Source organism: Actinoplanes sp. ATCC 53533, assembly GCF_003947245.1.
Map to the genome: position 1 here is coordinate 1 of NZ_QHHV01000105.1, position 56706 is coordinate 56706.

Consider the following 56706-nt stretch of genomic DNA (forward strand, 5'->3'; position numbering starts at 1 on the left):
GAGTGAACCTCTCACAGCACTCTCGAAAGGGCTCTATCGCGATGACCGCACCTCACATCATCAACCCTGCCGGGCTGTTGGACCAAGCTCTCGGCGACGCGTCGCCGGATCTGATGCGGCACTTGCTGTCCACGGTGATCAACTCGCTGTTGTCGGCCGACGCGGACGCGGTCTGCGGCGCCGAGTACGGGGCCGTGTCACCGGAGCGGGTCAACTCCCGTAACGGCTACCGCCATCGTGACCTGGACACCCGCGTCGGCACGATCGACGTCGCGGTCCCGAAACTGCGCCAAGGCACGTATTTCCCCGATTGGCTGCTCGAGCGGCGTAAGCGGGCCGAGGCCGCCCTGGTGAGCGTGGTCGCGACCTGCTACCTGCTCGGCGTCTCTACCCGGCGCATGGACAAACTCGTCCAGTCGCTGGGCATCACCAGCCTGTCCAGGTCACAGGTCTCCCGGATGGCCGTCGAACTCGACGCCCAGGTCGCGGCGTTCCGCACCCGGCCCCTGGACGAGTCCGGGCCGTTCACGTTCGTCGCCGCCGACGCGCTGACCATGAAGGTCCGTGAACAGGGCCGGGTGGTCAAAGCGGTCGTGCTCGTGGCGACCGGCGTCAACGCCGACGGCCACCGCGAAGTCCTCGGCGTCAAAGTCGCCACCAGCGAGACAAAACAGGCGTGGAACGCGTTCTTCGCCGACCTGGTCGCCCGCGGCCTGACCGGCGTGTGCTTGGTGACCAGCGACGCACATGCCGGCCTGGTCGACGCGATCGCCGCGAACCTGCCCGGCACCAGCTGGCAGCGCTGCCGCACCCACTACGCCGCGAACCTCATGGCCGTGTGCCCGAAATCGGCCTGGCCGGCGGTCAAGACCATGCTGCACTCGGTCTACGACCAGCCTGACCCGGACTCGGTTAACGCCCAGTTCGACAAACTCCTCGACTCGGTCAGCCGGTCCCTGCCCAAGGTCGCCGAACACCTCGACGACGCCCGCGCCGATCTGCTCGCCTTCACCGGCTTCCCACAGCAGATCTGGCGCCAGATCTGGTCGAACAACCCCAACGAACGCCTCAACAAGGAGATCCGCCGCCGCACCGACGTCGTCGGGATCTTCCCCGACCGCGACGCGATCATCCGCCTCGTCGGCGCTGTCCTGGCCGAACAACACGACGAATGGACCGAAGGCCGCCGTTACTTCGCTCTCGACGTCCTCGACCGCGCCCGCACCACACCCACCACCATCGTGTCCACCGCGACCGCCCAGGAACTTCAACTGGAGCCAGCAGCATGACCCACCCGACCGGCGAGCACACCATCCCCGACCCGGCCGAACGCGCCGCCCTCAACACCGCCCTGATCAACGACAACATCGAAACCGGCTGGTGGGACGACCAAGCCCGGCCCGCACCCTGGCCCGACGACATCGACCAATGGCAACCCGCCACCGGTGAACCCATCACCGGCGAACCCGGTCAACCCCTCCTCTAACCAAGATCAAATCGGAAGATCACCCAATACACCACATCCAGGGACTTGACCTACGAGCCCCTCGTGGACCGGTGGGCGACCGCCGGGTTCGCCGTCGTGCAGCCCACCCACCTCGATTCCCGCCGCAACCGCATCGGCCTCGACGATCCCCGCTTCGCGAGCATCTGGCGCGTGCGCATCGCAGATCAACACGCGATCCTGGACCACCTCGGCGACATCTTCGACCAGTTCAGCGGCCTGCCCACACGCGCGGATCACCATCGCGTCGCGATCGTCGGACACTCCTGGGGCGCGCAGACCACCGGAGCGCTGCTCGGCGCTCGCGTCCTCGATGCCGCCGGCACCCCGGGTGAGGGCCTCTCCCACCCTGCGGTCAAGGCCGGCGCGCTCCTTGCGGCGACCGGCACCGGCGACAGCCTGACCCCATTCGCGGTAGAACACCTGCCCTTCATGCGCCCGGACTACTCCACCATGAGTGTCCCGGCCTTGGTGATCACCGGCGGCAAGGACCAGTCCGCCATGTCCACCCGCGGCCCAGACTCGTTCACCGACGCCTACCACCTCAGCCCGGCGCCGAAGCGGCTTCTCAGCATCGCCGACGGCGAGCACACCCTGGGCGGGATCGCCGGAGAGTCCGTCAAAGAAACTACCGACGAGGACCCCGTCCGCGTCGCGCTCGTCGCGGACGCTGTCTCCGCCTACCTGCTCGACATCCTCGGTGTGGACGCGACGCCTTGGCGGGCGTTGGAGAAGCAGGCCACCGACAGTTCGGGCACCTTCACCATCGACAGCAAGTAGGCACTCGACGGCCCGGCTCGGCGCTTGTCGAGCCGAGGGCTCCGTTGCATCGAGGCCGCGACACCATTCAGGTGCACGGAGTCCCCGCCAGTGTGGAATCCGGATGGCACATCCAACCCGGTGAAGAGGTCGGCCATATCGCCGCCGGACGGTGCGGATGGAGATCCGAGACCAACCGATGCTCACCCTGCATCCGGGCGATGGCTTCCTGAGCCCCTCCTGGACGCCCACGACGTCACCGACCTCGGCCCCCGATACCGGCCCATGCTGTCGACCTACATCGCCGAGGCCGGACAGCCGCTGGCAACGTTCGTGTACTGACGCGCTACGCCGGTGAAAACCGGACCACAACGCCGGGACGGCGTCCGGCCCGCCGTCGTCAGTCTCGATGACGACGGCCCGGGCGCTGGTTCAGTCCTGTCCGCCAGTGCTGCTCATCCTCGACAATCCGAACCGGAAATCCGCAGGGAGTTCGTCATGACAGCAGTACGACCCGCACCCGTGATGGCCCCGACCGACTCGGCACGCAACCTGCTTCTCCTGCGAGCCAGCGAGATATTGTCGGTCACCACCACCACGGCGGACGTTGCAGATGCGGTTCGTGAGCTTCGAGGAATCGTCCTTGACGCGAGCCACCTGCATTTCGTCCTGGCCGGCGGTTCATCCGATCCGCTTGCCGAGCGGGCCATCGGTGAACGACGGACGTTCTATTTCACCGACGGCGCCGACCTCGCCGTCGCGTTCCCCGGCCAGGCGAACCCGGACTCGCAGGCGGCTGCCTGTGTACCAGTGGTCGGTTCAGCCGGTGTCCTGGGGGCCCTGCACCTGCGTTGGACCGCTCCCAGGAGGTTCTTCGTCGCCGAGCGGGCAGTAATCGCGACGCTGGCTGCGTACATCGCGCGAGCTTTGGAGCGGGCACAGCGGCTCGAAGCGCGGATCGGAGTCGCCGACACCCTGCAGGATGCGATCCTGTCCCGCCTGCCGGCCGTCGAACGCTACGAGCTCGCCGCCCTCTATCTTCCCGCGGACCGGCAAGAGAAGGTCGGAGGCGACTGGTACGACGTGGTCGCCGGGCGCGGAAGTCAGCTCACCCTGGCCATCGGAGACGTGGTCGGCCACGACATGGCCGCCGCGGCCCGGATGGGCCAACTGCGGAGCATGCTCCGCGCGTACATCGTCGATCGCCATGAGCCGCCATCCGCGCTGCTGCGCCGGCTCGATACGGCAAACCACGCTCTGGGCGAACCGATCGTCGCGACCGCCGTCGTCGCTGTCCTCGACAACCTCCCGCACGGCGGGTATCGCCTGCGGTGGTCCAACGCCGGGCACCCGCCGCCGGTGGTGATCCACCCGGACAAGACCGTCGAATCGCTGACCGGCAACGACCTCTTGCTGGGCGCGCGCCGCTTCGCCCGCCGGCACACGTGGACGACCCCGCTGGCGTGTGGCTCGACGGTGCTCCTGCACACCGACGGGCTGATCGAGCGTGCGGGCGGTACGGACAATATCGACGCCTCCCAACTGCACTTGCATCGACGGCTACACACGTGTCGGCAGGCCCGGCTACAGGATCTCCTTGAGGACGCAGTCGCAGATGTGGGAACAGACCGCACCGACGACATCGCCATGCTGGCTGTCCGGCTGCCGCCCGACGCGTGAGAGCACCCGGCGAATGGGCCCGGTACGGCAGTGGGACGCCTTGGCGAGGTGGACCGCTGATCCGGCGACCCCTTCAGTGCTCGGCCTGCTCCGCATCCGAGCCAGGCCGGATGCAGGGCGTGTCGGCGGGACCGGGCGTCAGAGTGTTCATCCGGATGTGTCGCAGATCGCGGCGAGCACCGGCAGCGACAGCAGTTCCGGGGTGCCCGAGCCGGTGGACCTGGATGACCCAGGCGATTACCGCTTTGAGAACTCCTGGATTGGCCAGGCCGACCAGAAGTAGGATTCGTAGGTCGTATGGGCCTGCGGAAGGCCCGGTACGGTGGATACGTCCTTGACCAGCATGCCGGTCTTGGCGTCAACGGTCAGCACCTCGCCGCCCTCGCCGCCGAACACCTGAGGGCATCGACGAAGTAGGCAATCAGCGGGGCGGCTAGCCTGGGTCGTGGGCGGCGCGCAGGCGCGTACTTCGATGAGGGCTTGTCTGCCCTGGGCCCGAAGCTCCCGGACGAGCCGTCGGCAACGGGTGACCCTGCGCCCGCCGTTCGAGGTGAGGTCCGTACTGGTCCGTTCCCTCCACATCGGACCGACCTCCCGGGTCAGCCGGCCTTTCAGTCTCATCGGTCGCGTGATCGACGTCGAGGTAACCGACTCACGCCGGTCACGGCTCTCCGACACCGATCGTGTCCTGACCACCGTTCTCTACCAACACAGACTCTGCACCCAAACCGTTCTGGGTAAACTTTCGGCTGCGGACCGCTCGCCGATCACCACTGCCGTCCGCCAGACCCGCGGCCATATCGATTTCGTCCAGCCGGTAAGCCCTCGCCGTCGTGGAAGCGGAGATCAGTAGGTGGCGCGGCCGCCACTTATGTCGTAGACAGCGCCGGTGGAGAAGCTGACCTTGTCGGAGGCGAGCCAGGCGATGAGCTCGGCCACCTCCTCGGGCCGGCCGACCCGCCTCATCGGGATCAGGCTGGTGATGTGGGCGAGCGCTTCCGGTCCGGTGCTGGCGTTCATCGGGGTCTCGATCACCGCCGGGGCGATGGCGTTGGCGAGCACGCCGCTGGTGGCGAGCTCCTTGCCGAGGGACTTGGTGAGGGCGATGACGGCGGCCTTGGAGGCCGAGTAGGGCGACATGGTGGGGTTGCCGTCCTTGCCGGCCATGCTGGCGATGTTGACGATGCGTCCCCAGCCGCGCTCGCGCATGCCAGGTACGAAGGCCTGGCAGGTGTGTAGGGTGCCGTTGACGTTGACGGCGAAGGTGCGGTTCCAGCCGTCTAGCGGGATTTCCCACAGTGGCGCGTTCGGGCCGATGATGCCGGCCGAGTTGATCAGGATGTCGACGGGGCCGACCTGCTCCGCGGCGGCTCGCACAGCGGCCGCGTCGGTGACGTCGATGTGCAGGTCGGCACCGTCGGCGATGTCCAGGGTGATGACCTTGACGCCGTCGGCGGCCAGGCGGGTGGCGGTGGCCGCGCCGAGGCCGCTCATGCCGCCGGTGACGACCGCGGTACGGGATGCGCTCATGGGGTGTCCTTGTCTGTCAGTGGGACTCGCGGGACACGGTCGCCGCTTGAGCCGAGGAGAATGTCGACGTCGGCGCCAGTGTTGGCCTGCCCGACGGTGTCGACGTAGAGCCGTTCCCAGCCGTGGCGTGGACGGTGTCGTTGAGGTGATCGATCAGCGGGCGGCCGGTCACCGTGATCGCCGCGGGATCGAGGAGGTCTCTGATCTCGTTCAGTACCGCGTGCAGGCCGCCGGCACGGTAGAGGTCGTCCATCAGGAAGCGGCCCGCCGGTTGCGGATCGACCAGCAGCGGCACCTCGGAACCGGTGTGGTCGAAGTCGTCCTGGATGAGTTCGACGCCGAGGCGGCCCGCGATGGCGAGCAGGTGCACGACCGCGTTCGTGGAGCCGCCGAGCGCGGCGAGGGCCACGATGGCGTTGAGGAACGAGCCGCGGGTCAGCACGGTGCTGGGGCGCCGTTCCGCGTCGACCATCTCGACAGCGAGTACGCCGGTGGCGTGGGCGGCCTCCAGCAGACGGCTGTCCGGGGCCGGGGTGCCGGCGCGGACCTCCTCGCTGAGCTTCCACACGTCGGTGCCGCAGCCGAGCGGGACACCCCGAGATGACCGGGAGGTTCAACGGGATGCCGCCGGCCGAGTAGATGCCGTCGGACACGCTGCGTGCCAGTTCGTTGAGGTGCGAGTTGCATGGCGTCAGGTCCGAGGCGGTGTTGGCGAGCGCGATGTGCGGCGGCCGTCGAACGCATCGGCGGGCAGGCCCCGGCGCATCCACGCGCGGTGGATGTAGCTGTTGCGGTCGTCGCCGGCGTACCACTGCGCGCTGCGTCGTGGCTGCACCGCCGCCTCCGAGGATTCTTATAGATGGAACATCGCTCGGTACTTCGAAAACTTGCCCGAACTGTAGAGGATCGAGCCACTTCCGAAAAGCCCTCAGCGACATCACTTTCATTTTATCGGAACATGAGTCTAATATTCGGAACGTGAATCAAGCAGGGGAGTCGTCCGACGACAAGCTGGTCGGCGCCGATCGGGTGCTGGCCGTGCTCGCCGAGCTGGCCCGGTGTCCCGACGGCATCGGCCTGGACGAGATGGCCCGCGCGATGTCCAGCGCCAAACCCACGGTTCACCGCGCCCTGGCCGCGCTGCGCCGCGCCGGCTTCGCCGGCCAGGACGGGTACGGCCGCTACGTGCTCGGCGACGAGTTCCTGCGCCTGGCGTTCACCCATCACGAGGCCCGCCCCGATCACGTCCGGGTGATGCCGATCCTGCGCGCGCTGTGCGACCGGTACGGCGAGACGGTGCACTACGCGACGCTCGACGGCCGCTCGGTCGTCTACCGGTCGAAGCTCGACCCGTCCACCGGAGCGGTCCGCCTGACCTCGGTGGTCGGCGGCCGCAATCCGGCGCACTGCACCGCCGTGGGCAAGATGCTGCTGGCCGACGCGCTGCGCGACGAGCAGACCGTCCGGGCCTGGGTCGGCGATCGGCCCCTCGAAACTCCGACCGATCGTTCCCTCGGCACAGTCGAGGACCTGCACGCCGAACTGGTCCGCGTCCGTGAACGCGGCTACAGCGTCGAGGACCAGGAGAACGAACCGGGCGTCAACTGCCTGGCCGTCCCCGCCTACCTGACGTCACCGGCCGTGCCCAGCGGCGCGATCAGCATCAGCGGCCTGGCCTACCGCACCCCGGTCCGGAAACTCGTCGACGACCTGCCCGCCATCCGCGCGATCATCACCGGCGAGACAGTGACCCCGTGACCACTCACTTCGCCGCCCGCCGGCCACCGACGCCGCCTACCTGCTCGGCGAAGGACCCGTCTGGGACGCCACCCGGCAGCGGCTGCTCTTGGTGGACATCGTCGCCAGCGCCGTCCACGAGGGTCTGCTCGACGTCGAGGCCGGCACGATCCGCCCGACCGACTGCTGGTCCTTCGCGCAGAGCGTCGGCGCGGTCGCCGTGGCCGCCGGCGGCGACCTGCTGGTCGCCGAACGGGAGACGCTCACCCGCGTCCATCCCGACCGCACTCGTACGCCCGTCGCGCGCGTCCTTGCGCCGGCCCGTCGTGCGAGTCGACGAGACTCACTACGTCGACGTGTCGGATCTGGTCACCGACTTCAACGAGGAGTTCTTCGGCGCCGCCGGCATCGCCCGGCTCGCCGGTCCGGTCGCTGAACGCGTCACCACCGGCGACGTCCACCAGTTCGGGGACCAGCGGATCGGCGCGCCCATCGCGCGCCCGCACCAGATCCTGGGTGTCGGCCTGAACTTCAGCGACCACGCCGCCGAGACCGGCCAGCCCGTGCCGAGCGAGCCGATCCTGTTCACCAAGAGCCCGAACACTCTGGTCGGGCCGAACGACGACGTGCGAATCCCGCGCGGCTCCACCAAGCCCGACTGGGACGTGGAGTTGGGCATCGTCATCGACTCGCGGGCCTCCTACCTCGGCTCCCCGGCGCACGCCCGCGCCGCGATTGCCGGGTACGTGCTGGTCAACGACGTCAGCGAGCGCGCGTTCCAACTGCAGCGGGGTGGGCAGTGGACCAAGGGCAAGTCCGCCGAGACGTTCAACCCGGCCGGACCGTGGCTCGCCACCCCGGACGCGATCCCGGACATCCATGACCTGGACATGTGGCTGGACGTCACCGTCATCGAGCTCGGCATCGGCCGGCCCGGCCGCGCCCGTCAGCACGTCATCGGCCCCCGCTGATGCGCGCGTTAGTCTTCACCGGACCCCACCAGGCCGAGGTGCAGCACGTTCCCGCCCCGGTCGCCGACCCTGGTCACGTGCTGGTCGACGTCGAACGGGTGGGAGTCTGCGGCACCGACCTCGAGCTGTTCACCGGCGAGATGAGCTACCTGCACACCGGCGGCTCCTCGTACCCGGTGCGCCCCGGCCACGAGTGGAGCGGCGTGGTCACCGCCGTCGGATCCGGCGTGGACCCGGCCTGGCTGGGCCGGCGGGTCACCGGCGACACCATGATCGGCTGCGGGCGGTGCGACCGCTGTGCGCATGGCCGCCACCACGTCTGCGCCGACCGCTACGAACTCGGCATCCGCGACGGACTTCCCGGAGCGCTGGCCGAGCATCGCCGGCGAGCTGGACGCCAACCTCGCTCAGCGGATCGGCTCGGACATCCTGCACCGCGCGGACGCCTTGTCACCCGCCGCGCTGGGTGAGGAGCGGGTGAGGGCTCGGCGGCGTTGACGGTGAGGATGGCGTGGTGGGGCGGCCCTGGGGGTTGCCCATTTTTGTGTGCGACGCCAGCGTGATCACGTCGGGATAGGCGACGGCCCTCCCGTGTTCCTTGGCAGGGGTGCCGGGAGGGCCGTACGGGTTGGCGCTCGGAGGCACCGTGGTCACGGTAGGCCCTGGTGTGGGTGTGGTGGAACGGCAACTGCGGTCGGGTGAGCTCAGGTGTCCGGACTGTCGCGGTGTGCTGCGTCCGTGGGGACGGGCGCGACCGCGGACGCTGCGGTCGGACATAACCGTGTCCGGAAGCCCCTGCAGGTCTGGCTGACAGTGCGGTGTTTGCGACCGGTTGAGGTCACGTAGGAGTCGGCGCGCCGTCCGGGGACACGGTTACCGGAGGTCGGCTGCGGCACCCCGGTCGCGGACGAAGACGTCGTAGGTGTCGTTGGTGTCACCGGGTATGAGGTTGGAGGCCAAGGATGTGTACGCGATGTACCGTCCATCGGCGCTGATCGCCGGTCCGGCGCTCCAGCCGTTGGTCTCGACGCCGCGGCCGCCGATGCTGATCCGGGTGGTGGCCGAAGTGAGCCGGTCCCGTAGGTAGATATCGGTGGCGTTGTTGGTGTCGCCCGGCGTCAGGTTCGACGCGTGGGAGGTGAACGCCACGTATCGCCCGTCGTTGCTGATCACTGGTTGTTGGCTGTCGCCGTTGGCCGAGCGGCCGACCGAGGTGCTCATCAGGCGGGTGGTGCCGGTTTTCAGATCCCGGACGAAGATGTCGGTGGCCTGGTTGGTGTCGCCGGGTGTCAGGTTGGTGGCGTGCGACATGAACACCACGTACCGCCCGTTCGGTGTCATGGCCGCGTTGGAGCTGCCGCCGTTGGCTCGGGCGCCGGTGCTGGAGACGCTGACCAGGCGGGTGGTTCCGGCCGTGCGGTCCCGGAGCAGGACGTCATAGGTGTGGTTGGTGTCGCCGGGCGCCAGATTCGAGGCCTCCGAGACGAGGGTGACATAGCGGCCGTCCGCGCTGATCGCGGCGGCGCCGGTCTCGTGGTCACCGCCGGCGCCGGCGTCCGACACACTGACCATGCTTGTGGTCCCGGTTCGCATGTCTCGCACGAACGCGTCGAGCCGCTCGCCGTTGCTGTCATTGGGCACCAGATTCGGCGCGTACGAGCTGAACGCGACGTAGCGGCCATCCGCGGTGATCACCGGAACGAGGCTGTCGGCGCTGCCCTGCCCGCCGGAGCTGGACACGCTGGCTCTGGTGATGGTGCCGGCCCGCAGGTCGCGGACGAAGACATCAGCGACGTTGTTGGTGTCCCCCGGGACCAAGTGTGAATCCGACGAAGCGAAGGCGACGTAGCGACCGTCCCCGCTGATCGCCCCGTTGCCGGCGTTTGCGTCGCTTTGGGCGCCCGTGCTGGACACGTTGATTCGGGTGGTGGTGCCGGCCTGCAGGTCCCGGACGAACAGGTCGCCGATGTCGTTGGTGTCGCCGGGAACCAGAGTGGAATCGTTTGAGCCGAAAACGACGTAGCGGCCGTCGGCGCTGATGCTGTGGCCGTAGCTGCTGTCGGCTGCCTGCAGGCCGGTGTGGGACACGCTGACCCGCTGGGTCGTGGCCGGCCGGGCCTCGTCCGGTGTGGCCTGGGCCGCGGCGGACGGTCCGGCGGCAGCGAGTAGCGCTGCGACGCCGACCGCGACGGCCGTTCCTGCCGATCTTCGGTGATGGACTCGATGAACCGGGGACACGGCGACGGTGAGGTGGGCAGCCGCGGTGGTACGGCGGCTGGGACGAGATGCTGGTCGATGCATGACGGGCTCCGCTTCTCGGTGGACGGTCACTGAGTTGGTCCGTCCGTAATCCGCTGCGGTTCGCCTGTGTCGTCTACCCGACGGCGCGACCGACGGGTATATCGCAAGGTGACACTGGTCAACAGCCCTGTGCGGCACGGCACGGATGCATACTGAGCGTGAGAGGACGGCATCACGCCATGCAGAGACCGATGTCAAAAGCCTGGCCTGAATCGCCTCCGCCGGTGATCTGGCAGCCCTGGGGGGCAAGCCCCACAGTCGCCACCGTTCGATGTACGCCGGCACGGTGAACCGTTCACGTTGTGCTGGCGTGTCTGGTCGGGTGCTGCAAAAGGCCGTGGCGGTCGGCCCAGCCGCGTACCGTCGCCGCGATCGCCTCCGGAAGGTCCTCGGGCGCATGGTGCCCGGCGAGGCCGAGGTGTTCGGTCTCCAGCCCGGCGATGTTCCGGGCGCACCAGTCGAGCAGCGGCTGTCCCATCATCGCTCCTGGTCCCCGTTGGAAGGCGAGCAGCAGCTTCGGCACGTCCGGGCTGGTGGCCAGCCAGGTGTCGTACCGCTCGATGCGCGCGACGACCTCGGCGGGTTCGCCGCCGAGGGGCATGGACCGCGCCCATCGCAGCAGCGGCCGGCGGCTCTCCGGCGTCGGGTACGGCTCCAGATAGACCTTGAGATCCTCGGCGGCGAGGCCACGCACGACGCTGAAGGGCAGCAGCTGGGTGAGGAACGCGTTGTCGTCGAGGATCAGGGCCTCGCCGGCACCGGGCGTCTTGATCGACCGGAACAGGGCGCGGCCGTCCTCGGGGAATTCCTCCCACGTCATGGGTTTCACGATGGTCTCCAGGAAGGCGAGGCCGCGCACCCGGCCGGGGTTCCGCCCCGCCCAGTCGAACGCGAGCGCACCACCCCAGTCGTGACCGACCAGCACGACCTCCTCCAGGTTGAGCGCGTCGAACCAGGCGTCCAAATAGCGAGCGTGGTCGTCGAAGGTGTATTCGAGGTCGGGCTTGCCGGACTCCCCCATGCCGATGAGGTCCGGCGCGAGCCGCCGGCCGGCACCGACGGCCGGCAGGACGTTTCGCCACAGGTACGAGGAGGTCGGGTTGCCGTGCAGGAACACGATGGGAACGCCGGTGCCGAGTTCGCGATGGACCATTGTGGAATGGAGAACGGCGGTGGTGGGCATGGCAAGGCCTTTCAGAGGTTGAGGGTGAGGATGCGGTCGACCGCGATCTCCATCACGACGCGGCCGGGCCGAACAGGCGGCAGCGATCGGTAGCGGCCGCGATAGGCGCGCACGCCGTCGCCGACCCGTGCCGGATCGTCCGACACGGTCGCGGTGCCTTCGAGCGTGATCCAGCGCGGGCCCGAGACCTGGCACAGCGCCACGCGGCCGGCGCCGCGGTGCACCACGTTGCGGACCTTGCGGCTGGACGCGACCGTCAGCACGCGGGCCAGGCCGGCGGCCGGGTTCCAGGTGAACCGGACGGCCGTGACGTGCGGGGAGCCGTCCGGTCGCAATGTCGTCAGCGTGCCCAGGTGCGAGTCGGCAAGGAACGCCGCGGCTCGCGCCGACGGTGCGGCCGCGGCCCGTGGGGGTGTCACTTCTTCTTCGCTACGGCTTCGCGCCAGATCAGGCCCGCGATGCTCGGCCTGACCTCGGTGGTGATGACAGCCATCGCCCGCTGGACGAATCGGTCGTCGGTCAGCTGCGCCACCATGCTCGCGGCCAGATCGATCCGGGCCGTGAACAGCCCGTCCGCGACATCTTCGCGCACCTGATACGGGGTGACTTCCGGATGGTCGAACAGCCCGGACGGCCGGGCGATCGTCCAGGCCAGGTCGCTGTCGCGCACCAGGGCCTCCATGCGGCGCATGTCGTCGTGCGCGGTGCGGGCGATCCGGCGGTTGACCAGCGGATCCATGACGTTGTTGAAGAAGAACTCGCCGCTGGGCCGCCAGGTCGGGTCCATCACGCTGGAACTGACGGTGATCAGCCGCTTCACCCCGTGCCGCCGCATGGCCGCCACGATGTTCGCGTTGCCCTGCGAATACACGGTGATCGGCTTGCGGGACGGCGGGCTGCCCAGACTGGACAGCACCGCGTCGTTGCCGGCGACAGCCCGGGCTACGGAGTCGGGATCGGTCACGTCGGCGGTCACCACGGTCAGGCCGGCCCGCGGTGCGATCGCGCCGGGGCGGCGGGTGACCGCGGTGACCTCATGCCCGGCGGCCAGGGCCTGCTCGGTGAGCCGGTGACCGGTCGGGCCGGTAGCACCGAAGATGACGGTACGCATGGTGTGCTCCCTTGCTGCGGGGGTTGACGGCGTTGACCATCCCGCGACGGCGGAGCAGTATTCAACTGTGCTGAATAAAACTCGGGGCCGCCCGCGCGGCAATCCCAACACCAAGGCCCAGATCGCCGAGGCCGCCCGGGTGCTGTTCACCCAGCACGGCTACAAGGCCACCACGGTCCGCGCGGTCGCCGCCGCGGCCGGCGTCGACCAGGCGCTGATCAGCTATCACTTCGGCTCCAAGAAGGGCCTGTTCGGCCAATCGCTGAACCTGCTCTGCCTCGAGCCCGACACCCTCGACCAAGCCCTGCACGGCGACCGCGCAGGCCTCGCCGACCGGCTCTTGGCCGCCGTCACCGCCGGGTGGGACGCCACCACCCCCGCCGAGAACCGCCTCGCCCTCGCCGACGACGACACCATGCGGGCCCTACGCGACTACCTGCAGAGTGAGCTGGTCGTCCGCATTGCTGAATTTCTCGGCGGTCCGGACGCCACCGAACGAGCCACCGCCGCCGTCGGCGTCATCGGCGGCCTCATCTTCACCCGCTATCTCAACCCGATCCGCCCGATCGCCACGCTGCCCGCGACCGAGATGCCCCGCATCTTCGGCCCGGCACTACGCGCCGCCCTACACACCCGCACCGGGCGCCGCTGACGGCCCATGCCGCGAGATCTCCGGGTTCGAGTTCATGGTGGGCTGATGCACCACACCATGGCGCGGCCCTGCCCTGGCGCCTCGGCCGTCATGCTCGACGTACGCCCTGCAGCGCCCTGCCCATCCGCCCGCACTACCAGACCTGGCTTGAAGCGGAAGCATGCAGCGCTGCCTGGACCATCAGGTCCAAAGACAGGCCTATTCGCTCCGACCTCAACCCAGGCGCAACTCGATGGCAAGGAGTGTCCGGCGAGGCCTGCTGCAGCACTCACCGGCGAGGTCGCGTTGACGCCGGACGAGTCGCTGTACGACGCGGGCCATAGCCGGACCGCCGAGTTGCTGCTGGTGGTCGACGAGTTCGAAAACGTGTTCTCGGCCTCCGTACCGACAGTGAGCGGGCGGCCTTCATCGCCGCCCTGGTGGCTCCGTGCCGCGCGGACGGCAAGACCCGCGCGGTCCTCGCGGTACGCGCCGATCACTACCCGAGGTTCGTGGAGTTCCCGGACCTGCTCGCCGCGATGCAGGACGGGCAGCTACTGGCAGGTGGGATGAGCCCGGCCGAGTTGCGCGAGGCCGTCGTGAAACCGGCCAACCGCGTCGGGATGCGGGTCGAGGGCGTCCTGGTCTCCGCGATCGTGGCCGAGGTGGCGGGCAGGCCCGGAGCGCTTCCGCTGGCCTCGCACGCGTTGCTCGAGGCGTGGCGGCGGCGCCGCGGCACCACGATCACACTGGAGGGCTACCAGGCGGCGGGTGGGGTGGACGGTGCGGTCGCGGCGATCGTCGAGGGCGTCTACCGAACCGGCGGGCAGGGCGCCGATCTGCTGGCGGATGTCGGCGCAGATGGTGTCGTGGTCGGGATCGCCTTTGGCGATCAGTCGGGGCCGGCGCCAGACGGCCTGTTCGCGGATGCGCCGGCAACAGGTTCGCAGGCTCATCGCGGGTCGGCCCAGCTGTTGGTAGATCCGGGCGGTGGTCCAGGCCTTCGGCGTCGTCAGCAGGGCCCGGATCCGCTCGCCGATGCCCGGACTGCCGATGCGTGGGCGTCCGGGGCGGGGCCGGTCCGGGAGTCCGTCTAGGCCTTCGAGGTCGTGGCGGGCGATCCATCGTCGCACCGTTGCCGGGTCGTAGTGCAGCAGAACCGCGATATCGGCGGCGGACATACCGCTGGCCGAGAGCAGGATCATGACCGCGCGGGTCGCGACCCGCCATTGCTGGTGCAGGGCGGTGACGAGTTGGTGGTACTGCTCGTCGGACACGTTGGCGTACACGTGTGCAGGACGCATACTGGTCGTCGGCCTCGTCGTCGGTTCGGGCGTTGTGTGAGAACTCCGATCCAAACCCCGACGAGGCCTTCTACGTGCGCATGTTGATCAATCCGGGCGAGCTACGGACATAACTATCGGCTACCTTCCTAGGCCGCTGATGGCCGCGGATTCGTCTCGCAGCGCCGTGACGTGCAGGGCCGGTCGCCTGCGGTCGCGTGCCTCATGCCGTGAGCCACCCTGACAGACAGGGTGACGCCGATGCTCCCGTCACCGTGTGTTCTATCGAAGGCATCCAACGCACGCTCTTGCCGAAGGGCGGATGCTTGCCAGTACACCCCCCGAATACGATCCACCGGTGACTGACGAGGATCGAATGTTGCCGGCTGCGCTGGAAGAAGCCCACGAACTGGGGTTCTTTGAGGACCACGATGGCCATGATTTCCAGCCGGATGAATCAGCAGCTTTCTGGGCCCGAGCTTCAGGGGGAACGATCGAGACCCAACCGATCGTGTTTCTCGGTTCCGAGGGGGCATTGTGTGTCATCGCCCGGAACCTAGATGACTACCTTTGGCTGCTGGCGAACGGTGTCGGCCCTCTGGAAATGGTCGACGGCCTACACCGCGTTCCGGAACAAATTCCAGCTCTCGTCGCGCTCGCGCGGCGGCATACCGGCACCTCATCGCGTCCTCTCGGGGCGGTGATCAGTGCTGCTGAAGCCGAGCTTCCGGCGTTGACAGCCCTCATCGAATCGGTGACGGGGTAAGCGGACGGACGCGCGCCTGGGAAGCCGTCGCTCTCGGTTCACCCGACGTCCGGATCTGCCGCTATCAGTGGGCACTGACCGCCGTGACGTGATCATGCTTCGTAGTATTGCTCCATGATGCGAAGTCGAGGCGGGCAATCGAGCAGCCTGGTGGCGGGCGTCGACGTGATGCTTGTCGGCCTGTTCTCCGCCAAGGACAAGGAGGTTGACGCGAAGCTCGATCTTCTGGCGGTCTCGGTGGAGGCGCTCGGCGGCCGGGTGGTGGGTCGACACGTCCAGCGTCGGGGCGTCTCGCATGGCGGCGCAAGGAAAATGACCTGGCCGTTCTCTCGACGGACGTTGCTCAGCCCTGGCAAGGTCCGCGAAGTCTCCGACGCGTGCCGGTCAGCCGGGGTCGCTGCGGCCGTTTTCGTCAACCCATTGACCGGGCACCAACAAACCGTCCTTGGCGACATGTTCGGTTGCCCCGTGGTCAGCGGCGACGACCTCATCGAACGCCGCGTCTGAGTGTCATCTGCCGCGGTCGGCGCCAGGCTTAAGGACGTGACCGGAGCCCGCGGTGCCAGCTTAATGCATGTGCCGACGCCGCCGTCGTGCTCGCCGCTGCCCACGTCATCTTCTGCCGCATTGCACGCCACCACTCAAGGAGCCGTTACGGACCCGTCGGCGGGTGGAGCCCGCCCGGGCGGGTCGCGTTGATCGTTGACGGCTCGCATGGCTTCGGCGAGTCGTCGCGCACGCTCTTCGTGCTGGTCGATCTGGTGCTCAACGGCAATAGCGATTTGATCGGGCGGGGTATCCGACCGGCCATGCAGCAGCACGGCTTGGGCCACTTCCTCCGCGTCCTCCGGGTTGAGGGAAAGCTGCCAGCGGCGGATGAACGGGATGAGGGCGCTGACCGCCCGGAACAACTCGTCCTCCGTCGGTGACTCGCTCATCGGGCTCCTCGCTTAGCGGAATTCGATCCTTGGATCGACGAACTCAACTGCTTGATATGCAGGTAATCCTTGGTGATCCACGGCGTGTTTGTGCTGGTGGATCGGGTAGTGAGGGGTGCCTGGATGTCGGTGTGGAGTGGTTTGCGGTTGGTGCGGTCTCGGGACGCGGCCGGTGGTCTGGTCGTGCGGTTCGGGGTCGCGCTGCTGGATGCGTATCTGGAGTTTCTGGCGGTGCGGTCCCGGCCGAACACGGTGGTCGCGGTCGCCTATGACCTGAAGGTGTTCTTCACCGTGGTCGGCAAGGCCCCGGGCCGGGTCGTCGCGGCGGATGTGCTCGCCTTCGTGACCGCGCAGTACGCGGGCGGTCCGGCCCGGCGGTTGCAGGCCGCCGTCGGCGACGCGGGTGGTGTGTCGGCGCGGACGGTCCGGCGCAGGTTGTCGAGCGTGTCCGGGTTGTTCGCGTTCTTGCAGGCACGTGGTGATGTCGAGGCGAACCCGGTGCCCCGCGGCCTGCCGACTCGCCGGGAACGGCAGCGTCCCCGCCAGGGCGTTCCGCTGGTGCGGGTCCCACGCACCCTGCCGCGGATCCTGCAGCCGGTCCAGGTCGATGCCCTGCTCGCGGCATTGCGCACGCACCGGGACCGAGCAATGTGTGAGGCGATGGTGCTGGGCGGGCTGCGCCGCTGCGAGGTCCTCGGGCTGCGCCTGGCCGATCTGCAGGTCGCCGCCCGGCGGGTGTTCATCGCCGAGGGCAAGGGCGGTCATCAACGCCAGATCCCGGTCTCCGGCCGGTTCTTCGCCTCCCTCGTGGCCTACCTTGACCTCGAACGGCCCTCCGAGGCTGACACCGACCGGGTGTTCGTGGTGCTGAAGGGCCCGCGCCGGGGCCGGCCGTTGTCACCGGCCGGGCTGGATCAGATCCTCGACTCCGCCCGGCAGCGGGCTGGTCTGGGCAAGGTGACCTGCCATCAGCTGCGGCATACCTGCCTGACCCGGCTGCGGGAGGCCGGCATGGCTCTGGAAGCCGTCCAGGCCCAAGCCGGTCACACCTCGATCGAGTCCACCCGCATCTATCTGCACCTGGCCGACGACTGGCTGGCCTCGCAATACCGGCGGGCAGCAGAGGCGATCGACGCCCAACTGTTCTCCGGCAAACCGTTGCCCCGCAACGGCTTCGACGTGATCGAGGGTGGACGGTGAACGGCTCGCGGCGGCTACCGGCCTGGGACACCCTCGCCGCCGAGATCCCCGACATGGTGACGCCGATGCGCCGCTACCTCGACCAGTTGGCCTGCATCCTGCGGCCCGGCAGCGTGTCCGGCGCCGACCTGGCCCTACGATCCCTGGCCGGCTTCCTGGTCGAACAGGCGCCCGAAGTCCGCCACATCGCCGACATCCACCGCCGGCACATCGAGGACTTCCGCACCTGGCTGACCGCCCGCACCGGCTACCGCACCGGCCGGCTCACCCCGGCCACCCTCGCCCACCGTCTCGGCACGCTACGGATGTTCTTCGTCCGGATCACCGACTGGGACTGGCCCGAAGCACCCCCAAGGGTCCCGATCATCCCCGCGGACCTGCCCCGGCAAGACCATCCCCTGCCAAAAGCCCTCGACGACCCGTCCGCAGCGAAACTACTACGCGCCGCCCAGGCCGACCCCCGCATGCTCACCCGAGTCGTGGTCGAAGTCCTGCTGCGCACCGGACTACGCGTCGGGGAGTTCACCGCCCTGACCGCTGACGCGATCGTGCTCATCGGCGCCGCGCACTGGCTGCACGTCCCCGTCGGGAAACTCCACACCGACCGCTACCTGCCGCTGCACCCGCACCTGATCACCCTCATCGGCGACTACCGCACCGCCCACGTCGACACCGGCAACCCGCTGCTGCTGCCCCGCGAGAACGGCCGAGCCTTGGACCGGCACACCGTCACCCGGCTGATCAACAAAGCCGGCACCGCCGCCGGCCTGGCCCACATCCACCCGGCACACCCTGGCCACCCAGGCCATCAACCGCGGCATGACCCTCGAAGCCATCGCCGCCCTACTCGGCCACCGCAGCCTCGACATGACCCTGCGCTACGCGAAAATCGCCAACCGTACCGTCGCCGACGAATACTTCGCCGTCACCGCAAAAGTCGAATCCCTTTACCAGCAAGGCAAACCACTACCCGCCGACATCATCGGGCCCCGCATGGCCCGACTCCGCCGTGAACACCACCGGCTACTCGGCAACGGCTACTGCACCCGACCGCCCGAGCTCGACTGCGCGTTCGAGGCCATCTGCGAGACCTGCACCTTCTTCCAGACCAGCATCGCATTCCGGCCCACTCTGCAAGCCCAGCACGACCACGCCGCCGCCCACGACCAACCCCACCGCGCCGACCTGTTCACCCGGCTCCTGGACAGCCTCGACCAACAAGCATCATGATCAACTTGACAAGGATTACCTGCATAATGGCGCGATCCGCGCGCCACGGAGCATCACGGCACCTCCGCATCGGTCGGCTAACGCTCGTGCCGCTGAGGACACGCGCCAGCCAGTCAATGTGCCGCCAGGCTTGGTGTGGACAGTCGGTGGCTCATGATGTTTGCCTGAAGGCGTTCGTGATCAGGCGTCGGTCGCTTCGCGTCAGTTCCCCGTCGAGGCTGCGGTAGGCGTGCGTCCCGAGGCAGATCAATGCGTCGTCAGTGGTGGTCCATTCACAGCTGCGGGCCCAGTATCGAGGGCTGCTGAGTAGCTCGTCGCCTACCTGGTGCGTGTCGGACCTGGCGCCGACGGCGCTGAGTGCCGCCGCCACGATCTCGGTGGCGTCGGCGGGCCGATCGCGGTCGGCGCAGACTGGCAGAAGAAGCAGAAGCCGCTCGGCGGGCGCATGGTCGGGGTCGGGCAGCTGGGCGGCGGCGATCAGCTCGGGCCACGCGAGTGCGGGGCCTCGGAAGTGTCCTTCCAGCGCCGCGAGCGGGATCGCGTTGCCGCCGGTGCCGGGGTCGAGGACGTAGTCAACGCCGCCTTCGTCCGGAAAGTTGCGCATGATGATAAGCATTCGGCTGGCCCCGGCAAGCCGCAGCGAAAACACCGGCCACTCGTGCTCTTCCAGGAATGTTTCGATGACTTCGTTCAGGTCGGCGGGATCTACACCGAAGGTGTGCGGTGCCGATCCGGTGCGTCGATACCTGTCCGGCTCGTCACCTGCCGTGCTGATGACACCGCCGACCGGGGACGCGGTCGGTGGCCCCGCTCCCGGAGCGTCGCAGAAGGGCCAGCGCCGCGGCGGCGCTCGCACTACCGTTGACCGGGTGGGGGATCTTGCGGAAGCCGAGCGGCTCTGGGACCACCTCGGAGAGATCGCCTGCCTCACCTTTGTCAAAGGGGTGGACGAAGCCGAGGCCCTGCGCCGCCTCGGAGCATATCCGGACACCATCGGTGAGAAAGACCCCGACGAACTCCTGGAGGAGTTCGAGAGCGACAACCCCCAGTACGGGTTGGCGGTCGGACTCGGGCCATGGTCGGTGGTCATCGAACCCATGGGCTTCTGCGGCGCCGATAACACCCTGCTCAGGGCGGTCTCAGTAGGCACCGAGGCAGTCGCGGTGCTGCGGCACGACTACGCCTCGGCGGCATTCGCCTATGCCGTCGACGGCGAGCTGATCACCGATTTCGAGCCGAGCTATCCCGACCCCGCGGTGATGCGCGGCGTCGACCCGCAACGCCTGTGGCCGGCGATGCGGGCGGTCGGCTTCCGGCCCCCTGACCAGGACGACGAGCAGACCAGTCAGCCGACCATGGCTATGGCACTACTGCTCACCCAACGGATCACCGGCGTGACGGTACCGCCCCGACCGCTGGACCAACCGCGCCTGTATGCCGAACTCGAGCCGTGGTTCGCCGTCACGCATCACCCCCGTGACCTGCTCACCGCCGACCGGCTCTCCCCCGAGCGGCACGCGGCACCGCTTGTCGCCGCGGTAGAGGCCGCCGACCCGGCGACGCAACGCAGGGTCGCCGTCTCGGAGGTGCACCGTCAGGCCGTCGCGCTCGGCCTGGCCGGCACTCCCGGCCTGGATGACGCACTGAGCGCCGCGACCGCAGGCACAGGCTCCCCGATCACCATCGACTCCCCACTCGGCCACCGGGTCCGCACCTGGCTCGCCGCGGCCCGGAACGCCTCCGAACTCGACCCCGGTGAACGCCAGCACGCATACGCTCTCGGCTGGTTCACCTCCGCCCTGCGCGGCGTTCTGAACCCCGACCCGCGTGCGGCCGCCCTCGCCGCGGCCAAGCCCCTCACCTCCGAGATCCCCGGACTCAGCGACCACGCCCTCCGCGCACAGATGATCGAGGCCTTACGGGCCTAACCCCACGCGACATACGAAAGTGTGCGCATTGTTCTGCCGATGACAATGCGTCCGGGAATTCAGGTGGTGAACTGGTCAGGTCTGTTGGCGATGGAATTCGGCGTGGGCGTGGAATGCCTATTTCGGCTCCCATGGCAGGTCGGAAACGTCGTGCCCCGCCGGCCGCGGGTCAGCACGCGGACGACACCCAGGATCGTGGTGTCGAGGTCGTGGCGGGGTCGTCGTCGTAGGGTGCGAGCGGGAAGCTGGAGCTCATGACGAAGATATTGTCCACATTGCTGGCTAGAGCACCGGCCGCCGGTCTCGACAGGGTCGACAAGCTGGCCAGCGTGGGCAGCCTCGTCATCGGGTTCGCCGGGTTGGCGTTGTCGGCGGCGGCGTTCTGGGTGGCAGTCCGGTCGGGCACCTCCCACTGCCGCGCTTGTCCCGGGTGGGGCTGGGGTGGAAGGTGGGCTCGCCGCCGCCCCTCGATCGGCCATGGCTCATCTGCTGTGGTCAGTCATGGTTCGCGCCGGGCGTCAAGCGCAAAGCTTCACCCGATTCATTGCTTCGTCCATTGGCGTCGTGCAGGCGCGATGCGAATTCGATGAACGCTGCCCGCCATGCTCCGCTGGCGGACCGGCTCCTGCCTGAGGTCCGCGACGCTGGAGGGGAGAAAGATTGTGAAGCGAACAACCTCGGCCGGGGTAGGTCGCGTCCGGGTCGCGCTGGCGGCGGCGGTCGCGACCGTCGCGACGCTGTTCGTCGTGCCGGCGCCGGCCGCGGAGGCGTTTCCGGTGGAAGCCTTCGCGTTCGGTGGCAACTCGCACGCCAGCCTGACCCGCGCCATGTTGACCCGGGCGGTCCTCAACTACTTCGGGATCAGCAACCCGAGTGTGGCGACGCGCCGGGCGATCGACGACATCGTCGCCGCCAATGAGGCCGTCGACGGTGATCAGGTGAGCTCGGCCAAGCACTTCGACGGCGAGAACTTCGGCGGCGGGAAGGCGCTCATCCAAACGCATTTCTCGAACACCGTGGCGTTGCTGCTGATCGGCAACCCGAGCGGTGCTCGACTCAGCTTCGGTGCCGCGCTGCACACCATCCAGGACTTCTACGCGCACAGCAACTGGGTGGAGCTCGGTATCCGCAACCCGACGAGGGCGCTCTGGACGATCGATTCGATTGGAACCGTCGCGGGCCCGCGCGAGGCGACCTGCAACGGCTCGACGCTGACCACCACAAAGCTGACCAGTGGCTACTACGGCGGCGAAGACCGGACACCGCAGATCGCCTCGAAGTGCCGCCACGGCGGGCCGACCGACTTCGGCGCCGGCTCCGGTGGCATCAACAAGGATTTCAACGACACGCTGTTGTCCCCGCACGCCACGTTCCACACCGAGGCGGCCCGCCAGGCCACGGCCGGCAGCCGGCTCTTCCTGGACGACATCAACTTCTCGGTCGGGCAGTTCTTCACCGAGGAACTACTGGCCGTCTAGGTGAACCGACGACGCGGCGCCCGGTCAACGTCGGGCGCCACCCGTCGGGACCTCCGGCGTCACACCTAATCGAGGAAACAACGGCTCTGGGGCCGACATGATCCGAATCGATGTTCGGGTTGATCGGCGGGGATGGATGAAGCCGCGCGCTCCGGCCCCGCACACCGAGGAAAGGACGGAATGGCATGGTCCGAGTTCGACAAAGGGTGCGGATGCGATCGATCGCCGCCGCCACCGCGCTCACTCTCGCCGCGGCGACCTGCCTGGCCATCGCCTCGCCGGCGCACGCCGAGACGTTCCCCATCACGGACTCCTTCGACGACCCCAGCCGGTGGACCTCCGAGGAGATACCGGGTTCCACCAGCACGGACGTGGCCAGCTTCCCGGGGGCCCGCTCCGCCCCGAACATGGCTTACCTGGACTCCTATCCGATCGGCCCGTACGAGGCCAGGATCTTCCGCGCGATCACCCTCAACAATGGCGCGTCCCTGCCGCGTTCATGCACGGCGAGCATCTGGGCCACTTACGCCCAGCAGGTGGATCTGGGGAACGTCAATGTGAACCTCAAGGTTCACAGCGGCGGTCCGACCGGGCAAATCATCTCGGTGATCGGTGCCCAGCACCTCAGGGAGGGCTGGATACAGCGAAACTTCGCCCCGATCCCCTGGCCGGCCAATTCCCGGACCATCACCGTCGAGATCGCCGCCTACCACGGCGTGGCCATGCTCGATGACTTCTCCATCAATTGCAGGTGACGGCCGGCCCTCAGACGGCCGCCGGCGCACCACGCGAATTTCGCCGCCGACCAGCGTCAGCACACCCACGAAAGGACCAAACCGCATGTCTCGACGTCAACGAACCGGGCGGATCCGATGGCTCATCGGCGCCGCCGCCACGCTGACCCTGCTCGGCGCCGGTGTGGTCGCCGCCAACCCGGCCCAAGCCGGGGTTTCAACCGTCAGCGACGGCTTCGAGGGCGGCAACCCCTACCTTTTCTGGAACGTCCGGTACGACCACGGCCGCAGCATCGTCAACCTCATCAATCATGTGAATGCCAACACGGAGTTCGGCGGTCAATGGCTCGCGTGGCTCGAGGCGCCGGGCACCGTACCCGCGCGGATCTCCAGTGATGCGATAGTCCTGCCGGAGCCGTCCGGCGGCCAGGTGACGTGCAGGGCCCAGGCGTGGGCGGCGAAGGCCGGCGACTCGGTGGGATCCCCGCGTGTCCAGATGAGCGTGAACAGCCGCAGCGGGAGCGTGGACACCGTCATCGCCGGCACCACCTACACCCTCACCGACACGGAGTACGGGCGCGCCGAGTTCGCTTTCTGGCCCTACCGGGCCAACGCCAACCTGGTCGTGGACATCTCCGTGACCGGCGGTAGCGCCTATGTCGATGACGTGTCCATCAGGTGCGCCTCGGCAATCGGATAGAAAGGCTCACCTCATGTTCCGACACCTGTTCCGGCGCGAACGGCTGGGGCGCTCCCGCTGGGTCGCCGCCGCCGTGCTCACCCTCACCGCGGTCGCCGGTCTGAGCATCGCCTCCCCGGCGCACGCGGAGGCGTTCCCCATCTCGGACACCTTCGACGACAGCCGCCTGTGGACCATCGAGGAGGTACCGGGTGCCAGCAGCGCGTTCGTGGGGACTCTCGGGGAGGCTCACACCCGCTCCAACGCGGCTTACCTGGACGCCTATCCGCTCGGCCCGGCGGAGGCGAGGGTCTTCCGCGCGATCACCCTCAACAACGGCGCGTCCGTGCCGACCACATGCCAGGCCAGTGTCTGGCTCCGCAATGTTCCGATGCCGGAGAACTTCAACGTCCAGGCGCACCTCAGGGTCCACAGCGGCGGCCCCACCGGGCAGATCATCTCGGTGATCGGCGCGAACATCAACAGTACGGGCTGGACACAGAGAAACTTCGCCGCGATCCCCTGGCCGGGCAACACCAGGACTATCACCGTCGAGATCGCCGCCTACCACGGCGTGGCGATGGCCGACGACCTCACCGTCAGCTGCTGACGGCCGCCGGCGCACCGCACGTGATGTGATCCAGGCCTCCGTCAAGCGGCTGGAGCAGCTTGACGGAAGCCTGGATCACGCAGGGCGGTCATGCGGCCGGCGTGTCCGAATGGGCAGCGCCGGCAGTCCGTATCTTCCTGACGCTGGCCGAGGAACTGCATTTCGGGCGCACCGCGCAGCGCCTGCACCTGTCCACCGCCCGGGTCAGCAGGCGATCAAGAAGCAGGAACGCGCCATCGGCACCCTGCTCTTCGCCCGGAACAACCGAAATGCCCAACTCACGTCGGCCGGTGTGCGGCTGCGCGACGACCTGCGACAGGTCTACCGCGACCTGCGGAACAGCCTGGAAACGGGCCAGGCAGTCTTCCCGGGCCGAAGCCGCCGTGCTGCGCTTGGGCATCCTCGGGTGGAACCTCGACGACCTGCGCCCCCTATTCGACGCCCTGGCCGAGCGCCGCCCGGACAGCGAGGTGCGGATCCGTGTCCTCACCTTCGCTGACCCCTTCGGTCCGTTGCGCGCCGGAGAGCTGGACGCGATGCTCCCGTGGCTGCCCATCCGCGAGCCCGACCTCACCGTTGGCCCCGTCGTGTTCACCGAACCCATCGTGTTGGCGATCTCCACCACCGACCCCCTGGCCCAACAGGACTCGGTCTCCCTGGAGGCCTTCGCCGACCGGACGGTGATCGTCGGCGCCGCGCCGGACTACTGGCGCCACACCCCGGCATCGCCTACCCCCTCATCCGCGACGCACCACTCGCCCGTTTCGCACTTGTCTGGCGCACCGCCGCCGAAACCGATCTCATCCGAACCTTTGCCAGCGTCGTCACCGAGCTGGGCCCGATAGTCCTATGACGTCGGAGCGGCCCTTCCAACCCCGGAGACTCTCTGATGTGCTGATGTCCTACCCAGCGGGCAGGATGGGCGCGGGAGGTACAGATGAGCGACATCGCGGACGTTCCACCCGCCGTTGTGGGCCGGCTCCGGGTGATCTGCGGGGAACTGCCCGAGGCGTACGAGGAGCCGGCGTGGATCGGCCTGCGGTGGCGGATTCGCCGGCGGACGTTCCTGCACGTCTACACCACCGACGAGAGGGGGTCGGCGTACATCGATATAGACGATCCGGCCGTCCTGATGACCTTCCGGGTGCCGCCCGGGGAGTTGGCCGCACTGGCGCATGCCGGCCCTCCGTTCTTCCGGGCCGACTGGGCAATGAATGTCGTGGGAATGGTGCTGGACGACGAGACGGACTGGGTCGAGGTTGCCGAGCTGGTGACGGACAGCTATCGCGTGCAGGCGCCCCGCCGCCTCGCGCTCCGGCTGAAGGCAGGTGGATGAACCGTCGGCTACCTCCCCACGTTGCCGCTTATCCCGGAAGGTCATTCAGAAGTACGCCTTCTGGCCGTCGGTGAGTTCTCCGCCGCGTGGCTTGCGGTCCGGGGTGATCATGCCGATGCCCCGGTAGCCGCCGTCGCCGGTCATGCCCGGCCCGCCTGGCGTGTAGTGGCCCGACAACCGTTCGGCCAGGCCGGAGACGAAGAACGCCGCCGCGTCGCGGCGGGCGCCGGGGACGGGATCGCCCACGTCCGCGACCCGCCCGTCCAGATCCGCGACCGTCCATTGCCGGGACGCGCTTTCACTCGGTTCGGGTATCGGCCTCGAGCACGGTGAGGTCGCGCACCGCGTACCGGTGATGCTCGGCCTCTTCCTTGAACACGACGCTGAGGCAGCGGCGCACGACGTAGTCCTTGTCCGGGTAAAAATCGGCCGGCTTACGACCACATACCCGATCGAGCTCGGCCTCGGTGAGCCCGTCGACGACCCGGCGCATCGTGGCCATGCGGGCGAGCCGCGGCGCGAGCACCTCGCCAAGCGTCGGGGTCGCATCGAGGGTGAGCCCAAGCTTCGCCGACGCTTCCGCGGCCGGGATCCCACCACCAGGAAGGCCCAACGGGTGACACGGCGCATCCTCCTCGAGCACGGCGTTACCGATCCAAGCATCGCCGGCCATCAACAGATGCCGCTGCGTCTCGACGAACGACCACTCGCCGTCGACCCGCTCATGCAACTTCGCCTCGGATAGGCGCCCGGCGCGATCGAGCGTCTCCTCCCACTGCTTCTCGATGGCATCCCAAGCGGCCCGGTACTCGGCGACGGACGCGGCCTCACGGGCCAACACCCGGTTGGGATGCAACCGGTCGAGCTCGGCCTCGACATAGGCAGTCACGTCGACGTCATTGACAACCACACGCTCGAAGCCGCCACCGAGGGAAACAGCACCCCCATAGCAGTCCACGATCTTCAGGCCGGTGACGTCGCAATCGCGAATCTCGAGGCCGGAGAGGTCGCACAGGTGGATGCGGCCACCACGGAACTGGTCACTTTGGGTGTACTCAGCAGGCATCGGCACAGCTTCCGGATCCGTCCCGCCCCCGCGAGTGGATGGCACAACGTGAGGGTTGCGTGTTGCGTCGGGGTGGGAGAGTGCGGGATCGAGCATCTTGGCGAGTGCTCGACGATCGATCTTGCCCGCGCGGTTGAGAGGCATCTCGTCCAGCCAGACGTAGACGCGTGGAATCATCGGCGCGGGTAGCCAATTACCCAGTTGGCTCGTGATCAGCTCGTCGGGTCGCCGTTCGCCGACCAGATAGGCGACGATGGCCGCGCCGCCCGGGGTGTCCTCGCGCAACAGTGCTGCCGCGTCGACCACGCCTCGGCATGCGCGCAGGTTGTGCTCGACCTCGCCGATCTCAACCCGGTACCCACTGATCTTGATCTGGTCGTCGATTCGGCCGACGTACACGTAGTTCCCGTCCGGCTGAAGCCGAACGTTGTCCCCGGTGGCGTACATGCGCTCGCCGGGCCTCTCGGCGAACGGGTCCGGGAGGAACGAGGCCGCCGTGCGGCCGGGATGGCCGAGATAGCCTCTGGCAAGACCGGCGCCGGCCAGGTACATCTGGCCGGTGTCGCCGGCCGGGACGGGGTTCAGCTCCTCGTCGAGGACATAGGTTCGCACGTTGCGGATCGGGCGCCCGATGGGGACCCACTGCGGGGTCGAGGCGTCGCAGGGATACCACGTCGCGGCCACCGAGGCCTCGGTCGGGCCGTAGCCGTTGTGGACGACCAGCGAGTCGTTGCTGCCCAGGTCCGGCCCGTCGAGTTGGGACCCGCCGGTGATGACCAGGCGCACGCCGGCCGCGGCCAGCCGGGGAAGCAGGGACGTCCCGTACGGCCCGAGCACCGCGGCCGGGACTTCCAGCGCGGTCACGCCGAGCGCGCGGACGGTGCGCAGGATGCGGTTGGCGGGCAGGTCGCCGCCGTCGGCGATGGCGACGCAGGCGCCGAAGCAGAGCGGCATCAGGCAGTCGTGCATGGTGCTGTCCACGGTGAGCGCGGTCGTCCACAGCATCACGTCGTCGGTCCTGATCAGGTCGATGTCCTCGAACGAGGCGATGATCAGGTTCAGGATGCCTTCGTGCGGCACGCCGACGATCTTGGGCCGTCCGGTCGAGCCCGACGTGGTGAGCGCGTATGCCAGGTCGAGCGGCCTCGGCGAGGGGAGCTCCGTGGCGGCGAGGCTGTCGTGGCCCGTCTGCGGGCCGGTTACGTCAATGAGCTGGGCGTCGGGCAGCCAGTCGACCGGCGCGGTAGCAAGGACGCGTCCGCAGCCGACGTCGTCGAGCACCCGGCGATTGCGCAGCGGCGGATCGTCGGGGCTCATCGGCAGACACGCCGCGCCGCTTCGCAGGATGGCGACGATGCCGATCAACGCGGCCGGGCAGTGCCGCGCGATGAGACCGACGATCGGTCCGGCGTCGTCGGCCACCAGCTGCCGCGCGAGTCGCGCCGACAGCCGATCGAGCTCGGCATAGGTCCACGAGCGTGCCGAGGTCCGGATGGCCGTGGCCGCCGGCCGGTCGCGAAACTGGCGCTCCAGGAGATCGACCAGGGTCCGTGCACCCGCGGTCCGGGCCGACCGTCGAGAATCCTGCACCGCAAGCACCACCTATCGACTAAGTTTGGTCGCCCAGCGACCAGCGGATCGCATCGGGGAGCATCGACTCCCACGCCGCGTAGGTGTGGCCGCCTTCCCCGATCGCGCTTCGTACGACATGTCCGTCGGCCGCGAGCTCGTCGGCTGTGCGTTCGGTCGCTTCCACCAAGCTGAGTCCGTCGTCGAGGATGATGTCCTTCTCCTCCCGGCTCGCGGACAGGAAGAACCGCGACCCGCCTCTCGACCGGTCGGGCCTCGCCGGGCCGAGCCGATGTTCGCTCAGCGGGCCGGAGATGGCCACGGCGCCGTGGAAGCGATCCGGCCGGCGCAGCGCGGAGCGGATCGCCGTGACCGCCCCCAGACTCGCGCCCACCGCGACGGCGCGGCCGACCGGCCGGTTCCCGAGCCAGGTGCGCAGGTAGGGGAGCAACTCGTCGGCGAGCGCGTCGACGATCCCGTCGTCGAGGAGCTCGCTGCGGCGGGTCGACCACTCGCTCGGACTCAGGAATATCGCCGCGGTGGTGGGGATCCGATCCTGGAGGGAGAGCCGGTCCAGAATCGCCGGCAGGCGCATGATCTCCACGAACTCGGAGCCGTCGAGGACGAGCAGCAACGGGAGGTCGGCATTCTTCCGGAGCGGGTTCTCGGTGGAGATGAACAGATCCACGCGTCGGCAGCCGGCGAGCTTCTCGCCGCGCCAGGTTCGCTGGACGAGCCGGTCCTCACGCGAGGCCACGCTGAGGTCGGGCAGGCTCTCACGCAGGATCGCGGCCGCGTAGCTCGCAGGCGTCCGATATTCCAGCATCAGCTGCAACGGCACCTCGCGGCCGAGTTCGCGGCGGACCGTCGCGGTCGCGCGCGGCACCAGCAGGGAGTGCCCGCCCTGGGCGAAGAAGTCGTCGGAGGCCGACAGCGGCCTGCCGAGCACGGCGGACCATGCCGCGACGACCCGTGCCTCGAGCCCGGTCGCGGGCGGCAGGTCCACTCCGGCGCGCGTGGTGGCGGTGGTGACCGGTGGCAGCGCGGCGCGGTCGAGCTTGTTGTGCGCGGTCAGGGCGAATCGGGGGATCGTGACGAAGTGGTCCGGGCGCATGTACGCGGGCAGTGTTTCGCGGAGCATGTCGCGCAGCGCCCCCACGTCCACCGACCTGGCCGCCACGATGTAGGCGACCAGCGCGGGGCCGGTCGCCAGGGTGGCCCGGACGACCGCCGCCGCGGTGATGTCGGGATGGCGCAGCAGGGCGTGTTCGACCTCGCTGGTCTCGATCCGGAAACCACGGATCTTGACCTGGTGGTCGGTGCGGCCGAGGAAGTCGATGGCTCCGTTCGGCAGGTAGCGGCCCAGGTCTCCGGTGCGGTACATGCGCGACCCGGGCGGCCCGAACGGATCGGGAACAAACGACGCCGCGGTCAGGCCGGGGCGGGAATGGTACCCCCTGGCCAATCCGTCGCCAGCCAGGAAGATCTCGCCGCGCACGCCGACCGAGACCGGCTGGAGGTCCTCGTCGAGGATGTAGGCACTCGTGTGTGGGATGGGGCGGCCGATCGGAACTCTGCCCGACCACGGCCCGCCTTCGAACACGGTGGCCAGCACCGTGCACTCGGTCGGACCGTACGACGCCACGACCCGGCAGCCGGGTAGGAGTCCCTCCACCAGGGCGAAGCTCCTCGGGTTGACAACGTCGCCGCCGACGACGAGCTGGCGCAGCCCGGACAGGATGTGCGGGTCCTGCTCGACGAGGATGTCGAGCTGCGGAGAGACCAGCTTGAGCGTGGTGACCTGGTGTTCGCACAGGACATCCCGCAGACCGTCGAGGAGGGACCCGGGATCGGCGACCACCACCCGGCCGCCGTGGGCCAGCGGTGCCCATTCGAGCACGGCGACATCGAATGTCAGCGGACCGGTCTGGAGAAACACCGATCCCGGGCCTACCTCGAGATAGTGCGGTGCGCCTTCCACCAGTCGGCTCAGGGCTCGATGTGAGATCGCCACCGACTTGGGGTTTCCGGTCGATCCGGATGTCGATATCAGGTAGGCCAGACTGTCCGGAGCCGGGAGAGTCGGAAGATTGTCGGTGGCGTATCCGGTCAGGTCCGGGCTGCCGTCACCGATGGTGAGAACCGGCGTCTCCATCGAGGGCAGGCGGGCCAGCAGCGGTGAGCCGACGATCATCAAGACGACGGCGGCATCCGACATCAGGAGGCGGATCCGATCGGCTGGGAAGTCGGGGTCGACGGGCAGGTACGGTGCGCCACATTTGGCCAGCGCGAGCAGCACCACGAATCGTTCGACGGTGCGTTCCAGGCAGACGCCGACCACCTTCTCCGGTCCGACGCCCAGGGTTAGCAGGTGTCGGGCCAGCCGGTTCGCGCGTTCGTTCAGCTGCCCGTAGGACAGCGGGCCGCCGTCGCCGACCACCGCCGGCGCGTCCGGCGTGCGGTCGGCCCGGGTCTGCAGACGTTCGACAACGGTGGTGCCGGACGCCGGAGTCCGATCGTTGCCGCGCCGCAGCAGCGTGCGGTCGGCCCGGGTGAGCAGGTCGAAGTCGCGCATCGGCGCGTCCGGCGTCGCCACGCCCTGTTCGAGCGTGCGGATGTAGCGGTCCGCGAGCGTGACGATCGTGGCCCGGTTGAACAGTGCGGTCGGGTACACGAAGGTCGCCCGCAGCCGCCCCTCAACGATCCGAGTGGTGAGCGAGAGGTCGAACCTGGCAGTCACCGGCAGGTCGGGTTCCCACCACACCGGCGCGTCTGGATCCTCGGCCAGGTCATCCCGGTCGCCGGCGTGATTCACGACGACGTCGAAGATCGGATTCCGGTGCGCCTCCGACCCGGCGTTGAGCGCACCCACGATCTGCTCGAGCCGCGCGTCCTGGTGCGCGTCCGCGGCCATCCAGGCGTCCCGGGTTCGGGTGATCGCCTCGCGAAAGGTCAGCTCCGTCGTGGTCAGGTCGACCCGCAGGATCATGGTGTTGATGAAGAACCCGATCAGATCTCGCAGGTCCGGGTGTGTCCGGTCGGACACGATGGCGCCGATGACGACGTCGGACTGGCCGCAGAAGGCCCGGAGCGTCGCGACGAACGCGGCACTGACCACCATCGCCGGGCTCGCGCGCGTACGCCAGGCCAGGGCGGTCATGGCCGCCGTGGCCTCCCTCGGCAGCTCGAGGACGACCGTCTCGCCGACCGCGTCGAACGCCGTGGGCCGAGGCAGATCCAGGGGCAGTTCCAACGGTTCGTAGCCGGCCAGCGCCTCGGTCCAGTAGTTCAGCTGGGATCGGAGCAGGTCGTCGGTCAGGAAGTCGCGCTGCCACCTGGCGTAGTCGCCGTACTGGACGGGCAGCCCCGGAAGGCGCGGTGTCCTGGCCGTCAAGGCCGCCTCGTACAGCTCGAACAGATCCCTGGCGAAGACGTCCATCGACCACCTGTCGGTGATGATGTGGTGCATCGTCACCAACAGGCCGGGCCCGTCGACCAACTCCGCGGCCACCGCTCGAAACAGCGGAGGCCGCGCCAGGTCGAAGGGCCGCACGGCAGCCTGTTCGACGGCTTCCTGCCAGTCGGGGCCGGCCCAGACGAGCGGGATCTCGACATGGTCGACGATCTCCTGGGTGACCGCCCCGCCCGGCGACATGAGGAACTTCGTCCGCAGGATCTCATGGCGCCGCACCAGGGCGGCGAGGGCGGCGAGCAACGCCTCGCGGTTCACCTCCGCCGGAAACCGCCAGCCACAGCTGATGTGGTACTGGTCGTGCGACGAGTCCAGTTGGCGCAGCCACCACATTCGCTCCTGTCCCGCCGACAACGGGAATTCGCTCGCCGTGCTGTCGCGAAACGGTGGGATCGGGTTCCTCGGGCGCGACTGGCGTGCCGGCATTGCTACCCCCGAACTCGTGCCTGTTTGCGCGAACTCTCAACCGCCGCGGATATCGTGCTGATGCTGCGGAAGGTCGCCTCCTTGAGCGCCTCCTCCGGCAGCTCGATCTCGAACGTGTCCTCGATGGACAACATCAGACCCAGGCAGGTCAGGGATGTCATGCCCAAGCTCCAGAGATTATCGTCAGGGCGAAGATCCTGGCTGTACCCATTCAGGTTGAGCTGCTTCGTCACGAGGCTGCGAACGGTGTCCGCGACAGATGGTTGATAAGCGGGCATTGCTACCGCGTCCCGGGGTTGCCGGTTGTGGCCCCAGCCGGTTGGGCCACGTCGCCGTCGCCCTTGAAGGTACGCAGATAGCGCGCGATACGACGTGCACCATGCAGGTTCCCCTGTGCGTACCAGAGAATGTCGGGGCCCAGGCCGTAATCGACGCCGAGTTGCTCATAGGTCTGCACGGCCATGTTCCGGTAGTAGTCGGTGAGCTGCGAGGTCGTCATCTGCGGTGCGGCCTGCGCGCCGGTCTCGAACCAGGCGGCGAGGCTGTGTGTGACATATTCATCGATCGACCATTCTACGGTCCTGGTCGCCACTGGCTTGCGCATCGGCTGGAAAATCGAGTCGATGATTCCGGACTTTCCCTGCAGTTCATTGGCGACGTGCTCGGCCAGCAGGGGCGCACAGTGGAAGCCGTCACGGTAGGTGCCCGTCATCAGATACAGGCCCGAGGGTGGCATCCAGCCGACCAACGGGAATCCGTCGAGCGTGACGGGGCGGTTGCCGGTGCACCATTTCGTGACCTCGTGGGTGGCTGCCCGCTCGTCGAGCTGGTGCATCGAGTACTGGGCCAAGAAGCGGACGTCGGCCATCCAGGTGACACTGGAGATGGTGTTCACCAAGCGGTTGGTCGCGCCGTAGTACTCCAGCCCGCCGCCTTGCGGCACCACGTGCAGACCGCAGGCGAAACCGCGATTCGGCGTCCGAACCACGCTGGTGAACGGTTCACCCCCCGTCCGCTTGGCGATCATCGCGAAGCCGAGCCCCGGAAAGGTCGGCACCAGATCGGGTACGTCGAACACGGTTCGCACCAGCGACTCACTGTGGATGCCGGCGGCCACGACGACAGCGCCGGCTTCGATGAGATGGCCGTCGTCCAGCTCGACCGCGGTCACCGCCTCGTCGCTGCCGACCAGCCTCTTTACCGTCTGATCGAGAAGGAACGCTCCGCCATGCCGCAATCGGCGTTCCAGCGACGCCAGCACCCCGCGAGCATCCACGGCCCCCTCCGTCGGCAGATGAATGGCACGCAATGCGCGCGACTCCGTCCGGGGGTTGTAACCGGGGATGTCGGTCGGGTCGACCTCCTTCCACGGCTTCTCGTACTGGTCGAGGGCGTCGATTATCGCGGCGAAGTTCACCGTGTCCAATTCGGCTCCGACGGAGTTCAGGATGATGTGCGATTCCGTCGTTGTCTGCAGCGGCCGGTCGGATGGCGCGAACTCATCGAGCCGCCGCAGCGTCTCGGGCCATTTGTCATGGGCGGATATGCCGAGCTCGAACCTCGTCCGCGCGGCGTCGGTCCGCAGCGATTCGGTCGTGGTCTCACCGAAACAGCCGAGCATCGCACCGGCCGCCTGGCTGGCGCCCGTGTCGCGATGGCTCGGACCCACTACCACCACTGATCCGACCTGGCGCCCGATCAACTCGTCAGCAAGAAACATGCCGAGCGCGCCGTTGCCGATGATCACCACATCAGCCTTGGTCGGCCTCTTGGCGCCAGCGGCGAATACGAGATCAGACGACCTCATGGTCGGATTGGACACCCCGGGCTCCTCAGATTTGGATGATGTCACTCGGCGCGTGATCAGAAGTCGAAGATGTAGAGGCCGAAGTTCCGGTCGGAGACCAGGACGTAGTTCTTCTCACCGATCTTGTGGACTTTGACGCCCCAGAAGTCGATGCCGGGCTCGCGGAAGGCGCCGACCTCCCGCAGGCCATCGCTGCCGTAGCTCAGCACCCGGAGGCCACCGGCGAAGAAGGTCACGTACACCAGCCGGCGATCGGGGTCGATCGCCACGTGCGACGCCGAGAAGTCGCCGAAACCGGTGGCGTACCTCGGGTCCTGTGACTCGGGGATGGCGTACGTGTCGATCTGGGTGACCGAGCCGGTGCCGCTGCCCGGGATGTCCGTCTTGTACAGCCGGAGGTAGCCCCAGCCTACGAACTCCGACTTGACATCGGTCGCGCAGATCTCTGGATTAGCCGGTGTCGGGGTGTGGCCGGCGGTCTCCTCGGTTACGTCGGGCACGCCGAGAAGCCGCAGACCCGTCAGGCGGTTGACGAACATCAGCGGGATCGTTCCCCTGGCCGCCGTGGGGAACTGCTGCATAGCGTCCGGCCCCTGGTGGTTGAAGATGATGCCAGCGCTGTAGCCGGCCGCGGTGATGGCATCCAGCTTCTCCTGGAACGCGCATCCCGGGGCCGACCCGCCGGTCAGGATCGAGGCGTCACGCTCGATGAGCGCGATCCCGCGCCCGGGCGGCACGGTGCCGGGGCAGCCGGAGCCGACAAAGGTGGGCGTACCAGAGATGGGGTGGTCGGCATTGACCGGCGCCGAACCCGAGCTCCAGGCCGCGACGTACTCGGTGCCGGCGTGCGGGCCCGATGTGATCGTGCCGAAAAGGCGATAGGCTTCGATGTTCTCGTCGGCGCCCACCAGATACTCGGCGTCGGGCGAGAGGTCGTGATGGTTGGCGTTGCCCTCCGGCCAGATCTGTTGCCCGCGCTTGGCACGCTCCTCGTCGAATTCGGCGTACTCGGTCCGGGCAATCAGCGAGACGTTGCCCGGCGTCGGGTCGGTGACGTCGAGCAGCACGTACCCGCCATCCCAGTAAGTCGCGGTCATGACGTACCGGTCGCCGACCCGGCGTACGTCGACGGCGTGCCCGAACACCGAGATGAGGCCCTTCGAAGGGTCTCCGGTCACATGGAACGGTGCAATCCTCAGGTCAAGGGCGTTGACCATCACCGGGTTACGGGGATCAGTGATCTCCATGATGACGATGTCGGTGGTGGGCTTGTCGGTGACGAAACTGACGTAGGTGCGGCTGGTGGAGCTGTCCGTCCAGGCGCAGGTGTAGTACGCCGCCAGGGCCTGGTCCGCCGGCTCATTGTGCGAATCCGTGTAGTCGCCGGCGTGGGCGGCGAGGAGCTGGGCATTCTCTGGGTCGGAAACGTCCCAGATGCTGATGCCACCCCGCTGGCGCGGCTCGGTCGGATCGGGTGCATCGGCCAGGATGTAGTGTTCGTGGGGGTGGATGAACAGCGCACCACTGAAGTACTCGTTGGCGATCTCGATCACGCACGGACCCTCGCCGACGTAGTTGCCATTCGTGGTCTCGATGAACGCGCTCTCGACCTCGAAGGGCGCTTTCGGGTCGCTGATGTTCATGACGTAGGCGCCTGTCCGCACACACGTCGGATGCCGGTATACCGTGAGGAACGCGTAATCGCCGTAGGCGGCCACGTCCGCGATGTGACGCGCGAGGCCCGCACCCGACGGGTTGGTGACCGTGGCCTTACCCACCAGCGTCACCCCGTACGAGACGGACGGCAGGTGCCCGTCAAGCTCCCGAGCGCGCCAGACGAAGCCCTCGCCCTGGACCACATCCGTGCCGGTCATGTGTGCCCTCCCATGTGTGCCTCCCGACCACGCGTGCCGTCCAACCACGCGTGCCGTCCAACGGAAGGATGCCGTCGGCGGCCGGGGCTGTCCCGTCGCCGGTTCACGTGACTGCGATGCCCCGGGTGGCGCGGCCTAAGGTCCATCTCAAATAGAGGGCGAATCGGGAGACGGACGCGTGGACATCGGTACGCTCGCGACGCTCGTCCTCGCTATTCTCGTGATCATTGTGGTGGCCCGGCTGCTCGGGCTCCTGTGCCGGCGGTTCGGGCAGCCGGAGGTGATCGGCGAGATCGTCGGTGGCATCCTGCTCGGTCCGACCCTGTTCCACGGCGCGATCACCAGTGAGCTGTTCCCGACCGACATCCGCCCGGCGCTCAAGATGCTGGCGACCGTCGGGATCTGCGTCTTCATGTTCCTCGTGGGGCTGCACCTGGCCGACGGCGGCCTGCGCGGGCAGGGCCGAATCGCCGTCGCGCTGTCGCTCGGCTCGATGGTCGTGCCGTTCGTGCTCGGCACCCTGTTCGCGATCGGCATCGTCGGCGACCGGACCGGCCGGACCGCGGTTCTCTTCTGCCTCTTCGTCGGTACGGCGATGTCGGTCACCGCGTTTCCCGTCCTGGCCCGGATCCTGACCGACCGCGACCTGATCGACACTCCCATCGGCGGGTTGGCGCTCGCTACGGCCGCGGTCGGTGACGTCATCGCCTGGTCGATGCTCACGGTCCTGGTCGCCCTCTCTCACGGAAGCACGCTGCCGTGGCAGGTGCTGCTGGTCCTGCCCTTCGTGGCGATCCTCGTCGGGGTGGTGCGACCGCTGCTGGCCAAGCTGGCGGAGCGCACCCCCCGGACCCCGGTACGGAGCCGGGGGGCCAGGGCGAGCCTCGATGCCGGACTGGCGATCGCGATCGCCGCAGCCCTGGTGCTGTCGTGCGCGGCGACCTCGTGGATGGGGCTGCACGAGATCTTCGGTGCCTTCCTGCTCGGTGCGGTCATGCCCCGGACGGGCGCGGCTGCCCTGCGCGCGTACGTGCTGCCGTGGATCGAGCGCATCGACCGAGTGGTGTTGCTGCCCCTGTTCTTCGTGGTCGCCGGTTTCGCGGTCAACCTGTCCGGGATGGACTGGCGGGAGGTGGGCCTGCTGCTGGTGATCCTGCTGGTCGCCATCGGCGGCAAGATGGCCGGCGTCTTCGGGGCCGCTCGGCTGTGCCGGGTGTCCGTTCGGCACAGCGCCGGGCTCGCCCTGCTGATCAACACTCGCGGGCTCACGGAGCTGATCGTGCTGGCGGTCGGCCTTCAAATCGGCCTGCTGGACCAGCGGCTGTACTCGCTGATGGTCATCATGGCGTTGGTCACCACGTTGATGCCGGGCCTGCTGCTGTCCTTCGTCTACCCGAAGCAGGCGACACGGGAGCGCGAGTCCCGGCCAGTCACACCACTGCTGGAAAGAAAGTCGATGCCATGAATCCGTCCGTTGCGGAGGAGGTCGATGCCATGAACCCGTTCGACGACCAGGAGGGCCGATTCCTGGTGCTCGTCAACGACGAGGAGCAGCACTCGCTGTGGCCGAGCCGCCGGGCGGTACCCGCCGGCTGGCGGATCGGGTACGGCGAGGACAGCCGGCAGGCGTGTCTGGACTACGTCGAGCAGCACTGGACCGACCTGCGTCCGCTAAGCGTGCGCTGAGCGGACCCCGCGCCGCCCGCAGAGAAGGGACAGCCCGTGCGTGCGATTTCCGATCTCCTGGAGGAACTGCGCTTGGCCGGCATCCAGCTGTGGCTGCAGGACGGCAGGCTGCGATACCGGCCGGCCGGCGCACTGGACGGCGAGCGGTTGGCGGTGCTCCGTGAGCGGCGCGACGAGCTGATCTCCGCGATACGCGCCGACCCGGCGCCGGTGGCTCGGCCGGACAGCATTCCGCTGTCCGAGCACCAGCAGGGCATGTGGTTCCTCGATCAGATGGGCCTGCTGGGGCCGGCGTACAACCAGACGTCCCTGCACCGCATCGCTGGTGATCTGGACGTGGCGGCCCTGCGTTCGGCGATCACGGAGATCATGCGGCGACACGAGATCCTGCGGACCGCGTTTCCCGCGCGCGACGGGATCGGGGTACAGGTGGTGGAGCCGGCCGGCGACCCCCGCTTCACCTTCCTGGACGTGTCCGGCCTGTCCGCCGCCGAGCAGGACCGGTGGTTGGACGACCGAAAGCGGATGTACGCGGAGTACCGCTTCGACGTCTCCGTGGCGCGCAACTTCTGCACCGAGCTGATCCGCTTCGGCCCGGCCGAGCACGTGCTGGTTTTCCGCTCCTACCACCTGGTGATCGACGGGTCTTCGTACGCCCACCTCTTCCACGAGCTGCGCACGCTCTACGCGGCGTACCGGACCGGGATCCCGTCCCCGCTGCCCGAGCTGACCATGCAGAACGCCGACTACGCACTGTGGCAGCACGGCCGGGATGGCACCGTGGCGGAGCGGCACCTGGACTACTGGAAGGAGCGGCTGGCCGACGCGCCGCACGTCTTCGACCTGCCGACGGACCGGCCCCGGCCGGCGGTCGCCGACCTCGCCGGTGGCATTGTCGAGGTGCCAGTGCCCGCCGAGGTGGCCGACGGGCTGCGCCGGCTGGCCCGGCGCGAGGACACCACGCTGTTCATGGTGCTGCTCGTGGCGTTTCACACGCTGCTGTATCGGTGGAGCGGGCAGACCGACGTCAGCATCGGGATGATCGCCGACGGGCGGGCACACCCCGACGTCGCCGCCAACATCGGCCACTTCGTCAACCCGGTGGTGCTGCGGGCCGACCTGGCCGGGCAGCCGACCTTCGCCGGGCTGCTCGGCCAGCTTCGGCCTCGGCTGGTCGAGGCCCTGGAGCACCGGTACGTGCCGTTCGACCGGCTGGTGGCCGAGCTCCGGCCGCAGCGGGACCTGGCGGTGCATCCGCTTTTCCAGGTGCTGTTCACCTACCTGGCGGCGGAGCCGTTCGACCTCCTCGACGGGCTGACCGTCGCGCAGATCGAGCCGGGCGAGCCGAAGGCGATGTTCGACCTCACGCTCTCGGTCTCGGAGACCGAGGCGGGGGACATGTACGTCGGCATGGCGTACCGGACCGCGCTGTTCGATCGCTCCACCGTGCAGCGCCTGGCCGGCTACCTGATCAGCCTCCTCACCGCGGTCGTCGCCGCACCCGACGTGTCGATCGACGACCTGCCGCTGATGTCCGCCGCGCAGCGGCACGAGGTCCTTGAGGTCTGGAACGACACCGCCAACCGGTTCGACGACGGCAGCTGCCTGCACCAGGTGATCGAGCGGCAGGTCGCCGCCGCGCCGGACGCCACCGCGGTGGTGTTCGAGGGCCGGGCGCTGACCTACCGCGAGTTGGACCAGCGAGCGAACGCCCTGGCCCGGCACCTGCGCGAGCTGGGCGTCGGCCCCGACGAACGGGTCGGCATCGCGCTACACCGATCGCTGGACATGGTGGTCGCCAACCTGGCGGTGCTCAAGGCCGGCGGAGCCTGTGTGCCGATCGACCCGACCTACCCGATGGCCCGCCAGCAGCTGATCGTCGAGGACGCGGCCCTGCGACTGCTGATCCGCGATCAGGACGGACCGGACAGGGCCGCCGACCCGGAGCCGGTGCTGGCGCTCGACGTGTTCGGCACACCGTGCGACGCGACCGGACCGCCCAACCTGGCCGACCCGGCCAACATCGCCTGGGTGCTCTACACCTCGGGGTCCACTGGCCGGCCCAAGGGCGTGGCCATGTCACACCGGGCCCTGCACAACCAGGCGCAGTGGCAGCGGCGCCAGGGCCCCGGCGGACGCGGACGCACGCTGCAGTGGGCCGCGCTCAGCTTCGACATCTTCTACCAGGAGATGGTGACCACGCTGTCGGTCGGCGACACGCTCGTCCTGGTCAGCGAGGAGGTCCGGCACGACTTCGAACGGCTGCTCGACGTGATCTCCGAGCAGCGGATCGAGCGGATCTTCATGCCGTTCGTGGCCCTGCGCGGGCTGGCCGAACTGGCCGTGCGCCTGGACCGGATCCCGCGGTCGCTGCGTGCGGTGCTCACGGCGGGCGAGCAGCTTCAGACCACCCCGGCGGTCCGGGCCTTCTTCGAGCAGCTGCCTGGCTGCACGCTGTACAACCAGTACGGGCCGATCGAGGTGCACCTGGCCACCTCCCATGAGCTCGACCACGACCCGGCGAAGTGGCCTGTGCTGCCACCGATCGGCCGGCCCTTCGACAACGTGCGAACCTATGTGCTCGACGCCGAGCTGCGGCTGGTGCCGCCCGGGGTGGCCGGCGAGCTGTTCGTCGGCGGCATCGCGCTGGCCCGCGGCTACCTGGGCCGCCCGGAGCTGACGGCGGAGCGGTTCCTGCCCGACCCGTTCGTCGCCGGCGCCCGGATGTACCGCACCGGCGACCGGGTCCGCTGGAACGCCGCGGGCCGGCTGGAGTTCATCGGCCGGTTCGACGACCAGGTGAAGATCCGCGGGTTCCGGGTGGAGGTCGCCGAGATCGAGGCGGTTCTCACCGGCTGCCCGGGGGTACGCGAATGCGCTGTCGCCGCCCACCAGTACGGCGTCGGGGACCGGCGGTTGGTCGCCTACGTCGTGCCGGCACCGGACGCCCCGCCGTCCGCCGTCGAGCTCCGCGACTTTCTGGCCGCCCGCCTGCCGGACTACATGGTGCCGGCCGCCTACCAGACGGTGGCGGACCTGCCGCGCACCTCCAGCGGGAAGCTGAGCCGCCGGCTGCTGCCGCGGCCGGACGAGGAGGCCGAGTGGGCCGGGTCGGCTGAGTACGCGCCACCGGGCACGCCGCTGGAGGAGCGCATCGCCGCGATCTGGGCCGAGGAGCTGGGCGTGCCGCGGGTCGGCCGGTGCGACAACTTCTTCGAGTTAGGCGGCCACTCGCTGCTGGCGGTCGCCATTGTCACCCGGCTCAGCGAGCTCACCGGGCGCACGGTCAGACTGCGTACCCTTTTCGAGGCCCCGACCGTGGCCGGCCTCGCGGCCCGCCTGAGCGACGGCGAACCGCAATGACAGGTCCGCACCGGCCTTCCACGCGCTGCCTGGCCTGTCCGGCCCGGCGGTTCCGGGTGGGCTCGTTCGACGTCGAGGACCGGCCCAAGTCGTCGACCCGCCTCGACCCGGAGACGGGGTCTCGCACCATACCCGAATCCGGCATTCCGGTCTGCGTGCATCCGGACCGCATCGGGTTGCCGCCCGGGGCGTACGCGAGCGCCGGCACGCCGCTGCCATATCTGCGGCGGCTCTGGCTGAGGATCCGGCTGGCCGTCTCGAGCGGCACGCGGCCCCGCGGACCGGCTGGGTCCCACCGGACACCGGGCGCTGGCGATGGACGTGATCAGCCGTGCTGACCGCTCGCCTGGTCGTCCTCGAGCCCCATGGCGAGCTGGATCCAGGCCGCCGCACAGGCTCTCGCCAGCGCGCCGAGGTTGATCCGGGAGTGCGGCGGGATGTGGCGTAGCGGGAGCGGGATCTCGTCGGTCAGCAGCACCCGCGGACCGAGCCAGCGCAGCAGCATCCGGCCGGACTCGGTGTAGCGCAGCGACGGATCGCGCTGCATGGTCTTGAGCAGCGACCGCAGCTCGGCGGAGGGGTCCGCCTCCGGCAGCTGCACGGTCATCTGCCGGTCCTCCGCCCGGTCGGCGCGGTCCGGCCGGGTCCGCCGGTCCAGTACCGGGTCCTCGCCGGCCCGCAGGCGCGCTCGGACGCTCCGCGCGGTCTCCACGGAGATGCCGGCGTCCTTCGCGATCTGGCGCAGGGTCGCGTCCGGGTGGCTGGCGATCAGCTCGGCCGCGATCCCCCGCCCGGCCGCGCCGTTGATCGGCCGGACCCGGCCGTCCCGGCCGATCCGCGCCTGTTCCGGCGGGCCGTCGATCTCGCGGCGCAGCGATCCGATGGTCTTCGCCGCCAGACCGGCGGTGAGGGCGATGGCCCGGTCCGACAGCCGCGGCTGGGCGCGGATGATCCGGACGGCCGCTGCACGACGATCGGCCGTCGACAGGGGCATGCCGTGTGACACGTTGAGCCGGACGGCGAGCAGGAACGCCTCGTTGTCGTCGCCGTCGAACAGCTTCGCGGAGATCTCCTGCTCGCCGCGCAGCCGGGCGGCGGTGAGCCGGTGCGCCCCGTCGATCACCCGCATCGTCCTGCGGTGCACCACGATCGGTGGCAGCTTCGCTTCCGTCTGCGCCAGCGATCTCGCATGAGCCATGTCCACGCCCGCGGAGCGCGGCGAGTCGGCGTCGCGGACCGCGGAGATCGGCAGCCGTACGACGGCGTTGTCCCGGGCCGGGACCGGCTCGGCGGACCTCTGGCCATCGGTGGACGATCGGGGTTCGCCTGGGGATCGAGAGGTGTCGACCGACACTGGGGAGCCCCCGTTCTTTGTCACGGCCACGGCCGTCGAGCGAAGACACGACCTTCACTCATCCTGACCCTGCGGCCGGACGTACGGGATTCACCTATTTTGGGGTCAACGACTCACTCGGCGGGCGTGCGCAGGAAGCCCAGGCGGCGTACCTCCTCCACGCCGCCGGCCAGCGGGACCGGATCGCCGCCGCGCGACAGGGCGGCGAGGAACTCCCGGCGCGGCACTGGCCCGGCATTGAGCCGCCGGCTCTGCTCGCTGTCCCACTCGACGTCCAGCAGCGTCACGCCGGTGCCGGCCAGCCGGCACTCCATGTCGAGCAGCGCCACCTTCGAGGCGCTGGTCTGCCGGTGGAAGCAGGTGTCCAGGGTGAATACCGTGCCGACGCCGATACCGACGGCGCCCCCTACCAGCTCGTCGCCGTCCCAGACCTCGACGCTGTGGGCCCAACCCAGCTTGTGCAGCTCCACCATGCACTCGCACAGCTCGTCGGTGAGCCACTCGGGAGTGCGGTTCGCGCGGCACTCGGCGAGCACCCGGTCGAAGTGCTGGTTCGCGGTGGTGGTCCAGCGCAGCCGGTTGCGCAACAGCTTCATCAGGCTGCGTGGCTTGGCGAGCCGCCCGTACGGGATGACCGGGCGCGGGTCCGGTGACCACCAGGTCAACGCGAACGGATCGGGGAGCGGCGAGTCGAGCACCGCGGTCGTCCCGGCCGCCACCGAATCCTCGTACAGGAAGTGGTTCACCTCGGCCTCGGCCGCGGATACCGTCGGCATCGGAAAGGCGCCGTGCCGGTAGCCGGCGAGGACGGTCGCCGGGTCGAGGCGGCCACCGATCGCGGCCGGCGCGTCGCCCGGGGCACTATCCATCGCAAGACCGTCCCACACGCATCCCTCGCAGCGAAACACATGTCGATTCTGGCCCCCGACCACCGACCGACGGGACCCCTCATGACCGCATCCTCGACAGAGAGCACCTTCGAGGCATCGGCGCGGTGGCTGCGCCGGCCGCGTCCCTGCCACGACCCGGCGACCCGTCTGGTCTGTCTGCCGCACGCCGGCGGCACCGCCAGCGCGTACTCTTCCTGGGCCGCCCGGCTGCCGGCCCGGATCGAGCTGATCGCCGTGCAGTACCCCGGCCGGCAGGACCGGCTGGCCGAGCCCTGCGCGCGGTCCGTCCAGGAGATCGCCGACGCGCTCGTTGCGGCGCTGGCCCCCTACGCCGACCGGCCGCTGTACCTGTTCGGGCACAGCATGGGCGGCCTGGTCGCCTACGAGGTCGCGGCCCGACTGGAGGCCGGCGCCGGGCCGGGCCCGGCGGGCCTGTTCGTCTCCGGAACGCTCGCCCCGCACCGGTTCCTGCCGCCCCGGGAGGTGCTCGACAACGCGGTCATCGAGGCGGAGACCCGGGCGTCCGGCTGGACCGATCCGATGGTGTTCGAGCACCCGGAGCTGCGCGAGCTCGTGCTGCCGGCGCTGCTGGCCGACGTCCGGGCGGTGCTGTCCTACCGCCGCCGCGATCCGGCGCGGCTGCGTTGCCCGATCGTCGCCTACGCGGGCAGCGACGGTACCGCCGACGTGCCTGCCCAGCTGGCCTCCTGGGGCGAGCTGACCTCCGGCCGGGCCGCCTGGCGGCGCTTCGACGGCGATCACTTCTACCTCCAGCCCCGGGAGGCCGAGCTGGTTGCCGACATCCTGACCCGGATGTCTAAATGGGGAAACGCCTCAGTTAGACGCCTGTGAGCGAAGGAGGAAGGACCGTGGCCGATTCGGATCTCGCCGAGCGGTACCGCTTCGCGCCGGACATCCGCGCCGCGGTCCGGGCGGCGTCCCGACCGGACAACTGGCACGGCCCGCTGGAGGCCGTCGAGCATTGGACCTGGATCGCTGTCTGGTGCGCGGCGTCGGTGCTGGCGTGGCGGCACACCCCCTGGTGGCTGGGGGTGCCGGTGTACATCGTGGCGATATTCTTCATCGGCGGCCGGCAGCGGGGCATCGCCGGCATGCTGCACATGGCCACGCACCGGGCGTTCATGGATAACCATCGGGTCGGCAACGTGATCGGGGCGGTCCTCGGCGGATACCCCGTGCTGCAGAGCTACACCGGCTACCGGGCCTCACATCTCGGCGAGCACCACGGCCGACTGGGTGACCCGGAGCGGGACCCGGACTACCGCCAGTACCGGGACAACGGGCTGTGCGGGGACGACCTGAGCCGCCGGGCGCTGCGCCGGTACCTGTGGCGCGTCATAACGCCTCGGGCGACCGCCTCGTACGTGCTATACCTGCTGCGGCACCGCATCATGACAGCCAGCGAGCACCCGGCCGAGCGGGTGCTCCGGGTGACCCTGCTGGCGGCGGTGCTCGCCTGGGCCGTCCTGGGCGGCTGGTGGCCCTGGCTGCTGCTGCTCTGGTTCGTGCCGCTCGTCACCACGCAGGTGTGGATCGGCGCGGTGGCGGAGCTGATGGAGCACTTTCCGATCATCGAGACGGCCCCCCGGATCGACATCTACATGACCTGGAACCGGGTCTACGGACTGGGCACCCGGTTCCTGCTGGGTGAGAAGGACGGCGAAGGCTTCCACCTGGTCCACCACCTGTACCCCCGGACGCCGATGTGGCGGCTGCGCGAGGTCGACGCGATCCTGCGCCGCGACCCGGTGTACGCGGCCCTGCCCCGGCTCGGCGGCGCCCTGGGTGGCCTGGAGCAGATCTACCGATCGCTGCCCCCGCGGCGGGACCACACCGGTCCCGCGCTCGCCCGCCCATAACCAGCCCAGTGGTCGTGGTCTAACACGGCCGGGGCGCCACGCCGATCGAGCTTGCCGCCGATGCCGGGGACTACAAAATCTACCGCCCCCGGCCACGGTATCCCCGCCGCCCGGAAACTTCCCACATGACCGTCGCCGGCGGCGTGGGGTCAGACGATGCGCTGGACCCAGCCGAACTCGTCCTCGGCACGGCAGTACTGGATATCCAGCAGGGCGGAGCGCAGCGACGTCGTCACCCGCCCCGACCCACCGTCACCCACGACGATCTCGCCATCAGCGGACACCAGCCGGGCGATCGGCATGATCACTGCCGCCGTACCGCAGCCGAACATCTCCGTCAGCGCACCGCTCGCGGCGTCGGACCGGAACTCGTCGATCGAGTACAACCGCTCCTGGACGGTGAGCCCGCGGTGCCGGGCCAGGGTGATGACCGAGTCCCGGGTGATACCCGGCAGGATCGTGTCGGTCAGAGGCGGGGTGACCAGCGTGTCCCCGAGCACGAAGAAGACATTCATGCCGCCGAGCTCCTCGAAGTACCGGTGCTCCGTGGCGTCGAGGAAGACCACCTGCTCGCAGCCGTGCCGCATGGCCTCAGCCTGGGCCAGCAGACTGGAGGCGTAGTTGCCCCCGCATTTGGCTGCACCGGTGCCGCCGGGGCCCGACCGGTTGTACTCCCGCTCCAGCCAGATCGAGCACGGCTTGGCCCCACCGGCGAAGATCGCCCCGACCGGCGAGGCCAGCACCAGGAACTGGTACTCCAACGCCGGCCGCACCCCCAGGTACACCTCGGAGGCGTACTGGATCGGCCGCAGGTAGAGGCTGGACTCCCCGCTGCCCGGAACCCAATCCCGGTCCTGCTCGATGAGAACTCGCAGCGAATGAAGGAACAGCTCCGGCGGCAGCGGCGGCATCGCCATGCGCTCGGCGGACCTGGCGAACCGCGCGGCGTTGGCGTCGGGCCGGAACATCACGACCCCGCCGTCGGGCGCGCGGTATGCCTTCAGCCCCTCGAAGACTGACTGGGCGTAGTGCAGCACCGCGGTGGCCGGGTCCATCCGCAGCGGGGCATAGGGCTCGAGTCGGGCATCGGACCAGCCCTTGCCATCGGAATAACTGATCGACACCATGTGGTCTGTGAAGGTCCGCCCGAAGACCAGGTTCGCCAGCAGCGCCTCCCGTTCGGCCACGGCGACGGGGGTGGCGTTCTGTCGAGTTTCGAACTCAAGGCTGCTCATGAGCTTCACCCCTGGGATGTGTCAAGGTGCGATCACGCCTGGCCGGGAGCTTACCGTTCGCTCAGGCCGCCGCCTACGCCGTGGCACCATGCGGTTTCGCTTTGACTGGTCCCCGAAAGCAGCGACAAGCGTTCGGTTGATTCGCTTTGCTAGCGTCGGAGCATACCTTTGATCGACTCCCTGCGTTCGTGCGCGGGTGGCTGTGTTCGGCCATCATGGACGACGGAAGAAGGAGTTGCTGAACGACCAAGAAGACGGCTGCCGGCGGTTGTGCCGGCAGCGACCGGCGCAGAGATCCAGTCGCGGGGGGCGAAATGATCCGCACCGATATTCTCGGCAATTCACCCATCTTTGTCATCGGCCTGGTCGACACGCTGACCAAGGCCGGCATCAAGGTCGTCGCCATGCGAACCTCGCCCACAGTGGACGCGTCCCGCCTCGCGGATGCAGCTGTGATCGACGTTGACGCGCTTCGGATACCCCACGACCTGACGCATATCACCGAGGTGGCCAAGAGCGCGGCGGTCCTGGTCCTCAGCAACTCGGGCTGCGTCGAGGCCGAGATGTACCTACGGGCCGGAGCGTTGGGGGTCGTGAGCAAAATGGAGTCCTGCGAGGGCATCATCGGCGCGATCCGGGCGGTGACGTCCGGAAGCCGCGTCTGGCCGACCGAGTCCGGTGGCGAGCCCACCGCGTTGCATGCCGACACATTGGGCGACCACCTGTCCAAGCGCGAGGCGCAGGTGCTGCGGCAGATCTCCCGTGGCCTGACCCACGGTCAGATCGCCACCCGGTTGGAGATCAGCCCGCATACGGTCGACACCTATGTCAAGCGCATCCGGGCCAAGCTCGGCGTTGGCAACAAGGCGGAACTCACCCGGGCTGCGCTGCTCGGCTGACCTGCCGCCGAGAGCCGAAACACCCGGTTGCCCCAACGATCGGAGACCGTGTCGCTCATCAGGGAGGTCGCATGACGCCGCCCGGTGACGCGCACGGCATCCATCCCGGGGGCGGCGGCTCGACCCTGGTTCCGGTGACAAGACGGCCCAGCCGCCGAACCCTACGGTGTGCTCAACGCGTCGGCTGAGGTCAGACACGTCCGAGCAGCGATCACGGTCATTACGAGGAGGAATCACGGTGACTGAAAGCGTTGTCCAAAAGGTGACCCAGGGTCTGACGGCCGAACAAGTCCAGTTCTTCACGGAGAACGGGTTCATCGGCCCCTTCGACCTCTACTCCGAGGAAGAGGCTCCGCTGGTCTGGAGCCAGGCCATGATCGATATGGTCACGTCCGAGAACAAGCCGCACGACTCGACCGTCATCAACTACGACCGCCATCTCGACTGTGAAGCGCTGTCCCGGCATATCGCCCACCCGACGATCGTCCACAAGCTGCAGAGCCTCATGGGCGACGACATCATGTGCTGGAAGACGAACATCTTCGAGAAGGAGCCCGGCGACTCGGGAACGGGCTGGCACCAGGTCGAGGCATTCACTGTGTACAACGAGGCGGAAACCGTCTCGTATCCCTCGCTGCGCTACACCGAGGAGTCCACGGCCGCCACGCAGGAGCTAACCGTCTGGGCGGCCTTCTCCGAGGCGGACAAGGAGCACGGCTGCCTACGCTTCCTGCCCGGCAGCCACAAACAGTGGTACTACGACGAGTCGAAGCCGATGACGTACAACGTCGAGAGCAAGGCCCACGACTTCTTCGGCTACGACTACTCAGAGCTCAAGCTTGACAAGGACTGGGATCCGGACAGTCACGAGATCGTCGACATGGAGTTGAAGCCCGGCCAGTTCGTCATCTTCCTGGCCAAGTGCGTCCACGGCTCGCACCCCAACACGAGTGCCACCAGGCGCGTGGGGTTGGCGTCGCGTTACGTCTCGCCGTCCGTGCGGGTCTACGAGCACATCGACCGTCTCAGCGGGTTCGGCGACTCGATCGACCTCGACTACCACGGATGCGTCCTGGTGTCCGGCGAGGACAAGTACGGCCACAACCGGATGTACCAGGAGAACCTCAACGGCTTCCCCTTCCCGAAGGTCGAGTCCGATGGCCACTGACGACCACCGGCAGAGGTTCGCCGAGATCCTCGCGACTCAACCTGTCGGCAACGGTCTCACCTACGAGCAGGTCGTCCGGGCGCAATCGCGGCAGGAACTGGGCATCAGCTCGCTGAACATGATCATCGTGCTGATGAACTACATCAAGAAGTACACGGACGGCACCATCACAGTCCGCCCGGAATGGGTCCCCCGGCTCAACGACATCGACGGCATCGTCTCCGTACTCCGAGAGATCGATGCGATCGGCGTCGAACCGGCCCGGTCCTGACGTCGCCACCTCGCCGGGCCCGGCAATTCCCAACCCTCTGCCGATCGAAGGGAACCATGATCTCGGATCACGACGACATCGGCATCGGCTCGTTCGCGTGCGCCTTCGGCGATGTGGAATGCAAGCCGGAGAACATCCCTGATTTCGGCGCCCTCTGGGAGACCGTGTCGTTCGGCACCGACTTCCGTGAGATGGGATGTACCACGTACCGGAAAATGTCCGGGCCGGTCGAAGACTATGTCGTGGACGCCGTGCGCCGAACCCTCCGGGACGCCGGCGTCGCCGCCGCGGACATCGACCACCTTGTGTTCGCGACCAGCGACCCGACCTTGGCTCTGTTGCCGTCCGACTTCGCGGGCCGAGTGCTACTCGCCTTGGGAATGGACGACTGCGTCCCTCATGTCATTTCCTATCAGCGGTGCTGCAGCTCGCTGACCGCGCTTCGGCACGGTCAGCGGCTGTTGGCCGATCCGGAGGCGACCCACGTGGTGGTCGTCGCCGTGGACTTCGTGCCGCACGACCGCGACCGGGTGCTCCCCTACGCGATGTTCGGTGACGCGGCCGCGAGCTGCCTGCTGTCCCGCCGGCCGGGACTCGTGCGGCTGGTCTCGTCCGCGGTAAAGATCGACCCGGAGGGATTGCGCGGCCGCGACACGTTCGTCTCGCGCAAGGATGTCGCCGAACGGACGCTGTCCGCGGTGCTCCGGGCCGGTGGCCGGCAGCAGGCACAGATATCCAAGGTGTTCGCGGCCAACCTGCACAAGCCGCTGACGCTGTTCAACGCGACATCCGTCGGTCTGCGCCCGGACACCCTGCACTTCGCCGACACGCTCGCCGCCTACGGACACTGCGGAAACGCTGACTGGATGATCAACCTGGCCGATTATCACGAGCGGTTCGGCATTCAGCCCGGACAGACGTATATGGCGCAGTCCCTGGCGCCGGGGTTCTACGCCTGCGGACTCTTCGAAGGAAGCGCGCAGTGAGCGGGTATCTGTCCACAACGGATTGCATCGGGCCGATCGCCCTACCGGACGGCGTGCTGGAAACCCTGCACTCCCTCGCTCGGGCGGCCGGCGTGGATGACTTCGACCCGCTGTCCCTCTGCGCCGGTGTACTGGCCGAGCGGCTGCCACGCCCGGGCACCCACTGCCGCATCCTGGTCACCCGGGGGCCGGTCGAGGCGATCGTTGGGACGACCGGCGCCCCGGACCTGTCCCTGACCTTCCGCGAGGCGCTCCGGCAGGCCCGCCGGCCGCGGTACACCATCGTGCCCGGACCGGGGGGCGACGACGAACCGGTTGCCGTGACGATCCTGCTCGAACGGGCCGGCCAGCAGCTGTACGTCGAGACCATGACGGACTCGTCCGACCTGCCCACCGCGCAGGCCTGGGCGCGCTCCTTCCTGCAACTGCTGACCAGCATGGCGAACGAACCCGATCGGCCGATGCGCGACCATCCGCTGGTCGGCGCCGAGGAACGCGAGCGGATCCTGCACGGCCTCAACCCACAGCGCAACCCGGATATCCGATACCGCACGATGGCCGAACCGTTCCAGGAGCAGGCGGAGCGAACCCCGGATTCGGTCGCGTTGCAGGACGAGAACGGGGACACGGTCAGCTACCGGGAGCTGAACGAGCGCGCGAACCGGCTGGCCCACCACCTGCGCGAGTGCGGTGCCCGCCCGGGTACTCGGATAGGCGTCTTCCTCCAGCGCGGCATCCACCAGGTTGTCGCGTTCTACGCCGCGGCCAAGACCGGCGCCACCTACGTTCCCCTGGACGCCGACCTGCCGGACCAGCGCATCGCCCTGATGCTGGCGGACTCGGCGCCAAGCCACGTGCTGACCGATCCGGCCTGCCGCGCTCGCCTGCCCGGCGGCGCGTGGGAGATCCACGACGTCCACGCGGAGCGCACATGGTCCGGCCGGCCCGCGACGAATCCGGATCTCGACGGCGGCCCGGGTGGCGTGGCCTCCGAGCCGGTCCACATCCTCTACACGTCGGGGACGACCGGCCGCCCCAAGGGCGTGGCCTCCCGCACGGCCGGCACCCTGGCCAACGTCTTCTGGATGCAGCGCCAGTACCCGTACCATCTCGGCGATACGGCCCTGTACAAGACCTACGCCGGGTTCGACGTGCACATCTGGGAGATCTTCTGGCCGCTCTACCATGGGGCGCGGTTGGTGATCTGCCGGCCCGGCGGCGAGCGCGACCCGCGGCACCTCGCCGGACTCATCCGGGACCACGACGTGTCGATGATCTTCCTGGTGACGACGCTGGTGCCTGCTTTCCTGGACGAGATGTCTCGGGTCGGGGCCCACGCGCTGCGGTGGTTGGTGTGCGGCGGCGAGTCGATGAGCCCGCGGATCCCGGCGGCCTTCCACGCCGCGCTGCCCGGCAGCATCCTCGTCAACGCCTTCGGTCCCACCGAGGCCGGTTCGGTCACCGACAACGTCATCGAGCCCGGCTGGGACGGCGTAGTCGTTCCGGTCGGCCGTCCCGCGGACAACTTCCGGGCAACCGTCCTGGACACCAACCTCGATCTTGTCCCGGTCGGCACGCCCGGGGAGGTGTACATCAGCGGTGTTGTCGGCCTGGCGGACGGCTACTGGCGGCAGCCGGGCAGGACCGCGGAGCGGTTCGTCGCGGATCCCCACGGGCCGCCGGGGTCGCGGATGTACCGCACCGGTGACCTCTGTCGGCTTCGCGAGGACGGCGCGCTGGAGCACCTCGGCCGGATCGACCGGCAGGTCAAGATCCGTGGCCTGCGGATCGAACCCGGTGAGGTCGAGGCGGTGCTGGCCGCTCACCCCACGGTCGGCGACTGCGCGGTGATCGCCCACGGGCCGCCGCCCCGCCTGCTCGCCTTCGTCGTCCCCGCCGGCGGGCGCACCACCGCCGACCTGGACCCCGCGGCGCTCCTCGAACTCGCGGCCGGACTGCCCCGCCAGATGCGGCCAGCGCAGGTCGTGCCCGTGGACCGTCTTCCGGCGACGGTGAACGGAAAGCTGGACCACGACGAGCTGATCAAGATCTGGCAGGCGTCGACCGAGCCCGAGCGTACGGTCGTGCCCCCCGCCGACGAGCTGGAAGCCACCCTCGTCGAGATCTACCGGCGGGTCCTGGGGCGGTCGCAGATCAGCGTCCTGGACACGTTCGTCGAGCTCGGCGGCCACTCGCTCCTCACGTTCCGGCTGCGCGCCGAGTGCCAGGCGATCCTGCGAACCGCGCCCGACCTGACGAAACTCCTCGACGGGACGTTGCGCGACGTGGCCGCGACGATCCGCGACGGAGGGTGCCCACCCGAGACGAGATCCTGGTTGGCCGGATGAAGGAAGACAAATGAGATTCGGCATCCAGATCGTCCCGGAGGATCGTTGGCAGACGGCGCGCGTGAAGTGGCGCCGGGCCGAGCAGATGGGATTCGATCACGCGTGGACCTATGACCACCTGAACTGGCGGGCGTTCCGCGCGAAGGACTGGTTCACCTTCGTCCCGACGCTGACCGCGGCGGCCATGGAGACCGAACGGATCGGGCTGGGCGTCCTGGTCGCCTCGCCCAACCTGCGACATCCGGTGTACCTGGCCAAGGAAGTCGCCGCCATCGAGGACATCTCCGGCGGCCGCCTCATCCTCGGTCTCGGCGCCGGTGCCGAGGGCTTCGACGCCACCATGACCCGCCGGACCGCGTGGAGCCGGCGGGAGCGGACCGAGCGGTTCGCGGAATACGTGCGGCTCACCGACTCGCTCCTGCGGCAGCCGGTCACTACCTTCGACGGCCGCTACTACGTCGCCGACGAGGTTCATTCGTACCCGCTGTGCCAGCAGCGGCCCCGCGTCCCGTTCGCCGTCGCCGCCGGCGGGGCCCGCGGCATGCGCTTGGCGGCCGAGTACGGCTCGTACTGGGTGACGACGGGCGAGCCCAACCGGGTCGAGAGCGCGCCGTACGAACAGGCGCTCCCCGTCGTCCGCCGGCAGGTGGAGGCGCTCGAGAAGGCCTGCGTGGAGGTCGGCCGTGACCCGGCCACGGTGGCCCGGTTGCTGGTCTGCGGCCCGTCCGTGGGCGGTGTTCTCGAGTCGCCGACGGCGTTCTCCGATGCAGCGGGCCGATTCGCCGAAGCCGGCATTACGGATATCGTCGTGCATTGGCCTCGGCGCAGCGAACCCTATTCGGGAAAGGTGGAGATCTTGGAGAAAGTGGCCGAGGATCTGGATCGTCACCGGAATACGTGACCTGCGTACCAAAGCGGGAGTCGCCTAGCGTACCGGAGGAGCCCCGAATTCGGCTGAGAGGGATTGCGTGATCCGATGCGAACCCACTATGTAGCGGACACCCCACTCGATGACGTCCGCCTCGCCAAAGACCTCGAGCACAGCGATTCACTCCCGTGGTCCGAAGCGCACAGCGACTACCTTTCCCGCGGCGCCTATAGGAGCTGCATGCTCTGGACCCCGGGCGGAGCCGATGGTGACGGAGTGGTCACCAAATACGATCACCACCAGCCCGGCGCGTTCACGGAGTACGGCAACCAGCTTCCCTATCTCCGCGAGCTGATCAGCACGGTTGTCGATCTGGATCGGCTGAACTTCGTGCGGCTGGCGAAGGTGCAGAACAGCGTGGCCATGCCGCACCGGGACCTGCTCGAGCTCAGCGACATCCCGGACGACACCCGTAACGCCCACCGGGCGCACATCCCCCTCGCCACCAACGAGAACTGCTTCTTCAGCGAGGGCAACACCGTGTACCGGATGCGCCGGGGCGAGATCTGGTTCCTCGACGCCTCAGTGATCCACTCGCTGGCGGTGCTCTCCACCGAGGCGCGGATCCACCTCATGCTCGACTTCGTGAACGCGCCGTCCGAGAAGCCATTGATCACGATCCCTGGCCACAGCGCCGACGCCGGCATTCCGGAGGACCGGATAGTCAAACGACTTCCGGTCACCGATGCCGACCGCGCCAGCCTATTGCGGCTCGCCGACGTCATGACAATGGAAACGGTCGACGAGATATTCAGCATCGTCATCAAAAAGCATTACCGGTGCGACGGTGGCGACGACTTCGTGTGGAGCACGATGATGGACATCGCGCGCGCTTGCGAGGACACCGAAACCCGCCGGCACATCGAGGAGCTGCGTCGCTACTTCACCATCGAACGGTCCCCCTACGACACATAACCACGCGAGCCGCCGGCTGCCCGAGAACTGCGGAACTCCTCCGAAGACAGGAAAGAACCTTGGCCCCAACCACATCTGACGTGGCCGCGCCGGGCAAGCCCTCGGCCCGCCCGGTTCCGCTGACCGGGGCGATCGACCACGTGGGCATCCAGACGATGGACCTGGAGAACGCAGTCCTCTGGTACCGGGAGTTTCTCGGCTGCACGGTCTCCTGGGAGATGAGCGGCGGCTTCTCCGACCTGAGCCGGCGGCGGCTCCCCGGCCTGACCCGCCTGGTCGAGGTGGCCGTGGGCGACATCCGCCTGCACCTGTTCACCCGCGACCGCGGTACACACGGGCCGCCGGCCGGCGAGGTGAACCAGTTCCAGCACCTGTGCATCCGGGTCGACACGCCGGAACAGCTGCGACTGTGGCGCGGCCGGTATCGGGAGCTGTACGAATCGGGCCGCTTCACCTTCGCTCGCGCCGAGCCGGCCACCGAGATCGACATCGACGGTCAGGGCATGCGGAGCTTCTACGCGTACGACGTGAACGGCCTGGAGCTCGAATTCACCTACCTTCCGGATACCTCCGAGGGAACGGATGCCGCCGATGCATCCGCTTGAGGCACCGGCCGTCGTCACCACCCTCCCGTCCGGCGCGGAATGGGAGTTCGGCGGTCATCCTTACGGGCTCGAGCCGCTGGCCCTGCCCTCCCGATGGGTACCCCGAACAGTGCCCGTGGACCCGATGCGGATCGAGGACCTGCGGGAACGGCTGGCGCACGCGTCACCCGCCTCGATCCACGACCTGCGTCCGGACAGTGCCGAGGACATCGACCGTCTGTTCTGGTTCCGGTGGATCACCGCCCACCAGACCACCTTCCTGCTGTGGCAGATGCTCGGGGCCATCCTGCGGGAGAGCGAGGCCGCGCGGGTCGAACACGAGGAGCTCGCCACGCAGGCGCGATTGCTGGTGTCCGGCTATTCGCTGATGCTGATGTACGGAAGCTCCGCCCCCCGGCACATCTACGGACCGGTCATCCGGATGCCGATGGCCCGCCAGCACGTCAATCTCACCGGCGCCTGGGCCCGCGACTATCCAGCGGTCCGGCCGCTGATCCGGGGCAAGGTGACGATCGGCTCCGGCACCGTGGCGGAAGCCCTGCGCCACGAGTGCGAACTCAACGAGCAGGTTCACGAGGGGATCGCAGACAAGGTCCTGTCCTCGGGAGAGGTGTCCTTGCTGCAGAGTCCCAAACCGAAGGGCCGAAAGCAGATCCCCCGGGACACCTTGATGTGGCTGTACGACGGCATCTTCCTGACCAGCCGTGCGGCGGCCGTCTCCCAGCTCGCTGTCGCCAGCCAGCTGGTCCGGCGACTGCACGCCATCTTTCTCGACGTCACCGCGAACGGCCTGTACCCCTCCTTCGCGCCGAGCGCGCACGAGGAACCGCCCCGCCTGCGGACCCCGGAGGTGATGCGACGGAAGGCGGGACTGACGGACTGCGTCCTGGAGATCCTGAGCCTCGTGAGCGCGCCGGCCACCCAGGCCCACCCATCGAGAACGGTCCGGACCAGCTCCACGATGTGAAAGTTGAGGAAGACATGACCGCCGCGACAACCCATCTGTCCAAGGAAGCGCGATACTGTGCGGATACCTTCAACGGTGCCGTGGCCGCAGCCGCTCTCAGCGCGGCCTGGGACATCGGCTTGTTGGACGAGCTCGCCGACCGGGACGCTGTCGACGTACCCGAGTTCACCGCCCGCACCCGCACCCACCCGCAGGCGGTTGACCGGATCCTTGTCGCGCTGTCCAGCCGCAGGATCGTGGTCGTCGACGCCGGGACGAACCTGGCCCGGCGCGGACCGGGATTCGACGAGGCGTTCCGTACCAAGGGCTTCTTCTACTGGCTGACCAGGGGCTGTGGCGAGCTCTTCACCAATCTCACCACCCTGGTTCGCACCGATGAACGCTCCGACCGCCAGATGCGCCGCGATTCGCGGGCGATCAGCGTGGCCTGCCGGAGCATCGCCCGCAATTTCTTCGACCCGCCGCTGCGGGATCTCCTCGACGGTATCGACTACACGACCGTCGCCGATCTCGGCTGTGGCAGCGGCGATCGGATCATCATGTTGGCCGAGCGGCGACCCGCGATCCGGGCCATCGGGGTCGATATCGCCCCGGGGGCGTTGGCGGTCGCGGGAGAGGCGATCCGGGATGCGAACCTGACGGACCGGATCACGCTGCTCCGGGATGATGTGCTGAACATGTCGCCGAGGCCGGAGTACGCCGACGCCGAACTGGTCACCTGCTTCCTCATGGGGCACGACTTCTGGCCACGGGACAACTGCGTGAAGACACTGCAGAAGCTCCGAGAGACCTTCCCCAACGCACGAAACCTCCTCCTCGGCGACACCTGTCGGTCCGTCGGCGTCGAAGGCCCGGACCTGCCCATGTTCACGCTCGGCTTCGAGACCGTGCACGCGATCATGGACCAGTACCTGCCCACGCTCGACGAGTGGTACTCGGTGATCGATGAGAGCGGCTGGCGTCTCGCTGATCAGCGGCTCATCGAACTTCCCGCGTTCAGCTTCATCTTCCACCTGACCCCAGCCTGATCCGTCATCGACGCCGCCGTACCCGGAGGAACACCCCATGGACACCCCTTCCGCAAGCTCCGCAGTCGCGGCCGCCGCCCCGGCCTCCCGAATGGATCTTCCGCTGTTCCGTGAGATTCCCGGACATCACGCACCCACACCGTTCTACCTGACCGACGACATGTACGGCGGGCTGTGCTTGGAGCTGGCCGGCGGCGAGCTCAGCGACAAGGTGGGAAAGCCGGTGGCCGATCCGCATACCCACGAGTGTCCCGAGATCTATCTGCTGCTGTCACCGAATCCGGGCGGTGGCGTGATCGAGGTGGTCGCCGACGGACGCCACCACACGCTGACCTCGCCGGCGACATTCTTCATCCCGGCCGGTACGGTGCACCACTTCG

55 protein-coding genes and 4 pseudogenes (1 of these 59 only partly in view) are annotated in these 56706 nt (G+C 68.5%); 38 read left to right on the forward strand and 21 right to left on the reverse strand.

The annotated features are described in order from the left end of the window. Nucleotides 1-41: 41 nt before the first annotated feature. The 4 genes from DMB66_RS31055 (at nt 42) to DMB66_RS31070 (ending at nt 3943) form a co-directional block, all read left to right on the forward strand. On the forward strand, nt 42-1289 hold the full coding sequence (locus tag DMB66_RS31055) for an IS256 family transposase (protein WP_125807674.1): 1248 nt from the start codon (nt 42-44) through the stop codon (nt 1287-1289). Then, entirely contained in the window at nt 1286-1486 is a 201-nt protein-coding gene (locus tag DMB66_RS31060) for a hypothetical protein (RefSeq protein WP_125807675.1), read from the forward strand. Before DMB66_RS31055 ends, DMB66_RS31060 begins: the two co-directional genes overlap by 4 nt. 45 nt (nt 1487-1531) lie before the next feature. Beyond that, nucleotides 1532-2284: a chlorophyllase gene (locus DMB66_RS31065; protein WP_199752713.1), complete on the forward strand. Its 753-nt coding sequence runs from the start codon at nt 1532-1534 to the stop codon at nt 2282-2284. 504 nt (nt 2285-2788) lie between these two features. Next, the gene (locus DMB66_RS31070) at nt 2789-3943 is read left to right on the forward strand and encodes a PP2C family protein-serine/threonine phosphatase (protein ID WP_233624972.1); all 1155 of its coding nucleotides are present in this window, start codon (nt 2789-2791) and stop codon (nt 3941-3943) included. A 237-nt stretch (nt 3944-4180) separates the two neighbouring features. Here DMB66_RS31070 and DMB66_RS61505 read toward each other — a convergent pair whose 3' ends face one another. The 4 genes and pseudogenes from DMB66_RS61505 to DMB66_RS64210 all read right to left on the reverse strand — a co-directional run. Then, entirely contained in the window at nt 4181-4339 is a 159-nt protein-coding gene (locus DMB66_RS61505) for a hypothetical protein (RefSeq protein ID WP_158647423.1), read from the reverse strand. 450 nt (nt 4340-4789) lie between these two features. Then, on the reverse strand, nt 4790-5473 hold the full coding sequence (locus tag DMB66_RS31075; protein WP_125807677.1) for an SDR family NAD(P)-dependent oxidoreductase: 684 nt from the start codon (nt 5471-5473) through the stop codon (nt 4790-4792). A gap of 16 nt (nt 5474-5489) precedes the next feature. Next, on the reverse strand, nt 5490-6041 hold the full coding sequence (locus DMB66_RS64205) for a dihydroxy-acid dehydratase (protein ID WP_233624973.1): 552 nt from the start codon (nt 6039-6041) through the stop codon (nt 5490-5492). Nucleotides 6042-6123: 82 nt separating this feature from the next. Next, a pseudogene (locus DMB66_RS64210) lies at nt 6124-6420 on the reverse strand (hypothetical protein); the annotation flags it as partial. 31 nt (nt 6421-6451) lie between these two features. On the opposite strand from DMB66_RS64210, the gene DMB66_RS31085 reads away from it, so the two are divergent. From DMB66_RS31085 to DMB66_RS31100, 4 genes are all read left to right on the forward strand, one after another. Further along, entirely contained in the window at nt 6452-7231 is a 780-nt protein-coding gene (locus DMB66_RS31085) for an IclR family transcriptional regulator (protein WP_199752714.1), read from the forward strand. A 91-nt stretch (nt 7232-7322) separates the two neighbouring features. After that, nucleotides 7323-7646: a hypothetical protein gene (locus DMB66_RS31090; RefSeq protein ID WP_233624974.1), complete on the forward strand. Its 324-nt coding sequence runs from the start codon at nt 7323-7325 to the stop codon at nt 7644-7646. Continuing rightward, complete coding sequence (locus DMB66_RS31095) at nt 7537-8181, forward strand: fumarylacetoacetate hydrolase family protein (protein WP_199752724.1); 645 nt, start codon at nt 7537-7539, stop codon at nt 8179-8181. The genes DMB66_RS31090 and DMB66_RS31095 overlap by 110 nt, the downstream gene beginning before the upstream one ends. Beyond that, complete coding sequence (locus tag DMB66_RS31100; RefSeq protein ID WP_125807679.1) at nt 8181-8651, forward strand: alcohol dehydrogenase catalytic domain-containing protein; 471 nt, start codon at nt 8181-8183, stop codon at nt 8649-8651. Before DMB66_RS31095 ends, DMB66_RS31100 begins: the two co-directional genes overlap by 1 nt. Before the next feature lie 403 nt (nt 8652-9054). On the opposite strand, the gene DMB66_RS31105 is transcribed toward DMB66_RS31100, so the two are convergent. The 4 genes from DMB66_RS31105 to DMB66_RS31120 form a co-directional block, all read right to left on the reverse strand. Then, on the reverse strand, nt 9055-10482 hold the full coding sequence (locus DMB66_RS31105; RefSeq protein WP_158647424.1) for a PD40 domain-containing protein: 1428 nt from the start codon (nt 10480-10482) through the stop codon (nt 9055-9057). Between the two features lie 295 nt (nt 10483-10777). Continuing rightward, nucleotides 10778-11665: a haloalkane dehalogenase gene (locus DMB66_RS31110; RefSeq protein WP_125807681.1), complete on the reverse strand. Its 888-nt coding sequence runs from the start codon at nt 11663-11665 to the stop codon at nt 10778-10780. A gap of 11 nt (nt 11666-11676) precedes the next feature. Further along, entirely contained in the window at nt 11677-12084 is a 408-nt protein-coding gene (locus tag DMB66_RS31115) for a pyridoxamine 5'-phosphate oxidase family protein (protein ID WP_125807682.1), read from the reverse strand. Further along, nucleotides 12081-12776: an NAD(P)-dependent oxidoreductase gene (locus DMB66_RS31120; RefSeq protein WP_125807683.1), complete on the reverse strand. Its 696-nt coding sequence runs from the start codon at nt 12774-12776 to the stop codon at nt 12081-12083. Before DMB66_RS31120 ends, DMB66_RS31115 begins: the two co-directional genes overlap by 4 nt. A gap of 67 nt (nt 12777-12843) precedes the next feature. Here DMB66_RS31120 and DMB66_RS31125 point away from each other — a divergent pair, with 67 nt between their 5' ends. Beyond that, on the forward strand, nt 12844-13428 hold the full coding sequence (locus tag DMB66_RS31125; RefSeq protein ID WP_125807684.1) for a TetR/AcrR family transcriptional regulator: 585 nt from the start codon (nt 12844-12846) through the stop codon (nt 13426-13428). 419 nt (nt 13429-13847) lie between these two features. Continuing rightward, nucleotides 13848-14168, forward strand: a pseudogene (locus DMB66_RS66075) (hypothetical protein); the annotation flags it as partial. A gap of 36 nt (nt 14169-14204) precedes the next feature. Here the strand turns inward: DMB66_RS66075 and DMB66_RS64215 are convergent. Then, nucleotides 14205-14711, reverse strand: a pseudogene (locus tag DMB66_RS64215) (transposase); the annotation flags it as partial. A gap of 337 nt (nt 14712-15048) precedes the next feature. On the opposite strand from DMB66_RS64215, the gene DMB66_RS31135 reads away from it, so the two are divergent. Both DMB66_RS31135 and DMB66_RS31140 read left to right on the forward strand, forming a co-directional pair. Further along, on the forward strand, nt 15049-15456 hold the full coding sequence (locus DMB66_RS31135; protein WP_125807685.1) for a hypothetical protein: 408 nt from the start codon (nt 15049-15051) through the stop codon (nt 15454-15456). A gap of 114 nt (nt 15457-15570) precedes the next feature. Then, nucleotides 15571-15963, forward strand: a complete 393-nt coding sequence (locus DMB66_RS31140) for a hypothetical protein (protein WP_199752715.1) — start codon at nt 15571-15573, stop codon at nt 15961-15963. Nucleotides 15964-16097: 134 nt separating this feature from the next. Here the strand turns inward: DMB66_RS31140 and DMB66_RS31145 are convergent, their stop codons facing one another. Then, nucleotides 16098-16394 (reverse strand): hypothetical protein, encoded by a 297-nt coding sequence (locus DMB66_RS31145; protein ID WP_125807686.1) that lies wholly within the window; start codon nt 16392-16394, stop codon nt 16098-16100. A 150-nt stretch (nt 16395-16544) separates the two neighbouring features. Here DMB66_RS31145 and DMB66_RS31150 point away from each other — a divergent pair, with 150 nt between their 5' ends. From DMB66_RS31150 to DMB66_RS31160, 3 genes and pseudogenes are all read left to right on the forward strand, one after another. After that, nucleotides 16545-17594, forward strand: a complete 1050-nt coding sequence (locus DMB66_RS31150) for a tyrosine-type recombinase/integrase (protein ID WP_199752716.1) — start codon at nt 16545-16547, stop codon at nt 17592-17594. A gap of 464 nt (nt 17595-18058) precedes the next feature. Next, nucleotides 18059-18428 (forward strand): annotated as a pseudogene (locus tag DMB66_RS66080) (tyrosine-type recombinase/integrase); the annotation flags it as partial. Between the two features lie 159 nt (nt 18429-18587). Beyond that, entirely contained in the window at nt 18588-18824 is a 237-nt protein-coding gene (locus tag DMB66_RS31160) for a hypothetical protein (RefSeq protein ID WP_125807689.1), read from the forward strand. A gap of 151 nt (nt 18825-18975) precedes the next feature. Here DMB66_RS31160 and DMB66_RS31165 read toward each other — a convergent pair whose 3' ends face one another. Beyond that, nucleotides 18976-19680: a hypothetical protein gene (locus DMB66_RS31165; protein ID WP_125807690.1), complete on the reverse strand. Its 705-nt coding sequence runs from the start codon at nt 19678-19680 to the stop codon at nt 18976-18978. Between the two features lie 13 nt (nt 19681-19693). Between DMB66_RS31165 and DMB66_RS61510 the strand changes: the two genes are divergently transcribed. Further along, nucleotides 19694-20752: a DUF6461 domain-containing protein gene (locus tag DMB66_RS61510; RefSeq protein WP_158647425.1), complete on the forward strand. Its 1059-nt coding sequence runs from the start codon at nt 19694-19696 to the stop codon at nt 20750-20752. A gap of 169 nt (nt 20753-20921) precedes the next feature. Here the strand turns inward: DMB66_RS61510 and DMB66_RS31175 are convergent, their stop codons facing one another. Next, nucleotides 20922-21158, reverse strand: coding sequence for a hypothetical protein (locus tag DMB66_RS31175; RefSeq protein ID WP_125807691.1), 237 nt, complete (start codon nt 21156-21158; stop codon nt 20922-20924). Nucleotides 21159-21414: 256 nt separating this feature from the next. On the opposite strand from DMB66_RS31175, the gene DMB66_RS31180 reads away from it, so the two are divergent. The 6 genes from DMB66_RS31180 to DMB66_RS31205 all read left to right on the forward strand — a co-directional run bounded on the left by DMB66_RS31180 (nt 21415) and on the right by DMB66_RS31205 (nt 25589). Then, nucleotides 21415-22230 carry a hypothetical protein gene (locus DMB66_RS31180; protein ID WP_125807692.1) on the forward strand — a complete coding sequence of 272 codons (816 nt, stop codon included), beginning with the start codon at nt 21415-21417 and terminating at the stop codon, nt 22228-22230. A 212-nt stretch (nt 22231-22442) separates the two neighbouring features. After that, the gene (locus DMB66_RS31185; RefSeq protein ID WP_125807693.1) at nt 22443-22985 is read left to right on the forward strand and encodes a hypothetical protein; all 543 of its coding nucleotides are present in this window, start codon (nt 22443-22445) and stop codon (nt 22983-22985) included. A gap of 85 nt (nt 22986-23070) precedes the next feature. After that, entirely contained in the window at nt 23071-23664 is a 594-nt protein-coding gene (locus DMB66_RS31190; protein WP_125807694.1) for a hypothetical protein, read from the forward strand. A 13-nt stretch (nt 23665-23677) separates the two neighbouring features. Then, nucleotides 23678-24253: a hypothetical protein gene (locus tag DMB66_RS31195; protein WP_125807695.1), complete on the forward strand. Its 576-nt coding sequence runs from the start codon at nt 23678-23680 to the stop codon at nt 24251-24253. A gap of 59 nt (nt 24254-24312) precedes the next feature. Then, entirely contained in the window at nt 24313-25098 is a 786-nt protein-coding gene (locus tag DMB66_RS31200; RefSeq protein WP_199752717.1) for a LysR substrate-binding domain-containing protein, read from the forward strand. A gap of 92 nt (nt 25099-25190) precedes the next feature. Next, nucleotides 25191-25589 carry an MmcQ/YjbR family DNA-binding protein gene (locus DMB66_RS31205; protein ID WP_125807696.1) on the forward strand — a complete coding sequence of 133 codons (399 nt, stop codon included), beginning with the start codon at nt 25191-25193 and terminating at the stop codon, nt 25587-25589. Nucleotides 25590-25634: 45 nt separating this feature from the next. Here DMB66_RS31205 and DMB66_RS62835 read toward each other — a convergent pair whose 3' ends face one another. From DMB66_RS62835 to DMB66_RS31230, 6 genes are read right to left on the reverse strand one after another with little or no spacing between them, the layout of a single operon-like run. Beyond that, complete coding sequence (locus tag DMB66_RS62835) at nt 25635-25835, reverse strand: hypothetical protein (protein WP_199752725.1); 201 nt, start codon at nt 25833-25835, stop codon at nt 25635-25637. Nucleotides 25836-25887: 52 nt separating this feature from the next. Continuing rightward, complete coding sequence (locus DMB66_RS31210) at nt 25888-28257, reverse strand: amino acid adenylation domain-containing protein (RefSeq protein WP_125807697.1); 2370 nt, start codon at nt 28255-28257, stop codon at nt 25888-25890. Nucleotides 28258-28264: 7 nt separating this feature from the next. Beyond that, nucleotides 28265-32122: a non-ribosomal peptide synthetase gene (locus DMB66_RS31215; RefSeq protein WP_125807698.1), complete on the reverse strand. Its 3858-nt coding sequence runs from the start codon at nt 32120-32122 to the stop codon at nt 28265-28267. A 2-nt stretch (nt 32123-32124) separates the two neighbouring features. Continuing rightward, nucleotides 32125-32400 carry a phosphopantetheine-binding protein gene (locus DMB66_RS31220; RefSeq protein WP_125807699.1) on the reverse strand — a complete coding sequence of 92 codons (276 nt, stop codon included), beginning with the start codon at nt 32398-32400 and terminating at the stop codon, nt 32125-32127. A gap of 2 nt (nt 32401-32402) precedes the next feature. After that, complete coding sequence (locus tag DMB66_RS31225; RefSeq protein WP_125807700.1) at nt 32403-33944, reverse strand: FAD-binding oxidoreductase; 1542 nt, start codon at nt 33942-33944, stop codon at nt 32403-32405. A gap of 41 nt (nt 33945-33985) precedes the next feature. Next, entirely contained in the window at nt 33986-35803 is a 1818-nt protein-coding gene (locus tag DMB66_RS31230; protein WP_125807701.1) for a PA domain-containing protein, read from the reverse strand. A gap of 178 nt (nt 35804-35981) precedes the next feature. Between DMB66_RS31230 and DMB66_RS31235 the strand changes: the two genes are divergently transcribed. From DMB66_RS31235 to DMB66_RS31245, 3 genes are read left to right on the forward strand one after another with little or no spacing between them, the layout of a single operon-like run. Further along, nucleotides 35982-37268, forward strand: a complete 1287-nt coding sequence (locus tag DMB66_RS31235; protein WP_125807702.1) for a cation:proton antiporter — start codon at nt 35982-35984, stop codon at nt 37266-37268. After that, entirely contained in the window at nt 37265-37489 is a 225-nt protein-coding gene (locus DMB66_RS31240) for an MbtH family protein (RefSeq protein WP_233624976.1), read from the forward strand. The genes DMB66_RS31235 and DMB66_RS31240 overlap by 4 nt, the downstream gene beginning before the upstream one ends. Before the next feature lie 36 nt (nt 37490-37525). After that, nucleotides 37526-40852, forward strand: a complete 3327-nt coding sequence (locus DMB66_RS31245; RefSeq protein ID WP_125807703.1) for a non-ribosomal peptide synthetase — start codon at nt 37526-37528, stop codon at nt 40850-40852. Nucleotides 40853-41177: 325 nt separating this feature from the next. Here DMB66_RS31245 and DMB66_RS31255 read toward each other — a convergent pair whose 3' ends face one another. Further along, nucleotides 41178-42050: a ParB N-terminal domain-containing protein gene (locus tag DMB66_RS31255; RefSeq protein ID WP_233624977.1), complete on the reverse strand. Its 873-nt coding sequence runs from the start codon at nt 42048-42050 to the stop codon at nt 41178-41180. 269 nt (nt 42051-42319) lie between these two features. Beyond that, nucleotides 42320-43075 carry a leucyl/phenylalanyl-tRNA--protein transferase gene (locus DMB66_RS31260; protein WP_125807705.1) on the reverse strand — a complete coding sequence of 252 codons (756 nt, stop codon included), beginning with the start codon at nt 43073-43075 and terminating at the stop codon, nt 42320-42322. Between the two features lie 81 nt (nt 43076-43156). Here DMB66_RS31260 and DMB66_RS31265 point away from each other — a divergent pair, with 81 nt between their 5' ends. Both DMB66_RS31265 and DMB66_RS31270 read left to right on the forward strand, forming a co-directional pair. Further along, the gene (locus tag DMB66_RS31265; protein WP_125807706.1) at nt 43157-43948 is read left to right on the forward strand and encodes a thioesterase II family protein; all 792 of its coding nucleotides are present in this window, start codon (nt 43157-43159) and stop codon (nt 43946-43948) included. 17 nt (nt 43949-43965) lie between these two features. Continuing rightward, entirely contained in the window at nt 43966-44976 is a 1011-nt protein-coding gene (locus DMB66_RS31270; protein WP_199752720.1) for a fatty acid desaturase, read from the forward strand. Between the two features lie 149 nt (nt 44977-45125). Here DMB66_RS31270 and DMB66_RS31275 read toward each other — a convergent pair whose 3' ends face one another. Further along, on the reverse strand, nt 45126-46211 hold the full coding sequence (locus DMB66_RS31275; RefSeq protein WP_125807707.1) for a branched-chain amino acid aminotransferase: 1086 nt from the start codon (nt 46209-46211) through the stop codon (nt 45126-45128). Between the two features lie 314 nt (nt 46212-46525). Between DMB66_RS31275 and DMB66_RS31280 the strand changes: the two genes are divergently transcribed. From DMB66_RS31280 to DMB66_RS31325, 11 genes are all read left to right on the forward strand, one after another. Then, a complete protein-coding gene (locus DMB66_RS31280) occupies nt 46526-47110 on the forward strand; it encodes a response regulator transcription factor (protein ID WP_125807708.1) in 585 nt (194 codons plus the stop codon). Nucleotides 47111-47348: 238 nt separating this feature from the next. Beyond that, nucleotides 47349-48278, forward strand: coding sequence for a chlorinating enzyme (locus DMB66_RS31285; RefSeq protein ID WP_158647427.1), 930 nt, complete (start codon nt 47349-47351; stop codon nt 48276-48278). Next, nucleotides 48268-48549: a hypothetical protein gene (locus DMB66_RS31290; protein ID WP_125807710.1), complete on the forward strand. Its 282-nt coding sequence runs from the start codon at nt 48268-48270 to the stop codon at nt 48547-48549. The genes DMB66_RS31285 and DMB66_RS31290 overlap by 11 nt, the downstream gene beginning before the upstream one ends. A gap of 56 nt (nt 48550-48605) precedes the next feature. Continuing rightward, entirely contained in the window at nt 48606-49535 is a 930-nt protein-coding gene (locus DMB66_RS31295) for a hypothetical protein (RefSeq protein ID WP_158647428.1), read from the forward strand. Further along, a complete protein-coding gene (locus DMB66_RS31300; protein WP_199752721.1) occupies nt 49532-51883 on the forward strand; it encodes an amino acid adenylation domain-containing protein in 2352 nt (783 codons plus the stop codon). Before DMB66_RS31295 ends, DMB66_RS31300 begins: the two co-directional genes overlap by 4 nt. 10 nt (nt 51884-51893) lie before the next feature. After that, nucleotides 51894-52784: an LLM class flavin-dependent oxidoreductase gene (locus DMB66_RS31305; RefSeq protein ID WP_125807712.1), complete on the forward strand. Its 891-nt coding sequence runs from the start codon at nt 51894-51896 to the stop codon at nt 52782-52784. Nucleotides 52785-53027: 243 nt separating this feature from the next. Further along, nucleotides 53028-53726, forward strand: a complete 699-nt coding sequence (locus tag DMB66_RS31310) for an aspartyl/asparaginyl beta-hydroxylase domain-containing protein (protein WP_233624978.1) — start codon at nt 53028-53030, stop codon at nt 53724-53726. A gap of 59 nt (nt 53727-53785) precedes the next feature. Continuing rightward, nucleotides 53786-54331: a VOC family protein gene (locus tag DMB66_RS31315; protein ID WP_199752723.1), complete on the forward strand. Its 546-nt coding sequence runs from the start codon at nt 53786-53788 to the stop codon at nt 54329-54331. Continuing rightward, a complete protein-coding gene (locus DMB66_RS61515; protein ID WP_158647429.1) occupies nt 54318-55298 on the forward strand; it encodes a hypothetical protein in 981 nt (326 codons plus the stop codon). Before DMB66_RS31315 ends, DMB66_RS61515 begins: the two co-directional genes overlap by 14 nt. Before the next feature lie 14 nt (nt 55299-55312). Beyond that, a complete protein-coding gene (locus DMB66_RS61520) occupies nt 55313-56326 on the forward strand; it encodes a class I SAM-dependent methyltransferase (RefSeq protein ID WP_158647430.1) in 1014 nt (337 codons plus the stop codon). Nucleotides 56327-56363: 37 nt separating this feature from the next. After that, nucleotides 56364-56706 carry the 5' portion of a cupin domain-containing protein gene (locus DMB66_RS31325; RefSeq protein WP_125807715.1) on the forward strand. 68 nt of this gene lie beyond the right edge of the window, so 343 of the gene's 411 nt are visible here — the first part of the coding sequence; its start codon is at nt 56364-56366; its stop codon lies off the right edge, out of view.

What these genes read in the sequence shown, in the direction of transcription:
- DMB66_RS31055 (WP_125807674.1), top strand. Translation starts at nt 42, where the DNA reads ATGACCGCACCTCACATCATCAACCCTGCCGGGCTGTTGGACCAAGCT.
- DMB66_RS31060 (WP_125807675.1), top strand. Translation starts at nt 1,286, where the DNA reads ATGACCCACCCGACCGGCGAGCACACCATCCCCGACCCGGCCGAACGC.
- DMB66_RS31070 (WP_233624972.1), top strand. Translation starts at nt 2,789, where the DNA reads ATGGCCCCGACCGACTCGGCACGCAACCTGCTTCTCCTGCGAGCCAGC.
- DMB66_RS31075 (WP_125807677.1), bottom strand. Translation starts at nt 5,473, where the DNA reads ATGAGCGCATCCCGTACCGCGGTCGTCACCGGCGGCATGAGCGGCCTC.
- DMB66_RS31100 (WP_125807679.1), top strand. Translation starts at nt 8,181, where the DNA reads ATGCGCGCGTTAGTCTTCACCGGACCCCACCAGGCCGAGGTGCAGCAC.
- DMB66_RS31105 (WP_158647424.1), bottom strand. Translation starts at nt 10,482, where the DNA reads ATGCATCGACCAGCATCTCGTCCCAGCCGCCGTACCACCGCGGCTGCC.
- DMB66_RS31110 (WP_125807681.1), bottom strand. Translation starts at nt 11,665, where the DNA reads ATGCCCACCACCGCCGTTCTCCATTCCACAATGGTCCATCGCGAACTC.
- DMB66_RS31120 (WP_125807683.1), bottom strand. Translation starts at nt 12,776, where the DNA reads ATGCGTACCGTCATCTTCGGTGCTACCGGCCCGACCGGTCACCGGCTC.
- DMB66_RS31140 (WP_199752715.1), top strand. Translation starts at nt 15,571, where the DNA reads ATGATGCGAAGTCGAGGCGGGCAATCGAGCAGCCTGGTGGCGGGCGTC.
- DMB66_RS31145 (WP_125807686.1), bottom strand. Translation starts at nt 16,394, where the DNA reads ATGAGCGAGTCACCGACGGAGGACGAGTTGTTCCGGGCGGTCAGCGCC.
- DMB66_RS31160 (WP_125807689.1), top strand. Translation starts at nt 18,588, where the DNA reads ATGGCCCGACTCCGCCGTGAACACCACCGGCTACTCGGCAACGGCTAC.
- DMB66_RS31185 (WP_125807693.1), top strand. Translation starts at nt 22,443, where the DNA reads ATGCGATCGATCGCCGCCGCCACCGCGCTCACTCTCGCCGCGGCGACC.
- DMB66_RS31190 (WP_125807694.1), top strand. Translation starts at nt 23,071, where the DNA reads ATGTCTCGACGTCAACGAACCGGGCGGATCCGATGGCTCATCGGCGCC.
- DMB66_RS31195 (WP_125807695.1), top strand. Translation starts at nt 23,678, where the DNA reads ATGTTCCGACACCTGTTCCGGCGCGAACGGCTGGGGCGCTCCCGCTGG.
- DMB66_RS31205 (WP_125807696.1), top strand. Translation starts at nt 25,191, where the DNA reads ATGAGCGACATCGCGGACGTTCCACCCGCCGTTGTGGGCCGGCTCCGG.
- DMB66_RS31215 (WP_125807698.1), bottom strand. Translation starts at nt 32,122, where the DNA reads ATGCCGGCACGCCAGTCGCGCCCGAGGAACCCGATCCCACCGTTTCGC.
- DMB66_RS31220 (WP_125807699.1), bottom strand. Translation starts at nt 32,400, where the DNA reads ATGCCCGCTTATCAACCATCTGTCGCGGACACCGTTCGCAGCCTCGTG.
- DMB66_RS31230 (WP_125807701.1), bottom strand. Translation starts at nt 35,803, where the DNA reads ATGACCGGCACGGATGTGGTCCAGGGCGAGGGCTTCGTCTGGCGCGCT.
- DMB66_RS31240 (WP_233624976.1), top strand. Translation starts at nt 37,265, where the DNA reads ATGAATCCGTCCGTTGCGGAGGAGGTCGATGCCATGAACCCGTTCGAC.
- DMB66_RS31255 (WP_233624977.1), bottom strand. Translation starts at nt 42,050, where the DNA reads ATGGCTCATGCGAGATCGCTGGCGCAGACGGAAGCGAAGCTGCCACCG.
- DMB66_RS31260 (WP_125807705.1), bottom strand. Translation starts at nt 43,075, where the DNA reads ATGGATAGTGCCCCGGGCGACGCGCCGGCCGCGATCGGTGGCCGCCTC.
- DMB66_RS31265 (WP_125807706.1), top strand. Translation starts at nt 43,157, where the DNA reads ATGACCGCATCCTCGACAGAGAGCACCTTCGAGGCATCGGCGCGGTGG.
- DMB66_RS31275 (WP_125807707.1), bottom strand. Translation starts at nt 46,211, where the DNA reads ATGAGCAGCCTTGAGTTCGAAACTCGACAGAACGCCACCCCCGTCGCC.
- DMB66_RS31280 (WP_125807708.1), top strand. Translation starts at nt 46,526, where the DNA reads ATGATCCGCACCGATATTCTCGGCAATTCACCCATCTTTGTCATCGGC.
- DMB66_RS31290 (WP_125807710.1), top strand. Translation starts at nt 48,268, where the DNA reads ATGGCCACTGACGACCACCGGCAGAGGTTCGCCGAGATCCTCGCGACT.
- DMB66_RS31295 (WP_158647428.1), top strand. Translation starts at nt 48,606, where the DNA reads ATGATCTCGGATCACGACGACATCGGCATCGGCTCGTTCGCGTGCGCC.
- DMB66_RS31305 (WP_125807712.1), top strand. Translation starts at nt 51,894, where the DNA reads ATGAGATTCGGCATCCAGATCGTCCCGGAGGATCGTTGGCAGACGGCG.
- DMB66_RS61515 (WP_158647429.1), top strand. Translation starts at nt 54,318, where the DNA reads ATGCATCCGCTTGAGGCACCGGCCGTCGTCACCACCCTCCCGTCCGGC.
- DMB66_RS61520 (WP_158647430.1), top strand. Translation starts at nt 55,313, where the DNA reads ATGACCGCCGCGACAACCCATCTGTCCAAGGAAGCGCGATACTGTGCG.